The sequence below is a fragment of the Lysinibacillus sp. NPDC056959 genome, from assembly GCF_042674095.1.
Classification (GTDB): Bacteria; Bacillota; Bacilli; order Bacillales_A; family Planococcaceae; genus Lysinibacillus; species Lysinibacillus zambalensis.
Genome location: NZ_JBHURE010000007.1, coordinates 57,672 through 113,764, shown reverse-complemented (window position 1 = coordinate 113,764; position 56,093 = coordinate 57,672). Strand labels below are relative to the sequence as shown.

Here is a 56,093-nt window from a genome sequence, read left to right as displayed (position 1 = left end):
GACGACGACACCCTCTTCGAACTGATCACAATATGTAAAACCCATAATACTTCCTGAATAAGATGAATTATGACCCCATTTGATTTGAAAGTTAGGAAATGATAGTGTCTCGTTTGGCTCTAACGTTGTTTTTCCTATAGGTCTAAGCCAGAATTCCTCCTTGCTCGATGAATCATTAATTCTCTCCCAGCTACTGTTTCCTTTTAAATTTGGTGCGAAATGTTCATAGACATACCTTCCTGAGAAGGAGAATGGGGAATCTTCAGGTAGCTTTATACATAGAGAAGGATTCGTTATAGGCTGATTACCTATATTACGAATATGATAAGAGCCCAGGCATAAGCTTTCCTCATCGGGATTATAAGAAATATTGATTGAGGATGTGAAATAACTAATAACGTTGACACTTTCCGGAACGATCAACTCCTCAATCGCTTTTTTCATTTCATGAACATAAAAATCCGTTTGGTTTTTTAACTCATTTATTTTTTCTTCTACACGATCGATGCGAGTAAGCATAATCAGTGCCCCCTTGCTAATAGTATTGAATTAATCAAAGCAATTTCAAACTTCTTTATGTGGCAGTTACGTCCTTCCATAAAAAAAAAGAGAGGATTACCCTCTCTTTACAATATGATGTTCTTCTATGTGTTAGTACCATTAACCGACTGGTGGGAATACAGCAGGGCATTGCGCTGGGCGAACTACACCTGGACATGCGAACGGTAATTCTGCTCTTGGCTCGCAGAAAGTCGCTAAGAATTCCACAGTAACTGGGAATGTAGATTGAATACTTTGGCAAACTGATATAGTAACTACTAATGCAGAAAACGTAATTGTGTTTGTTCCAGCTGTTAGAGTTCCTGTTGAACACACGAAACAATCTAAATCTGTGAATAAAATTTCTACATCTGTCCCTTTCGGCGCACATAATGTAACTTGTTCACAACGTGAAACTGTAATAGGATTGCTTGTGAACCTAGTACCATTTGGTAAAGTAACAACTAACGTAAGAGTAAAGTTCTTTTGAATAGTCAGACTTTGAAGACATACCGTTGCACCATCGATGGAGAATTGACGATTCTCACGATTCAAAATAACAACAGGATTAGTTGCTCTTGGAACTACATTACATGTAACTACTGCACCTACTAAGCTAGTCGTTGCTGTTACTCCTGGAAAAGTAATTGGTCCAGTAGGGGAAAACTCAAACGACGCTTCCTTTACAATCCAGTCGAATACCTTATCGACGTTTATACAAATTGGTTCCTGCAATTGGGATGGCATATTATCTTGCATCCTTTTGACACCTCCATAAATTTTTTACCTTTCGTTTGTATCTTATGTTTTCTGACTAAAAGTGCATGGGCTAAAAAGTAATTCGTTCTGATTTTTATTAAAATACTTGCGTATCAGTATGAATCGTTTTTGCTTACATCTCCTCTTCTTAAAGAGAAACTAAAATGTTTAAAAGGACCGGTATAGTTGTAACAGAAAGTAAATATTTTTAATAAAATATTAATGGACTGAAAGGGGTGAAATGCAATGGAAGATTTAAAATTATACTCCACTCGAGACATTGAAAAATTGAAACAAAAGATAGAAGCCTACAAGGATACGTTAACTTCATTAAAAACAGGAACTTCTATTGAAGATTATTTATTTATGAAAATGGATTTTGATGAGATTAAAACGCAAATGGCACTTTTAGAAGGGCTAACTGAAACAATAGATGATAAGCAAAATTCACACATCGGAGGCTATGAGGAGCAGATAAAACTTCTATCGGCACAAATTGAGTCTCTGAATCAAACGATTGAGGAAATGAATCAAGAAATACTAAGGGTTTTAAACAAATTACTCATTATTGAAAACACTGAAGCTCCAACCACTACACCTAAAACTGAAAACACATCTAAATTTATTGCTAACAGTGCTCAAAGGGATCTGATCATTACACAGACAACAAGCCAACCTGCGAATACATCAAAACAGCCATCTTATAAAATGCTACAAAGTCTGGCCGGTAAAGCAATTAATGCACAATTAGATGTAAACAATGGTATACCTTCTGCTCACAATGAAAATCAAAGAAATGTACCTGAAGAACGCCATTTTAATCAACAATATTTTCAATCAATAAATACTCATCCAAGCCAAATGTATAATGGTTTATATAGAAATACCATTACCGAATCCACCTTCCATTTTAAAAACGCAACGAATGTACAGGAAATTCCTATTAGTGTTTATGAATCTAATACTTTACCGCATACCGAAATCCATAATTCCACTGACAATGACCTTAATGCAAATGATTTAGTTAATTATGGAGAACTCGAAAAAATTAACAACACTGTTACTATAGATGAAATTAGCTCTGTAATAACAAGTGAGCCTGCTATTTCTGAAGCTTCGGAAGTAGTTAAGGAACCTGCCATTCCTGTAGATTCTGAAGTAGCTGAGGAACCTGTCATTCCTTTAGCTTCTGAAGCAGCTGAGGAACCTGTCATTCCTTTAGCTTCTAAAGCAGCTGAGGAACCTGTCATTCCTTTAGCTTCTAAAGTTGTTATTAAGCAAGACGACACAAATACATCCCCTACTTTAAAAAGTACCGAAATTGAAGTCTTTGAAGCTAAGATAGAAGAAGATGAAACCTTTATACAAATTGAAGAGGTAAACAAACAACCTGAGTTAAAAGAAGAAGTAACTGAAGAAGGGCAAAAAAAAGAAAAGAACTCTTTGTTTTTCAATTTCTTTCGAAAATGGAGTTAGTTTAAAAAGTGGTTTACAGAGTTTAATAAAACTGGATAAGAATACAGAACACGTCCAATAAGTATGAAAATACATATTGGACTTTTTTTATGTCAATTGAAAAAATAAGTCCCATTAGTTAGTACCCGTAAAATGCCAAAGCTTCTCTAAAGAAGCTTCAAAATATCCACATATAAAAACGACAAATTAGATAATTGCCCTCCCCCCCCAATCTTAGCTGAATAGAATAATGAAGAAAGGGGGTGTAAAAATGTGTATGAATAATTCTATGTGCGGCTGCTCATCTAATAATAATGAATGTGAAAATTTCGGACCTTTCGTAGCGGTCGACGCTGCATGTATTACTACACCAGCACCAACAACAGGCTCAATTATCGCATACTCATCAGGAGTAACACCTGTTATTTTAGTATCCGCTATTTCTGGTTTAATTACTACTGTAAGTCTTGTAGGATTCGGTACAGCTGTCCCAGGGATAACACTTGCTGGCATTAATATAGATCTAACAGCCGTTGGTGCCACAGAAGCTTTTACGGTTCCACGTCCTGGTACTATTACATCTATTTCTGCAACAATCGCATCAACTGTCGTTTTAGCCGTAGCAGGAACAGCAACAGTCAGAGCACAAATTTACCGCGCAGTTCCAGGAAGCAATGTTTTCAGCCCTACTGCAGCATTCGTTGACCTATTACCAAGTTTACCATTATTATCAATAATAGCAGGTACGATTGCAAGTGGTAATGCAGACGTTTCAGTGCCAGTAAATACTGGTGATCGTTTACTAATGGTGTTCTCCATGACTACTACAGGAGCAACAGCTATTACTACTTTTGCTGGTAACGCAAGTGCAGGAATCAATATTGTATAAGAGATACTATTGACTTAGATAAAAGTTAGCCTACAGTATCATCACCCGTTCAAAAATTGAAAACACTCAAAATTAATTTAAACGTATTATAGGCGATTTCTTCAAATCAAGAAATCGCCTATTTTTAAATACAAAAATTTTAGCCTTTATTTCGCCAAAGCCATCTGAATATGAGCAAGATGATGCTTCCCGTGCCAAGCATATAAGGCTACAGCTTTTTCAAGTGTCATCAAGCCTGAATCAGGATGATAAAATGCTCGTTGTATTTGCTCTGCTGTTAAACTTTCCAGCAAATAAACCCAGCGTGCATGTAAGCCTTCAATCAATTTATAAGATACCGAAACAGGCATTTCCGAATCCGGAAGCTGTGCCCATTCCACTTCGTTATAAGGTTTAATTGTTGGAGTATCCTCTGTTAAAGCTAGCTTAAAACGGATATAGCTATTCATATGACTATCTGCAATATGATGGACAAGCTGCGTAACCGTCCAGCCATTTTCTCGGTAAGATTTTATTAAGGCTTGTTCACTTGCTCCGTTAAGTGCCTCTGCTAGTTGCGTCGGTAATAGACGAATATCCTCTATCCATTCCTTTACTTGCTGCGCTGTCATTACTTCCGGAAATTGAAATTGTCCAATTGGATATCGAAAATCGGTCATGTAGCTATCCTCCATTTCTATGTTCTTAATTTTCATATTACCAATTTTATATTTTTCACGCTATTCACATTTATCATTCTAAGTAAAACCCTCATTTTGTAAGCATTTTATCTTACAAAACGAGGGTCACATTATATGGTATATTAATTTTTTATTCAGTAATATCATAAATTAACGTATCAAAATAGCTCCCATTCGTATAAAGTAAAATTGCCCAGTCCCCAGGTTTCGGGATCTTCACATTTGAAGGTGCATGTGCATCTGCACCATTAACAGATCCACTAAGTCCTATATTCCAACCATTTACTAAAATCGGATGTATGGTGTTAGAATCTTTGTGATACCCGACAATTGTTAATTGATTATCACGTCCTTCTTCAATACCCCAAACATGCCACATCCATTTTTGAGTGTTTAAACTTGGCATATCGACTCCAATAACACCTGATTTATTTGAGTTACCAATAATACCTCTGTCTCCAAATTCAACAGCCTTTTTGTCCCAATCAATTGATTTAAAATCACTTTCTTGCACAAAGTCAGGCAAATCATCTGGCAGAGCAACTGCTTTCTCATTCATTGTACAGCCTACTAAAAACAACAACACTGAAAATAAAACTATACATCGCCTCACTTCATCTCCCCTTTATAATCATGGCTCTTTCCTATGAAACGATTTTTCTACACACATTGTTACAGAGTATTCAGAAAAATACAGTTCTTCTAGTTAACAATCAATTTTTATCCAAAAATAAACCGCATCATCACAAGATAATGCGGTTGTTTGTACTATTAGTTTTTATTCACAAAACGAATGGCTTTACTCATTACCGTTGGGACGACGGATGCATGATTTTCCTCCAACGCTTCATAAAACGCAATGTCCATAATTTTTCCTAAATCGCTCGCAATTTGTTGAGCATCATCCACCATAAAGGTTTCAAGTTCCCCCACACCAATGAATAATTTTTCATAAGCAAATGGACGCTCTTTAATAAATTTTGAAGCATAACTGAATAGTTCATGCTCATTCCACCAAATAGAAGGGCTAATCGCTATATAACGTTGGAAAGTTGCTTGATGATGGAATAATTGCCAAAGCACAAAGTAGCCCGCTAATGAATGCCCGAACAGTGATTGCTGCAGCATATTTACAGGGAATTGAGCCTGAATACTTGGCTTCAATTCCTCCTCTAAAAATGTACTGAAGTTCTCTGCTCCCCCATGTTTCTCATGGCCCTTACCTTTAAATCTTGCAGGATACGTATACGTTTCGGCTTGTCCTGTAAAATCATAAAACCGGCGTTCATGCATGTCCACACCATGCCCAATTCCAACAACAATAGTTGGCAAAATACCCGTTTTAGGTGCATTGCGACTTTGTAGGCGGACCGCTTCCTTAACAAGATGGAAATAAGACGATCCATCTAATACGTATAAGACTGGAAAGCCTCCTTCCGGTACTTCTCCATTCGGTACATAGATATTTACCGTATACGTATAATCCGTAAACTTCGATACAATTTCTTGCGTCACATAATCAAGTGCTTTCTCCTCAATCATTTGTCGGTCTCCTTCATAACATCATAGCCGTAACATACGGGTGTTTTCGTAACTGGATCTTGAATAATACGTGCATTAATATTGAATACGTTACGCATAACATCTGCACATAAAATTTCCTCAGGTGTTCCCGTTTTCATTACAGCCCCCTGTCGCATTGCGATTAAATGATCAGAATATCGCGCCGCGTGATTAATGTCGTGCAATACCATAACAATCGTACAACGATGCCGCTCATTTAAGTTTTTCACAATTTCTAGCACCTCTAACTGATGTGCCATATCTAAATAAGTTGTCGGTTCGTCCAACAACAAAATACTCGTTTCTTGCGCCAAGGCCATTGCAAGCCATACACGTTGGCGTTGACCTCCAGAAAGCTGAGAAAGCTCTCGATTTCGGTACTCCATCGTATTTGTCACCTTTAAAGCCCATTCAATCATTTCCTCATCCTTTTTTGTTAAGCGATTCACATTATTTCGATGTGGATAACGACCATAAGCAATGAGCTCCTCAACCTTTAACTGACCTGGTGCAATAGGAGTCTGTGATAAAATAGCTAGCTTTTTCGCAATGTCCTTCGTCGATAAATTTTGCATGTTTTGGTCCTGTAAATAAACCGTCCCCTGCTGCTTCTTTAATATACGACCAATTGTTTTTAAAAGTGTAGATTTCCCACATCCATTAGGGCCAATAATAGTCGTAATCTTTCCTTCTTCTATTGTTAAATTTAAGCCTTCAAACACACGAACCTGTTCATAGCCAGAAGCCAAATTTTCCATTCTAAATGCCGTTTGCATACGATTTCCCCCTATGCCTTCGATTTCACTAGTAAATATAAGAAATATGGAATCCCGATAATCGAGACAACAATACCAACTGCCAGCTCAGACGGCGCAAATACTGTTTTTCCTATAAAATCAGCTGCAATAAGCAATCCCGCACCTATTAATGCACTTACTGGCATGACGTAACGATGTTGTATACCTACAAGCTGTTTAGCAATATGCGGTGCCATTAATCCAATAAAACCGATACTACCTGATACTGATACACAGGCACTGACTAAGCCAACGCTCGCCAATAACAACTTCATTTTCTCTTTTTCTACCGCTATCCCTAAGCTAGTAATACTATCCTCTTCTAATTGAAAATAATCGAGCAAATATGATTTCCGATAAACGTAAAAGCCTAATAAAATAAGCCACGGCAGCATAGTCACAACAAAAATCCAGTTTGCATTATAAATGGAGCCTGCCATCCAAACTGCAGCAGCTTCAAAATCCTGAGCATTCATTTTCAATGATAAAAATAATGACAATGCTCCGAAGCCACTATTAATCGCAATCCCTGTTAAAATTAGCCGTTGCATATCTAAATGGCCATTTTTTAGGGCAAATGAGAAAATTAACACAGCGGCCATCGCACCACCGACAAACCCAAAAATCGGCATCATCAAAATAGATAACCAGCTACTCATATCTGCTGATGTAAGATGTAATTGAAAGAAAAACATAAATATGACCACTGCTGCACCGGCACCAGCGTTAATCCCTAGAATCCCAGGGTCTGCTAGGCCATTACGCGTAATACCTTGTAGCACAACCCCCGCCATTCCTAAGCCAACACCGACTAATGCTGCAATGACAATACGTGGTAACCGGAATTCAAAAATGACAAGATCAAATTTAGGGTTCGACTCAATTCGTAGCAATGTTTTTAAGATATCCATCACCGACATATCAAAGACACCATTTGTAAGATGGAGATAGCTTGCACCAAAAATTAATAACACCAATATTGAAACAGTCATTACGAATACACTTGAGGTTTTTTTACGCACGTTTTTCACCTCCGTGTTTACGAACTAAATATAAGAAGAATGGGACACCGACCAATGCCGTTAAGACGCCGATTGGAGTTTCGAATGGATAATTAACAAAGCGACTGAGCACATCACAAAGCGCTAAGAAAAACGCACCTACTACAGCTCCACACGGAATGATAAAGCGGTAATCTACGCCAACAAGGAAACGTGTAATATGAGGGATAACTAACCCTACAAAGGCAATCTTTCCTACAAGTGCAACAGCCGTTCCTGTTAAACATACAACGGCAAGCATACTAATTATTTTCACGGCTTTTGTTTTTTGCCCAAGTCCAATAGCGATATCTTCTCCTAATGAAGTGATCGTAATAGCCTTAGCTGATAATAATGCAAGCACTAAACCAACTAACCCAAATGGAATAGATAGCATGAGCATATCCATATCCACCATATGGACCTTTGTGTTATACCAAACACTTACCGTTTGTGATACTTGGAAATACATCGCAATAGCTGTAGCAATACTGCTTAAAAACGTACCAATGACCGTCCCAATAATGGCAAGCCTTACTGGTGATAAACCATTGCGAATTAAAGAGCCAAAACCAAATACAATCCCTGCGCCTAATGCTGAACCGAGCATAGAAAGTAAAATCATTTGGTAATTAGGAAGCCCTGGGAAAAATACGATTGCTAACGTAATCACAAATGCAGAACCATCATTCACGCCCATTAATGATGGGGACGCTAAATAATTTCGTGTAATACCTTGCATCACTGCGCCAGCTACTGCTAAAAATGCTCCAACCAATAAAACAGCTGCAATTCTAGGAATACGTCCTGTTCGTATAATTTGGTGGTCCACATTCGAAGGGTCAAACGCAGTAATCGCCTGCCATACCGTTATTGCGCTAATGTCTTTCGTGCCGTACATAACGGATACTAATGCCACAATCGCAATTAGGAATGGAGAAGCTGCTAATATTGAAAATGCTACAATGTTTGTTTTTTTCAACTTCCACACCTTTTTCTATATCAAATATGCCTCGACGTAATTGTAGCCGTCGCTACAGAAAACATTTGCCGCTGTCGCGCGGATAAACAATGCGTCCGGAGGCGTTGGGCCAACAAATGTTTTCTGTGCGAAAGCGAAGCGACAGCAACACAACATGATGTTGGCCACTCAGTCATTGCCACAGGACGTGGCGTTCTTAGACTGAGTTCCTCTAACTTATAAAAGGCTGGTAATAGCCTGGTGATACCACCAAATCTACTACCAGCCTCTTTATACTATTTAAGTAATTTTTCAGCTGCGATATCTAAGAATTTCACCTTAGACCATGCAGTACCACCTTGTGCTAAAGGTTCAATGGCATTCACGAAAATTTGATTATTTTGTGATGCTTTTAAGCTTGTAAAGATCGGATTTTTTTGTAGCTCTTCTAACGCTTTTGGTGCGTCAGCATTTTCTGATTCCTCGAATTGAAGGAAAATAGCATCAGGATTAACATCGGCTAATGTTTCAAGAGATAGTTCAGCCTGTGCCTTTGCAGTTTTTAACACCTCTGGTATTGGAGCCCCTAAATCTTCATATAGAACAGGGTTTAAGTAAACGCCTGCAGGATAGATATACATGATGCCGCCACGTACTCGAATAACTAGAACTTGCTTGTCCGCTAATTGCTCTTTAGATTTCACTTGGGAATCAGCAACCTTCGCTTCATAATCTGCAATGATTTTTTTTGCCTCATCTTCTTTCCCTGAAAGCTGTGCAAGTAACGTTAAGTTCTCTTTCCAATTTGTAGAGACATGTGAATACGGAATCATCGTTTGAATTTTATTAAGCTTTTCAGCCATTTCCTCAGGGTATTTTGAGGAACCTAAAATAACATCTGGGTCAAGTTGAAGAATGGCTTCAGTATTCGGTGTCATTTTATTTCCAACAAGCTCGGCACCTTCTAATTCAGAAGCAAGATATGCTGGAATTTTCCCACCGATATCAAGCACACCAACAGGCTTGATACCAAGCACTGCCGCATCTTCCATAGACTCTAAGCTTGCAGCTACAATATTTTTAACATCTGCGGCAATTTCATATTTTTCGCCTAAGTATGTAATCGTTTGTGTTTTCGCTTGATTTGTTTGCGTTTCTGTTGCACTAGTTTCTTCTGCATTATTTGTAGATGTTGATGACTCTTCTGCTTTATCCGTTCCACACGCAGCCAAAGATAGAGCTAATAGAGCAGGAGCACACATTTTAAAATATTTATTCATCGATATTCTCCCCTAACGAACTTGATTATATTGATAATGATAATCATTTTCATTTATAAGTCAATAGCATTTTTTTAATTGATATCTATTATCATTTACGGATACTATCCTAACAAAGAGGAAATCAGTTGTGAATGGACGATTTCACGAATCACATGGACTTTTGCCGATTTCCGAGCACAAAAAAAGCTGCTTCTTTTTAAAGAAACAACTTTTTTATAAGTATTTAGCTTCTTCAAGCATTGTTTTTCGATATGTTGTCGGCGACATTCCAGTACATTTTTTAAATACTCGACTGAAATAAAAGCAGTCTATATAACCTACACATTCTGCTATTTCCGCTACTGGCGAATCGTCATATTTCAGTAACTCCTTCGACCGTCGGATACGATATTCCGTTAAGTAGACGCTAGGATTCATCCCTGTATGCTGTTCAAACAAATAGGCAAACCTACGACGCTCCACGCCAAATTCTTCAGCAATTTTCGAAACAGAAAGTTCTGTAGCATAATTCTCATGTATATACTGTAAAGCTTGCTCCATCTGGTCACTTGCCGTATCGAGCACCTTCACTTTTGCCGACATAAGAATGGCTTCCAAAAGATTCATAAATAGAGTCTTTGCTTTGAATATTGATATATTACCCGGCATTGCTTGACTTTCTATTAACTGCTGTACATAGTCAATAATTTTAGTATGATAGCCTGTATTGATTAAAAAGTGCTGAGTTGATAATGGATATAAAATTGACTCTTCGGGAGAAAGTTGATAATGAACAACTGCGTATTCCCATCCTTTATCATCAGAAGCTTTAATTTCGATTGGCATTTGTGGCCCTGCATGTACGACCATACCTGGCTCCATTGCATAAGGGGTACCGTTAAAACTAAATATAGCGTTACCAGCAAGAGGCACAACCAATCCACACTTCCCCGGGGCTGTTGTTCGACCTTTGTCTACTTGGCCTGGCTCCATCCTATTTGTAAAAACATCCGTAAATTTTACAGACGCATGTGCATAGTAATCGATTAAATGCTTGATATCCATTTTATAGCCTCTATATTCTTTAAAACTTTTTGTACTTGAGAAAAATGATGCAAATCATGATCTTCTAAACTAGCAAAATAACTGTAAAGTGTTAATTCTGAAGCACCTATAGTAAAAGGCTGCTGCCATTGTTCATCCACTATTTCATAAAGCGCGTCAATTAACTGATGTCTCTGATGGATAAAATTAGCTATCGTTTCTTCTCTACTTTGTGCACGGCTATTCCTTGCTGCACAAGCATTTATCTCTCCTACATCTGGACCTTTTGGTAAGCTCCCCTCTATAAAAAGAAACGGTAAACGTTGCTTTAACACAAATTCATCCCACGGTGTAAGATGTCCAATGACCTCTGCAACCGTCCATTTCCCAGGCTCTATAGGGGTACGCCATTGTTCTTCAGTTATACCTGCTAAACTTTCCACAAATATGATAGATCTTTTATAATGCGAGATTATTTGATGTTTATCGTGACACAAATCCCTTAGCTCCTTCGCTTCATTTTAGTAGAAAATCTGCAGTTTCGGCCAAATTGATTTCCCATTGTTTATTATGGACCCTACTCTTTAGTAATAAAAATAATTTAACTGCTTAAATGTTCATGGATTAACTTCCATTCATTGTTTAAGACCGTAAAAATATTCGTTGCTCTCCCGCTACCTGATACAAATTCTCCGTTATGATAGCCTTCATAATGGTATGTATAAATACAGGTAGCTGATTGTTCATCAACTGTGAGCCACTGTATATCGGTAACCGAGTATACTTCTTCTTTTATCAATTCCCACGCATTGTTGAAATAAGCTCCTATTTTTTCTACTGTTGTGCATGTTTTATCGGTAAACCAATACACTGCTTGCGGATGCAAAAATTCCTTTACGTTATTAAAATCATGGGAATTTGTAGCCTCAATATAGCGCTCTAAAGCTTGGTGATATGGCATGGTAATTCCCCCTTTTTTAACTTGTCTTAAAGTCCAATAATCGGAAATGCAAATAGCATGTTAGTAAATTACTTCCTAATATGCTATTTTTATATACATAATTACTCTATATATCCGTTTAATGCTTGCGTATACTTTTCTCTTAGAATATAGTATTCGTATTTATATATGTTTATATCTGATTCAATTCGCTGAATATCTCGATCTATTTTCTCTACTTCTATACTAGTAATCACTCCAGCATTATATTGTATTTCTACATCTTTTTTATCTGCAATTAAAGACTCTTTGGCTTTTTGCAAGTCATTCAAATGCAAAAATATTTCTTCTTGTTCAAAATAAATTTTTTTGATTTTAGCCTTTGTTTCCTTTATCAGATTTTCCTTTTCATATTTAGCTACTTGCCATGTTTGATAGTAATAATCTTTTAAATTTGTCTTGTTAGATTCTGTACTACTATAGTTTTTCTCTGCTAACAAGATATCTTCTTCTAATTTTCGAACATTGAACATTTTATCGACTTCGCCTTCTAACTCCATTATCGGTAATTTATTGATTTTTTTGTCGATTGATTGAAGACGAAGCATCTGATTATATGGTAACCCAATCTCTAGTTTTAGCTCCTCTAAGTAAAAATGATAGACTCTTCCTTTTTTATTAAGCTGCTGGTCTAATTTTTCAATTTCACGTTCCTTTTTCTCAACATCTTTATTACTCATTATTCCATGCTCTTGCATTATCAAAAAATTCCCGATATCAGCTTGAATATATGATATTTCTTTTTTTATTTGCTTAATTTCTGCATCATGTAATAAAAGGTTAATATATTTTTGAGAAATATAATGCTTAATAGCTTCCCTTGTTTGTTCTACTTCGATAGTATTTTTATTTTTATCAGCATCTATTGCTTTAGCAGCCTTATTTAATTCTTCTCGTTGCAATTTTATCTTTTCTTGTAATTCGTGATTTCTTGCAATCGCCTGTCCTTCTAATAATTGATTCAATGTTGTATTAATCAAAATCTGTGTAGTAATTAATTGCCCAATCGCCTCTTTTTCTTCATCGGCTAATTGGTCAAATTCCGGATACTGATTAAGAAAATACTTAGGATCAGTAGGGAGATGACTTGTTGTAGGACTATGAATGTTATCTAACTCTTTTAATTCATCTTGGATATATTTGTGTTGCGAATTTAATGCCTTAATTTTAGCTTCTAAAAGTTTTATATTTCCATGATTATTTAGTGCTAATTCTACGGCCTCTTCTTTAGTAATCGTTTCTATAGTATCCTTTCCTTTTGCTTGAGCTGTCGTTGATAAGCAAAACATACATAATAGAATGCTAAAAAAATAAGGTACAACACACTTTAATTGCATAACTTATACCTCTAGTCTATAAGATTTATTTTCTCTAACAGATAATATAGAATTTTTTTAGAATCTGTAATGACAGACGCTTCCGCTGTCATACCTACCTTAACTTCTCCATTTTCTCCTTTTTTATTACTAAGTGATTTACTTGTAAGAGATGCTTCCACTGTGTAATAACTCAAGCCATCTTCACCAATCACTGAATCTGGGCTAATCGAAGAAATTACCCCTGATAAATAACCAAAATTTTGTTTTGGAAAAGCTGTAAAATGAAAATTAACCTTATCTCCTATTTTTATTTTACCTATTTCTTGATTAGGTACCGCTAAAGTGACTTTATATTGAGATTCTTGATCAGGAATAATAGATAAAATAGGTTCTCCCGCTTGAAGAAATTCTCCAACATTAATCTCTTTAATAACATTGATTGTTCCACTAGTAGATGCTTTAACTACACCTTTATTTGAGGAAATTTCAAGCTGCTCAATATTTTCTTGTATAGCTTTTTTCTTATTCTCTTCCTCTTCAATAAGACTATTTATTTCTACAGTTTTATCTAGCTCAAACTTTTTCAGTGATACTTGTATACCTTCATTTAATAAGCCTTCTTGGCTTTCTATATCTTGTATACTCTCAGCTAAATGTTGCTTTTCTAGTTTTAGCTCGTCATTATTTATAACTAAATCAGTTACTTTGTCTAAGCTCTCCAAATCAGTTTTTGCCTGTTTAAGTTGATTTTCCAAAGTTTTGATATTTGTATCAATGTCTAAAACGGTATTTTTTACAAACTTCTCTAATTCTAAAGAAGCATTTTCATATTGTGTTTTTTCATTTTCCATCTGAGCCCTAGGAACAAAACGCTCACCTAATTCAACTGATCTGTTATATATTTTTTCTTTATCATTCATTATTAAAGTTAATTGATCGAACTTTTTTTGATAATTAGCCAATTGGGAATTACGTACTGAATCATCTGGCTTTAAATGATTTTGTTTAGTAATAATTGATTTCTTTAGTTTTCTCTCACTTTCTAAATCAAGAGTTATTTGACTAATTTTATTCTCTAGTAATCCTTTTTCTACCCCATACTTATTTTTTTCATTTTTGAAAGTTCTCTCATTTTCACGTATTTTAATATCAGCCTTTTGACTAGATTGTTCTAAAGCATTTCTTTTCTGTTCTACATCAATAGAATTACTTTGAAAGTCTATTTCTAGCTGCTTATAGTTCGCAATATATTGATCTACCAATTTTAAATATTTTAATTCATTCTCCTCTGACTTGGAGAATTGATTCTTTCTTTGTTGAATACTCACCTTATATTTGCTCAGTAGGATTAATTCCGCCTCGATTTGTCCTAATTCCACTTTTCTATTCTCTAGTTCTTTTAAAACTTCCTTTTGTTCTAAGGAAAATAGCGGTTCTCCTTCTTTTACTTTTTGACCTTCTTTGATATATAGTTCCTGAACTTTTCCAATTATAGGCGCTTGTACTGTGTGCACTTTTTCATTAGGACGTACTATGCCATTCGCTTTGGCAACAGTATCTATCTCACCAAAGTAACTCCAAGCTAAAGCACAAATTAATATAATTACCAAAATAGAAATAAAGATTGATACGAACGGATGTGGTTTGGATTCTAAAATCTCACGACTATCAGTTAATTCATTTAAATTACTTATTTTTATTCTCATCTGTTATCACCTTTTAACTAGTAACTAACTCTATTTGTTCATTTTCACCAGCCATTTGATTTCTCCAAAGCTCAAAATATCTACCTTTACTATTCATTAATTCTTCATGTGTCCCTAACTCAATAATATTCCCTTGTTCAATCACACAAATTTTATCGCACTTCTTAATAGTGCTTAATCTATGCGCTATAATAATAGTAGTAATTCCAGAACAATAGTCATCGATGGTCTCCGAAATGGCTTTCTCCGTGATGGAATCCAGGTTACTTGTTGCCTCATCAAGTATAAGAATATCCGGTCTTTTTAAAATTGCTCTTGTAATGGATAGACGTTGACGTTGCCCGCCTGATAAATTGGACGCATTTTCCTCAAGAACCGTACTATAACGTAAAGGTAGAGTATTAATAAAATCATGGGCTTTCGCAATTTTTGCAGCATCCACAATATCCTCAAGTGTCACATCATTATCTGTCCCCAGTGATAAATTTTCTTCAATTGTGCCACTAAAAAAGAAACTTTCTTGAGAAACATAGGCAATTTTCTCACGCAATTTATGAAAATCTAGATCCTGAAGGTTATTACCATTAATTAAAATTTCACCTTTTTCAGGTTGATAGAAGTTTAAAAGAAGCTTTGCTAAAGTAGTCTTACCGGAGCCGCTTTCACCAACAAATGCTACTTTTTCCCCCTGGCCGATAGAAAGGTTCACATCTTTTAAGATTAGACTTCTTGTGCCATACCTAAAATCAACATTTCGAATATCTATATCTCCTTTTAGATGTTGAGGAGCTATCCTTTTTCCTTTATGCTTTTCTTCCTCTGTTTCTAGATCAAGTATTTCTCCTAATCTTTGAGAAGCAACAATAGCGGATTGAAGCATTGGCTGTAAGTTAACTAAGTTTTGCAATGGCGTTAAGAAGTAGGCTAGTAATGCATTAAAAGCTATTAGTTGTCCCGCTGTCATATTCCCTTTTAGAACTTGATATGAACCTACCCATAATATGACCGTTCCACCTGCTAAACCTAAATAATTCTTCAAAGAGTTTTGATAATTATCAATTAGCCCATGCTTAAAAATACTTTTTAAAAATTTAATAAAGCGTTTTTCAAGTTCATCTTTTGTTGCTTTTTCGGCATTATAAGCTTTAATAGTTTCAACTCCATTAAGCGATTCTACAAGATAGGCATTTAATTGGGCATTTTCTTCCATTTCCTTACGATTAATATTTTCATAGGCTTTTTTAAATACCCATACGATCAGAATATAAATCGGGACCATAATCAGCGTTATTCCAAATAAAAAGGCGCTTTGGGTATACAGTATAAAAGCCCCAACAATAACCATCATGGTATCTAATACTATTGATAAAGTAGCTCCTGACAATGCCTGCCGCACTTTAGAAGCATCTATTAGTCGAGAAATAATTTCCCCTACTTTTCTTGTACCAAAAAAATTCATTGGTAAGTTTAAAACGTGACTGTAAAAGCTTAAAATAAGTGAAATATCAAGCTTCTGGCTAATATGTAATAAAAGATAGTTACGAAATGCATCAAGTATAATTTGAAATGTATATAGTAAAAGTATCCCTAAAGAAATAATATGTAATGACTTTTCTAAATTAAAAATAAGAATATCGTCTATTAATAACTGAAAATAAAATGCACTTGCAATACCAAGCATAGTATATAAAATCGAACTAATAAATATTTGGAAAAATAACCATTTTTGTGGTTTTAATAAATGAAAGAAACGTGCTAAAAGTCCTTGTGTTTCATCACCTTTTTCAAATTTGACTGATGGTGTGAGTAGTACAAGCACGCCTGTCCATATTTTAAAGAACTCTCCAGGTGAATATTTCACAATTCCTTTTGCAGGATCAGCAACAATAACTTCCTTTTGGGATATTTTATGTATAACTATATAATGTAATAATTGGTTGTCTATAATACAATGTGCGATTGCTGGTAACGGAAATTCCTGAAAAAAACTCGTATCATCGCCTTTTACGGCCTTCGCAGTAAATCCTATTTTTTCAGCTGCTTTTATTAAACCTAGTATATTAGTCCCTTGCTTATCTGTCCCAGCTACTTCTCGTAGCTGTGAAATAGGCATTTTCAACCCATGCTGCTTTGAGATGGTCGCTAAACAAGCAACACCGCAATCCTTTTGATCATATTGTTTAATACAAACATATTTTTTAAACATCTACCTCTATACCTCTATTTCAATTATTTAATAATGAAGGTGATAACGCTATTTGCCTCATCTACTTATACTCCAACAGAATTCTACTTATTTATTTTAGTCAAAGTACACATAAGTACAATTGCGTGATTTCACATAGATACAATTGCGGAAACACGCAATTGTAGAATTTGAAAATAAAATATATCGTTTGTTTAGAGGCAGATATATAACTTAAATTTAAGTTTTTTTGCCTCTAAACAATAAATTGAGAGTGAGGTACTAGTTTTGGAAAAAACATTTAAAAGTTTATCATCTGAAGAATTGTTATGTATTGATGGAGGTGGAGCATACTCTGATTTTATGAAAGAATTATGGGTAGGCGGAGGTTCCACAGTAGGAACTCTTATTGGTGGCGCTATTGGGGTTGGATCATCTGGTTCAATAAAAAACGCTCCTGTAAGAGGTACAGCAGGTGCTGCTGCTGGTGCGGTAACGGGGGGTATTATTGCCGCGAAAGTTTGGGATGCACTTCATTAATTAGATTAATAATAAACACACGACTGCCGATTAGAGAGGTTCGGCCACAAAATGTAAGTTACCACATAAACCTTTTACGAAACGATGAATCTCTCTTATTTAAGCTTAAAAAGTTTCTCACATTATTTCCAAACTCTTTCGGAAGCCAAGCTTAATTAATATTAACAGCAGTTTTTTAACGCAAACATAAAAATTTATTATTTCAAAAGGAGTTATGAGCATGGATGTTTTAAATGAACAAGAATTAATGGATATAAATGGTGGTGGACTTGTTTCAGGGATAGCCGGAGGATTGCTAGGTGGAGGAGCAGGGTTTCTAGGAGGTAGTGCTGCAGTTATTGCAGGATACACTACAGGAAACATGAATGGTGAGAAAGCTAGAGCCATAATAAAAGATACTACTATGGGATTTGCTGGTGCTGGTGCACTAGCTGGAGGATTGTCCCCTCTACCATAAAAAGGGCGTTTGATAGTTAGAAAATAAACTTATTGGAGAGCCTCTTTATAAAACAAATTCTCCTTTATAAAACTTCTAATAAAATCCTTCGTTTAAAATCCATTATCTATGGTTAGATACTGTGACTAAATTCTTTTAAAGAGTTTAGTCCTTTATTAGTATTTTTATTTTCTAAAAATATTTCATATTCTTAATTAAGGATGCACATTTTTTTGAATAGAAAAGTCTATTATAATTTACTTCTTTTAATTGGATTATTAGCAATTGGATTACTTTTAAGAACACAAAATGTGCCTTATTTTGGACTAAATACATTCTTCAATATAACATTGAACACTTTTTCAATCATTGTATTTATATTAACTTTTATTTTTTCTTAAATTAGTAAATCGGTTCATTTATATAATTTCACTGCAAAATCATAATGAAAACGTGATTCCGCATAATTTAATTGCGGAATCACGCATTTCAAAAGTTGAATAGAATTATGAGATAATTAAGGTGAAGTTATACAGAAAAATATAAAAGGAAGATGCGAATGCAGGCATTCTGGAGGACAGCCATTTCTGTGGCCATAGTAGTTGTCATCATTGGAATTAATAAAGTTATTTTTGAGCCAGGTACTCTTCAAACAGTACTCAATAGTTTATGTGTGTTTATTGTGTTGCTTTACAATCAATTTAGGCCGCCTGAAAAAAAATGAGAAGAAATTAATTTTTATTGCGAATGATTTACGGCATTGGTTTTTACAATATGATCCATATTTAGGTTGTGGTTGTCGCAGCAGCCTCAACAGTCCTATCACCTGCACTTCCATTATCAGTAGCTGCAGCTACTTCAGGCCTAGGACTTCAAGTAGCTGGTTATAGTCAAATTGCTGCAGGCTTTGCTTCTAAGTAAATTCAAGAGGATATTAGCTCCTTTCCTTACGAGGTGAGCACCATGGCATATAAGCAAAAGTTTGTTGTTTTTCTTTTAATAGGTATAGGGTTTACTATACAAGGAGTTGCAAGGCTTTCTCAGTTAATTATTTACTCGAACATGAATTGGTTTGAATTAGTTTATTCCACTTTTACATTAATAGTAGGATTTTCAGTTTTATTCCTATCAAGAGGTAATTTTAAAAATATGAGAAAAGATAAAGAATAGGCGTGAAAACTTGTACAAATCTCATTAACTAGTTTTGTATTTCATCATTTTTAAAAAGTTTATTTTCTTTACTTTGACAATGCCTTCAGCTCATTCATATCTTTGTAAGTTTCAAATAGCGCCCACTTGTTCTTCAATGGGCGCTATCAATATAATAGCCGTATATATATTTTAAAAAGCGATATTAAAATATATTTTTTATAAACTTTTAAATTCTGAGATAAAAAGAAATACAATTTTCATCAAAAACATCATAATTACACTAAAAATAAAATCCTTTTTAATGGAAGTGAAATTAACAAATGCAAAAATTTGCAATTGTTATTACTTTTATAATAAGTTATACTTTCGGAATATGGGCAATTAACCAATTTATAGAAGGAGGATTTCTTCGTTATCCTCCAATCGTATTATTTTCTATATTATATTCTTTAGTGAATACCCTCCATCGCAAATATACACAAGATAAACAATAAAATAATCAACTTAAAATGAAAAGAGTAGTACAATCCACATTCTTAACTCTTTAAATTAAGTCCAGTTCCTTCGCTTTTATTACCGCTTCAGCACGTGTCCCCACATTTAACAGTGCATAGATTTGAGATAAATTATTTTCTATTGTCCGTTGCTTCACGTTCAGTTCAAGTGCAATTGCTTGATTTGTATATCCCTCCATCACAAGCTCAAGTATTCTTTTTTCTCTATTATTGAAACGTAATATTTTTTTAATAGAATTTCCGGAGCAGCTATCATTGACATAATCAATAAAGTCTTCAGGAAGTAACATATCTTTGTTCATGGCTGCGTAAATGGTTTTTAATATCCGGTCTTTTGTTGCTGTTTTGGAAATCACATTATTAATTTTCTTTTCAATAATTAAAGAATAGTAATCTTTAATATTGTCACCCGTATATAAGATTACAATTGAGGACGGATACTTTTCCTTTACTAACTTAGCAAATGTTAGACCACTGCAAGCACCTAGATTAACATCAATTAAAAAAATATCATACACTTTTTCCTCAATAACATTGGCAAATGTCTCTATATCATTTAATGTATCCACCGAAATGTCTGATACTTCACTAAAAAGCTTTTTACTGCCATCCAAAATCAAAGGATGATCGTCTACAATAAGTAAATTAATCATAAGAATTTCCTTCCTCTATTTTTATATGAACACGCATCCCTTCATCAGGAGCTGACTCCATTTGGATAAAACCGTTATAAGCATAAATACGCTCTTTTATTCCTTGGAGTCCCATAGAATTTTTCTGTTCGTTTTCGGACAAATCACATCCTACACCATTATCAAAATACACCAACTCAAAGCCATTTAGTGTCGAGATAAGTTGTATCTTCACATAGGTTGCTTGTGAATGCTTTATCGCATTATTTAACAGTTCTTGAACTGTTCGATAAATTAGTAAAGGAATTTCCGCATTCTCTACCGCAATATCTTCAATCTCAAAAATCGTAGAAAAATCCGCACGCTGATCTATCTCTGCGAACAACCTATCTAATGCAGCCAGTAAACCTTGCTTTTCCAGTAGTGGTGGCTTCAATTTTTCACAATAATAGCGTAATTGGTGATTAAGCTCGACTAAATATTCGCGATGTTGCTGAATAGGTTGTTGTAGTTCTTTTGGTACTTGCTTGTCTTGAATCATATCTATTTCTCTAATTAGATGAATTTGTTCTTGTAGGATCGTATCATGGAGCTCTTGAGCTAATTGATATTTTTCGTTTTCAAGCTTTATCCAAACAAATTTCCTTAACCATGAAGGGTACTGTTTGCCTAATTTTTGTACATTATCTAATTGATTAAATAAGTCTTCCACTAAATGTGTATTTTCAATAAAATTACTTATATAAATAATCAACAATTCTAGACATAACAACTCTTCTCTTTTTAAATAAATTTTGCCTTTATCTTCAATCGTAAGAATGTACTTTTGATCTAAAGTTTCATGCAAACAACCTATATAAAGGTCCCCTATTTTCTTTATCTCCCCTAAACGTAATTTTTCAATCGTATCAGTGTTAAAGACAGGAGCCGACGGTAAATCATTTTTTAAAACTGTTCCATCTACTATAGAGTGGATATAAATATTGATATCACTTACAGCTAATTGTTGTGATAGTTCTTCTGTAAAACGATCTAATAGTTCTTCAACAGTTGTCACTTTTATAATGCGCTCAATAGTTTTATGTACGACATGGATATAATCCCCTTTAGGAGAATACAGTAGCTTGCGATTTGCATAATCCATCTTTTCTTTAAAATAGAGTGCAACAACTAATAATATAAACACGAATAAAAAGATATATAGTAAATCTATTAAGTCTATATGCATCGTGAAAAATATTCCCGTGCATATTAAACCAGCTAAAGTTAATGAAAACAAACTATAATAACGGATCTTTGTAATTTGATAATCTAAATCAAACAACCGTTCAGGTAAATGTACCAACAGTAACGAGATAGGGATAAATAACAAAAACAATGCGCAAACCGAAGATGATACTATAAATTGATTAAATAAAAGCATCGGTAAAATATAGAGAAGCACGAATGGAAGGAATGGTACTATCAAACATAAAAATAATAGCAAAAGCTGTTGTTTTCGATATCTTACGTAAGATATGCCCAACATAAAAATAGCATAAAGTATTAACACACAGAATGTAACTAAAATAAGGAGTGTATTGAAAGGTATTACGACAGGATTGATCATCTCAAAAAGTGTCAATAAACAAATAGTACAAAGTATTCCATATAAAAATCTTTTGTTTACTTTAAAAGCTAGATTAATATTTAATGATTTAAGATAATTACTCAAAAAATGAATCAATAAAATTAAACTTAATATGATGCCGTTACTCATAATAAACATACCTAATCTATCCATTTGAGTAGAAGCGCCTACACTGCTATAAGTCAGTGAAACTGTCAGTATATAAAAAATAAAGATCTTTAAAGATTGAAAGGATGTTCTTTTATATGTATATAAATAAATACTTATCGCCAAATTTATTAAAAAATAAATTAATGGTATGATAAAAACATATAGAAATTGATTTGGTAACTCTGAATAATTTATGTGTATTGTATGTAGATTACCGAGTGTATCTTTTAATAACATACTATTTGCACTTCTTATACTATATTGCATTGAGTCTTTACTTGCTTCTATTGCTTTATTATCTACTTCTAAAACAATATTCCCTTGTTCTACATTATTGAGTTCTGCCCATTCAGGATAAGTAAAGCTCTTTATTATCCAATCATTATGAACTCTTTCCGCTTCAATACCAATTAATGGAAATCGGAAACTAAAAGATAACATATACATGATTACTAATGTATAGCTAGTAATCGTAAATAAAAATGTTTTATAATTTATCTTCATTCTTTCCCTGCTCCGCGCCACCCAACGCCTATTTTATAGATAGGCTCATTAAATGCTTCCATTATAGCTTGTTGCTCGCGTGCTGTAACACCTACAAGTGATATCTTTTTTTCTTTTAACAACCTAATTAAATTAGGGTTTGCTACTAAATACTGAATTAATTTTCTCATATAAAATCTCATTCCATTAATTTTTTTAAGTATTGCTTACTTTCTTCGCTAAAGGACATCGTTTCTATTAAATCTAATGCGCTAAATTTAAATGTATTTTTTAGAGCAACCGCATAGTGTATAGCTCCCGTATTCATTAAAGCCTCTTCAATAATTTGATTGTCTAAGTACGTTGTGGTCCCAGAATAGTAATCAGTTAAAATTTTTGAATGCTCCTCACTTTGTTCAAACAAAAAAATGATAGGTAAAGAAAACTTTTTATTCAGTAAATCATTTTTTTTATTCCATATGTTTAAATCTTCAATATCATTTTTTATTTGCTGAATGACTCCTATGTAATTTGAATACTCTGCTACACAGGGTTCATTTTCTCCTATTGCTAGTGCTGTCCCTAAAAGACTACTTAAAGTTGTTAATGACCCAGATTTTAAAGAAATCATTCTTATATAGCTTTCTTCAAACTTACAACTATTTAATAAATCTAAGTGTTGCCCATTAATACTTTTTAAAGCAAAATCATTTAAAATACTTAATGCTTCTTGTTTATGCCTAAAAGTACTTTCATTTATCAGCTTTATCGCTAAAAAAATCATTGCCAAAGTTGCATTCATAGCAAAAGCAGGTTCCTTACACCATAAATAATCTGTATCATTATCTTGTAAGTCATCTATTATATCGAAGCTTAAAATTATAAGTTCAATTGCTGCTGCTATTGTTATAATTTCAGGATTATTATCTTGTGCAAATTCTTGATAATGAATAATGCAAAGGTGACCGAAAATCATTTGTGAATCATTTTTTTCATCAACATAATTTAAAATAACAGTTTTGAAAGACTCATTAAAATTTCCACACTTGACTAAATCCTTCATTTTTTTAACAATACTTTTTTGATACAACAAATTCTATCCATCACCTACCTTTAAAATATGTACCTATCATTATTAAACATCAAACAACAAAATGGAATAGTAATTTTTTGTTAATGTTTTTAAATTTTTGCTTCATTGTTAAAAAGGATAATGTTTTTTGGTAAAAATTACATAATAAAATTTAGTGAATTTAATTTTAAATACACTTCTAAAGGAGTATCACACTTTAGTGTTCACTTGCGTGAATACGCAAGTTATTTGTTTCGGAATCACGCAATTGTAAAAAAGGCTCAGTCAATGTATTTTCTAATTAAAGGAATATTATTTACGCTGGAGATTATTAAAAAAAAGTAAATAAGTATATTAGGAATGACTCGGAGTAAAGTTAATGTAATAGGTGGTGAACAATGGTGATTAATAGTAAAGCTGTACTTATCCCTATGTTAGTCTTATGTATTACTCTTTTACGCCAAGTAATAATTCATTGGGGAGAAAATACTACCGCATTTTGGTTCTATTTATTCGGTGTTATCTTTTTGGCAATAGTTTTATTATATTCATTATTTGTAACTAAAAGAAAGAAGGAACTTTAGTATCGAGAACCATGTTAACTGGATAATTAACAATCCAATAACCGAAAAACCTCTACTAATCTACACCCCCATTTTTAAACACAAGGTGCTCTTTCCTCAAAGGGCTATTGTAAAATTCGTAAATAATTTGATCAAATTTTTTTCGACAAGAAGTAGGCTTTGGGACTCTTAAATAGTGAAATTTTATTTCAAAGAATAAATAAAGAGAGGAATATATAATGAAAAAATTAGCGATACAAAGAATACTGCCCTTATTTATATTTTTCTGTGTTGCCTTAGTTGTATCAATCGTAGAAAATGCGTCATTTTTTATTAAACTTCATGGATTGGGCATTATTGCATGTATATGTTCAGGGACTCTTATGTATTTTAGAAAAAATAAATAGCGAAATTCTGTAGCGCGCACCAGCTATGTTTTGAATGAATGATGGCATATAAGCCGCTCTCTTTTATTCAACATAGACTTACAATACACACTGCCAACACAGGTAAATATGAATAGAATTCAATAAAATAGAAGGGGAATATATACATATGCAAAAATATATAATTAGTATCACTTTTACAATAAGCTTTATGTTTGGCATATTTGTAATTCAACAATTTGTAGCTAAAGAGTTTCTTCGCTACCTTTTAATCGGAGTACTATATTCTATAGTATATAATTTAATGAATTTCTTCTATCGAAAATATCCACAAAATAATAGCTGACTAAATATGAAAAAAGCTATATAAACGCTCCTTTGCCTTTTATCGCTATCCTTAATTTTTAAATCTAATTAAGTTCCTTCACTTATATAACAGCTTTTAGCAAAAAAATGTTTTGTAAGCCTCATCCCATTAATATTTATAAGTAGCACTTACTTTTCTTAGCATTCTCTAATAAATCCAATACGCTAAATGAGCTGTATTTTTACACGGGTCAATTTCACCTAAGAAAATAGCTCAATCTCTAAAATTCAAATTACAAATACAGAATATAAACATTAAAATAAAGAAAAGATACTATGACAAGGACAGTTCAGGTAGTTTATGATGAGCTAAAGTAAGGAGGATTCCCATGCTCGCTACTATTCAAAAACAACATAATCGCTATATCGTGAAATTTAACCGTCCGCTGTCACATTCAGTTGATGCTGTTTGGGCCGTTTTAACAGAGAATGAAAAGCTTCAAAAATGGATGAATAACTTAGAAATTATTGATCTTCGAAAGAACGGCAAAATCTACTTTAATATGAATGATGGAACAAATGTTTTTCAGGAAATAACAATTACAGACTATGTTGAGAAGGAAGTGCTCGAATTTGATTGGGGCAAAGATTCAGTTAGATTTGAACTCTCCCCCAATGGCAGCGGCTCCATATTAGTATTACTTGAATCGATTGGTGAGCTAACGGAGCATACCCCTAAAGATTTAGCCGGGTGGCATATATGCTTAGGCCTACTTTCGGATTTATTAAATGGAACGGTACATGAAGAATTCCCAATGGAAGAATGGCAAAAGTGGTTTGCAGAGTATAAGCAACTAGTTGATGACGTAGAGAAGATTTAAGCATATCAAGAATAAACTCCTAGGGTGTGAAGTTAATGCCCTAGGTGTTTTTAAATGTTGAAAAACAAAATAGGTAAGGAAGTCTTAGTGCATGTTGCGGTGCTTTAAATGAGGTTGATTTCGTTCCATGCTACTTGCTTTCGCACAGATAATGATACTGTTGCTGCCGCTTCGTTTGCACTTCTCTTTCGCATTTTTCTCTATAACTTAGAGTGACATACGAGAAGATACATGCAATGTGAAGTGGTTGATTGGAGTGGAGACTGGGTGACTCCTTGGGGATCAGCGTCACAGATGAGACCCTGGAGCGAGCAACGCGAGTGAAGCAGCTCATCGGACGCCCCCAGGAAGCTCGGCTCTGCGCGAAAGCGAAGCGTCAGCGGCAAAGCGCCCAGTCGGAACGGAAATCAATCCCTCGTTTTGCTGAATAGCTATACTTTATTTAAAATGACAACTTTATTTCATAGACATGCTCTTAATTACCATCTCGAACATTCATACGAGCGAATATTTCTTCTTGCAATAGTTTGGAAGCGCCAGCCACTTCTGCTACTCCATCGGAACCCTGAAACAAACTCTCTTCCTACAGCAGTTAGGAAGAACCAAAAGCTTGATCCATTAAACATCCATATATACGTATTTCTAAATAGGCATGACCGAATACCACTTGTACCTATTCCGAATGGTGGAGTTGATGGTGCAAAGCTAGGTGGTGGACCTAGAGGCATTTGACCTGCTGGTGGTGGGCCAAAGCTAGGTGGTTCAAACGATGGCGGTGGGCCGTAACCTGGTGGTCTAGATGATGGTGGTGGACCAAAACCAGGTGGGCCGAACGATGGTGGTGGGCCGTAACCTGGCGGGCCAAACGATGGTGGCGGACCAAAACCTGGCGGTCTAAATGATGGTGATTGGCCAATATCAGGTCTTCCGAATGAAGGTTCGAAATCGGATTCTGGAAATGGCATAATCTGTTCATATGGATTGCTCATGATAAACCCCTCCTTTTACATAATTCAATATATGTAGGAAGGCTAATAACCGTTGAGCAATTGCCTATTAGCCTTGTATTTAGTCGACCTAAACTGCATTCGTATTTTCACGGTAACCACTCTATAATAAAAGGTATATTTTCCGAGAAACGGGGTACTTACAAATTTTTCTGCAGGATCAACAAGTATTCAAGATAGGCTAGCTGCCGTTAAAAATTACAAATATTATTTAGATAAAGGGAACGATAAAATTGGCAAGGAAATGGCTAAAGAAGATTTGGTCATTGTGGAGCCTATCGAAATGCAGCAGAAGTATATTAAACAAGCTCAAAAAAATGGAACATTAATTTATGGCTATATTAACGCAATGGAAGCAGACAAATGGAATTTAGAGTTTTATAGCCAATTAAAAGAAGAGGATTTTTATAAAGACGAACACGGAGAAAAGATGTATTTCTCTGAATGGGATTCGTATTTGATGGATATGACATCTGAACACTATCAAGCGCTTTTACTAGAAGAAATTCAAAAACAAATTGTTCAAAAAGGATTGGATGGTATGTTTTTAGATACTGTTGGCAATATCGAGTCCTACTTACCTGAAAAAGAACAGAGCGTACAAAATGAAGCAATGCTTGCCTTTATAAAAAACATAAAGCAGCAATATAACGACTTGTCTGTTGCTCAAAATTGGGGCTTTCAAACATTAGCTGATTATACTGCACCATATATCGATTTTGTTATGTGGGAAAACTTTTCTTATGATGTAGTCGGCGAAGATGAATGGGCGCTGAATAAGATGCAGCAATTAATTCAGATCCGAGAAAAATTCGGTACTCAGGTGATGTCAATCGGATTTAACGACGAAGAGAAAAGTTTTGCCTTAGTTGAAAAATACCATTTTAAATTCTTTTATAGCCCAGCAGGATCTTACTACAACACATGGCAGTAATGTCACCCTCATCTATTAAATACTGCTTACAATCCTCTCTGTCATGCAAAACTAAACGGAGAGGATTTTTTGTCATCTAGACAAATAAGAGTGCATCACTCGCCAATCCTCAAGCTTTTCTTCAAAAGATTTAATATTCTTCCCTGGAATCGGGCTTGTCGAAGGCATTTTTTGATATGCTCGACCATCTAAAACCGCAAGGCCGATATGCCTTTTAAACACCTCGAATGCCTTTGTACCATTAAAAAGCACTAACTCAATATTAGGATAGTGTGCAAAAAGCGTTTTAAAATCATTCGGCTTTTCATTACGAATTGCCACATCTAAGCTTCCTTTACGCTCGCACGACTCGATAGTATCCCAAAGACCAATATGATGGTTCTTTAGCAAATTTAATCTTTCTCCATAATCCTGAGGTATAACCACTTCTATTATTTCTCCAATAATCGGCCAAAAGTGATTGCGCGGGTTCCCATAATATTGCTGCTTCTCTAATGATTGCTTTCCTGGCATCGAGCCAACAATTAGTACCTTCGTAGACAAATCAATAACCGGTGGTAATACATTTTTAAGTTCATTTGACATGACAATCACTCCTACCTTCTATTGTAGCGGAAGATTTGTGTCAATGTTATGGAAGGGCATCAAAATTAAGGTTCCTCACCATAACGTGGGGTTGATTTCCGTTCTAGATGGGCGCTTTGTAGCTGCCGCTTCGCTTTCGCTACAGAAAACATATGTTGTAGCTGCCGCTTCGCTTTCGCTACAGAAAACATATGTTGTAGCTGCCGCTTCGCTTTCGCACAGAGCAAAGCTTCCTGGGGGTGTCCGACGATCCCCAAGGAGTAGCCCAGCCGTAACGAAGATCAACTCATTCTCATTACATAAGTTTCAACAAAGTGTTATCCCTATCTTTCACTGATGAAGCTTTACATAGTGATTATAAAGAAAAATCAGAGCCAGCAAGTATTTCCTCTGAACTTTTTTCATGAAGTTTATTTGATGAATGATTTTTTATATAGGTCCTTACTATTTCGTAACCAATGCAATATCCTATCCATTGAGGAAGCTTTCCACCATATAAGAATTCAATATGATTGTTTAATCCTTGAATATTGATTTGAGGCAAAAAATGCCCCTTCCAAATTTCTAGCATCTTATTCAATGAGTAGTACCTCAACCATGGTGCTAACCATTTATCCCCGTAAATTTCCTCCACTGCACATTCTGCTAATCCTTCTAAAATCAAAGAATCTAATAAAGTCACTTCGTCTAGCGATTTATTTACATATTGCAGACGACAAACATGATTATACTCATGGGCAAATAACGCTTTAAGCTCTTGCTTTTCAAGCTCTCCTATATATAAAAACATAGCATTTGGATAGGCAACACCGTTTTTCTTAGTAATCGTTTGCTCCTGCGTGATTGGGAAGATATAAATTGGTATATTTGGGCCGCTCCATTTCTCCTTTAAATAGTTAAATTCCTTCTGTACTACTTCCCAAACGTTTTGTCTTTTTAACTTGTTAATATCTATTTTTTCATGTGACTGAAAAAGTCCCTGTTGCAGTAGTTCAAATTGTATTTCATCTAGCGATCCACCAATAAAAATCTCTACTAAACGACTGCAAAGTATAGAGCGTTGCAAGTCCTCAAGATTTTTGTGATTAAGCTTTTGACTCGCTATTAATTCATTGAGCCACTCATCTGTTGGTATTACTGTCATACATTCCCCCCTTACTTTAGCTTATGTCTGAAGTAGTCAATCGGCTAGTGATAATGTTCGCAACCGCATATATTAGCTTGTAAGGAAGTCGAAAGGAGGGATAGTTTGTGAATCCAGCTGATACTTATAATCTTTGTTGTCAATATCATGGTAAACGTGTAAGAATTGAAGAAAGATGTGGCAGAGTACATTATGGAGAAATAACTAGGGTGGATAGAAGACAAGTATGGATTCTACCTGATAGACGATTTGGTGGTTATGGTTTAGGATGGGGTTGGGGTTTCGGAGGAGCAGGAGCAGGTTTTGGAATTGGAATCGCATTTGGGGTAGTTGCCGGAATTGCCCTAGCACCACTACTATTTTGGTAATATTGAAATGACTAATTTACTATCCGCTGCGCGAAGACATGGAGAAAAAATAAGCCATTTCAATCTACTGAGATGGCTTATTGTCCTCATTGCACTTGCTCTTGTTGCTGTTTGATTTTAATCAACTCGGATATTGTGACAAATGTATAGCCTTGTTTCTTCAGTTTTGGCAATATTTCTTCCAATGCTTTGATGGTCTGCGTACGATTGCCGCCTCCATCGTGGAACAAAATAACATCACCTGGCTCCGTCCCCTTCATCACTTTTTGTACAATTTTGTTGACTCCCGGCTGTTTCCAATCTTGAGTGTCCTGATGCCAAGACCACATCACTACTTTGTATCCATCCTTTACAGCGGCATTGATCATTTGATCATTATAATTACCACCTACTGGACGGAACAATACTGGTGCAAATCCAGTAATACTATAAATTATTTCCTTTGTCTTACGTAATTGTGACTGTAATTCAGCTATGGAAGCTTTAAACGGATGTGAATACGTATGATTGGCAAGCTCATGCCCTTCTGAAAAAGATCGTAAAACAAGGTCTGGATATTTTTCTGCATTTTTTCCAATAATAAAAAACGTCGCCTTTGCATCATACTTAGCCAATAAATCTAAAATAGCTGCCGTATACTCGGGATGAGGGCCGTCGTCGAAAGTCAGAGCAATTATTTTGTCTTTTGCGTTAATGTCCCATACAACTTCCCCTGTCTCCTCATAATAAGGTCGACCTTTATCCGCATAGGTTGTCAGTACTGTAGAAATTACCGATATGATTAAAAAAAACAAGGATAGAATCAATACATATTTGCGTGTCATAAGCATCACCTCCCAAGTTCAAATTCACATAACTCCGTCAACTTACTATTTACGAATTACAATGAATTATACTTATGAAGGTTTGGCTGTTTTCTCCTCTTAAAACACTGGTCGTCTTTGGTAACTAATAATTTTTTTAATAAAAATGCCGAACACCTTTTTAACTATCGCCATATGTATATAGAGAAAAGGAGTGATTTCGGATGGTAACAATTGAGCCTATTATGATTAAAGGCCATTTTTTCACTGCAATAGTTGTTCAATTACCAAAAACAACACTGCTAACAATTTCTAACGACACGGGGTACATTATGTGTGGAGCTTTAGATGTTGGTCTATTAAATGACCGATTAGCAGACCGGAAAATTATTGCCGGTCGAGCAGTTGGCGTGAAAACAATTGATGAGTTATTGACAGCTCCATTAGAATCTGTGACATATGAAGCGCATCAACTTGGTATTTCTGAAGGAATGTCTGGTGTAGAGGCATTATTAAGAATGGTATAACAAAATTATTACAAAGCGTCAGTGCAATACGACTAGGCGCTTTTTTCTTCAGTCCTATGTAAAAGTGTATAAGCTATTTACTCTATTCCTATACTTTAGACAAAAGGAGTGTTCGTTTTGTCTAAAGATAATCATCGGAAAATACATGTGATTTTGTTGTTAATAGTACTTATTATTTTCGTGTGGTCTGTCATAAAACCAGTATCCTATTTAGATTGGCTCGCAGAAGTTAGTCCTGCTGTCGTTGCAATTATTATTGTAGTCGCTATCTATAACAAGTTTCGCCTTACAACACTTTCTTATTTTATCATTGCCCTTTTGTCTATTTTAACATTCATTGGTGGACACTATACTTATTCGGAGGTTCCACTTTTTAACTGGATTAAAGAGGAGTTTCACTTAAAACGAAATGACTACGATCGATTTGGGCATTTCCTAAAAGGCTTGATGGCCATTGTCATAAGAGAAATATTAATACGAAAAACACCACTAGTGAAAGGCGCCTGGTTAACAGGCATAACCATAAGCATTATGCTCGCTATTGCTTCTCTCTATGAAATTATTGAATGGCTCAGTACAAAAATTTCAAAAGGCGGCAAAGGTGCAAAAGATTTTTTAGGGATGCAAGGAGATCGTTGGGATGCACAATGGGACATGTTTTTAGCCCTCATCGGAACTCTTTTAGCTTTACTGTTATTTACAAAACTCCATGATAAATTATTGAGAAGGCAGACAAAGTAAATCAATTTTCTTCTGTAGCATGCATAGGATAACAAATATGAACCATTCGAAAGGTGGTACTCTATGTACTATGCAAGTGTTAGTCAACAATCACCCCATGTATCTCGCGTGATTGCTGTCACTGGAAATGGAGAAGTAATGGCTACTCCAAGTTATGTTCAACTTCAAATAGACGTCCATTCAAGAGGAAAAAATGTACAAGATGCGCAACAAGAAAATACAATAGTGATGAATCGTGTTATCCAATCTCTTTTAGCTCTCCATATACCTAGAGAAAATATTCAAACAGCTGTCTATACTATTTCACCAATTTATGATTATGAAGATGGCAAACAGATTTTTAATGGCTACGAAGTAACAAATGCTATTACCGTTAAAGTCACGGATACGAGTCGGATTGGTAAAATTATTGACACAGCAGTAGACAATGGTGCAAATCGTATTTCCTCTATCCAATTCGACATTGACAACGCAGATGCCTATTATCAACAAGCTCTTAGTTTAGCCCTTCACAATGCCCAGATGAAAGCTAAAACGATTGCAGAGACGATGCATTTGCCCGTCCAGCTTCAACCAATCGAAATCGTTGAGGAACATAAAAATAGACCTGTCCTATATAGATCGATGGCGATGACTGACTCCGCCATTTCTACGCCTATTGAACAAGGGCAAATAGCCGTTCATGCGACTGTTCGAGTGAAATTTCAATATTAATTTGTATCCTTACATGAGCCTTCTGCTTGAATAGCATGAGGGCTTTTAAAGTTATTTAAGCTTGTAGTTACAACTTGAGATTATCTGTAGTTAAATTCAAACGTATTTTTTTCTAGACATACTAGTTCATCAGAAGTTTTAACAATAATATCAAAATACTGACTATACGAATGCATAAACAATTCATATTGAATTCGACGTTCTTCATGCGACTGCTTTAAATAATGGATATCCGCTCCCCTTTCAACTACATCCCGGCATGACCTTCTCTGCATTTCCGTATCACTATCTGTATAAAAATAAATTTTCAAATCAAATAGTTTGGGATTAATAAATGCTACACTCATTCCTTCTACAATTGTTACTTTATTTTTGGAAGAAATTAACGCACTTTTCATATAGTGCGTATCTATTGTCAATAAATCCAGTCCTTTTCTAACCATTTGAATGTCTCTTTCCAAAGAAGGTAAATGATGCGCCGCTGGATGGCAAGCTGTCATTTTAAAATGATGCTGCTCGTTTCGATAAGGATAATTGATAATTGTATGCTTTCGAATATCCGAACTAACAATATATGGGTCCGTATTAATATAATTTACGTCATCTTCGTTAAAACAGTTAATAAGATTATTGGCGAACGTTGTTTTTCCTGCTGCTCCATGACCAGAAATACCAATAACAATTGGCTTTTCTTCCTTGCTGGCCCAAGTAACGATATTTTGCAATAACCTATCCATCTTTCTTCCCCCGCTACTTCTATATGATTAGTTTTTTACTTCACAGTTATTATACCTTCTTTGCTAATTAGTTCCAATTCGTTCAATGCACCGCCAATTTTACCTTTCTTTAATTGATCCGTATGTTCTTCTTTCTGATAACCTTCTAAATTAACGCTTATATCGGATGATTCACTGTTCGCTATAAGTGCTAATGATTTCGGTGCCCCTTTGTATGATATTGTTATATCCCCTGAAGCAGTTTCTACAAATAGTGATTTTCCTTCGCTGATTTCTTTCATAAGAACTTCACCGCCAGTCGAAGTAATTTTCGTTTTCGGACTGTCGACTCTAGTAATATAGCTATCACCATTTGTAGCGGCTATTGTTAATTCATTTAAGAAACTATCTAGGATATTCAATTCACCATCTTTTGATGTGATTACACTTTTATTTGCCGATAGTCCTTTAATGCTTTTAGTACCAGAATCCGTTGAAATCGTTAGTTCTTCTGTTTCAATGTTGTTAATTTTGATATCACCATAGCTGTTTATTAATGCAATCTTATTCACAGCATTTTTAGGAACAGAAATGTGAATAGTACCTTTTTTTCCAAAGCTAAAGTTCTTCATAACTCCTTCTTCAGTGTCTCGTTGAATTACTTTTACTTTATTTCCGTCTTTCTTAATTTCAACAGGATTGTTCTGCTGCTTTTTTTGTTGTTTACCTTCAAATTCAATTGTTAGTTTTTCAGATTCTGTATTTTCTAATGCTATATTCCAAGACTCTATGTTTATTTCTAGTTCTTCAATTTCCTTAACATCAAAGGACTGTTCTTCATTAATCCTTTTTTCTCCGTTTATTTTAAGGGTGAATAAAATTCCTCCTATCGCAATAACGAATATCAAAGCTATGATTGCTTTTTTCACTTTTATATCCTCATTTCTCATATCGATTATGCCGGCCAGACAGGCGTATTCACAAGATGTGGAGACGCCTGAGTTCCTCTATTTCATCGGGTGTTTGGACACTCTATGAACGAAGTTAAATTAAATCAACTTTGTCGACTTTATAAAAAGACAGATAGCCGATAATAAGCCCTAATAGACACATCGTTATTGGAACCATAATAAATTGAAATAAACTGGCGGATGTGTCCCCATTTGAAACCGTTGCATTAATAACAAATCCGATTAAAACAGCCGACGTAATCGTTGAAGCTGTTGATTTTTTTCGCATGCCAAAATACAAAGGAATTAAGCTTACCCCAGCCATCATAAAAGCATTGATAAGGGCAGTCGGTATTGTAGCTACCATCTCCTGTATCTCAACAGGTGTTTCAAACAACCCCATCATTGGATTTAAAAAATAAACGGCGATATTCATCACAAACGTAGCAATCATAATGCTAAAGGAACAAAATCCGAAAACTAGAGACAGCTTAGCAACAATAATTTTTTTCCTTTTTAATGGATACGTAAATAATAATCGAACTGTTTTATTTTTATATTCGTCTATAACTAAACGAGATAGAATTACACTCGAGAAGATGATAAAGACAATGCGAATTAATATATTTGTCAAAGACATAAAATCAGTATAATCCTGAAACATCTGTTCATCCCCGGAACCAACCGCCATCAGTGCAACTGCCGCAAAAATCCCAATAATACAAATGATCACGCCTTTAAAATAACTAGATATACGATTCTTTTTCCATTCAAGTCTTAATAGTTTAAGCAATTTGATTCCCTCCATTAATAAGATTTAAGAAATACTCTTCTAAATGCTGTTGCTGTTTTTCAATGCCATTGACAGCAATATTATTTAAAATAAGTTCTTTATTAATTTGAGATTGAGAAATGTCATGTTCAAAAATTCGAATACAATGTTGATTCGCAATTTCATATTTCCGAATACCTAACTTGTTCTCTAGCACAGGAATTACTTTTTTCACATCGTCTATTTTAATCTCCAAATACTCCATATTCTCTTTTCGAATATCCTCCATCTTCACCTCTTTCAATAATTTCCCATTGTGAAGAATGCCAATTGTATCTGCTATCGATTCAATTTCTGATACGATATGACTTGATATTAATATAGTGATTCCATGCTCTTCTTTTAACAGCAATAAAAGCTCGCGTATATCTTTAATGCCTATAGGATCGAGACCATTAATCGGCTCATCAAGAATTAGGATTTCTGGTTTCGCGACAATTGCCCTTGCGATGCCTAGCCTTTGCTTCATCCCAAGCGAAAATTCGTGTATTTTTTTATGTTCAACACCATTGAGACCTACTATCTCTAGCGCTTCCTCCACTGCTCCCTTTGCATAAACTCCAATATACTCACAGTGAAGCTCTAAATTTTCTTTAGCTGTTAGTCTTTCATAAAATTGCGGATACTCGATAATACTGCCTATTTTGCTCAAGTATTGATATGAAGTAGTAGAAATGGGTTGATTCATTATTTTAATTTCACCTGAAGTTGGTTTTACTAAGTTTAAAATCATCTTCATGATCGTCGTCTTTCCAGCCCCATTCGGACCTAAAAACCCATAAATTTCTCCCTTCTTAACGTTCATGTTGACATTCGATACGGTCTCGACTCCTTTAAAGCTTTTACTTAATTGATGTATATGAATAACGGTTTCCATGTTATTTACTCCCTACTATTTTGAATTCGTTACATTAAGCTTAATAAGTGAAAGTAAAATCAAAGTAAACTCGATGGAAAATGACAGTAATTTTTTCAAGAGAATACGGATATAAAGACTAGAAGCTGTTATGATGAATTTGAAATGAGGGATAAAAATGGAAACAACTGAAAAAATCCTAATCGTTGATGATGAGATTGGTATATTAAAATTATTAGAAATTACATTACGAAAAGAAAACTTTATAAATATTGATACTGCCTCAACGGGAAAAAGTACACTACAGCTTGTAAAGGACAATCAGTACGATGTTATTTTGCTCGACATTATGCTACCAGATATAAGTGGCTTTGAACTTTGCACAGAAATACGTAAGCATTCAAACACACCCATTATTTTTGTCAGTGCTCGCTCTACTGATTTTGATAAATTAACGGGATTGGGTATCGGTGGAGATGATTATATTACAAAACCTTTTAATCCTTTAGAGGTAGTCGCTCGAATAAAGGTCATCCTTCGACGTCAAAAAATGTATGAGCGTTCTCAGCAACAGCAGCATACAAAATTTGATTTCGGTTACTTTGCTCTAAATCCTGAATCGGCTACATTAACCGTTAACAATCAGCTCGTCGAATGTACAGCTAAAGAGCTAGAGCTACTGCATTTCTTTTGTAAAAATCCAAATCGTATTTTCACAACTTCACAGCTTTATGAATTCGTGTGGGGAAATGATGTATATGGCGAGGAGAAAACCGTAACGATTCATATTTCAAAGCTAAGGAAAAAGCTTGGGGATGATACACGTAAGCCTAAAATAATTGTAAATTTAAGGGGCATTGGCTATAAATTCATTCCCCCGAAAGAGGATACACTATGCGAATAAACACTCGATTTACGTTGCATCTTGCATTGGGGATTATTCTGTGGATGATTTTGAGTGGTATTTGTATAATTATCGGTCTCGAAGGTATTCTTCCACTCTTTAAAAAATCTGTGAGTGAGGATTATGAGAATTTACTAGTTCTATGGATTTTTGGGTTTAGCACCCTTGCTTGTATTGCTGTATTTGGTTGGTATTTTGGGGGTCCTCTTGGTTTTATAATGTCTTGGATCCATCAGCTATCACAGGAAAACTACAAACAGCCTGTTGGACTATCTAAAATTTATACACGCAAAGGAAAGCTCCATATGCGTTATATGCTATATCAAGAAGTACTTCAACACCTACAATCCTTATCAGGAAAATTAAAAGCTGCTGAAACAGAACGTGAAGAGGTTGAACAAGCAAAACAGGAATGGATTGCTGGTATATCACATGATTTAAAAACACCATTAACGTATATTACAGGCTACTCTACTCTATTATTAAACGAACAATACGATTGGTCTAAGGATGAAGCTCGTTCTTTTATTCAAGAGATTGCAGATAAAGGCATGCATATGGAGGAGCTTATTCAAGATTTAAGTCTCGTTATTCAGCTTAATAATACAGATGGTCAGTTACCCTTGCATAAAACTAAGCAGGATATTGTGGATTTCACAAGAAGAATTGTTGCGAACATAAGCAACAATCCACAAGCAAATGACTATATATTGCACTTTAAAACTGATACAACTGTTATAAACACTGCCTTTGATACGAAATTCATGCAACGCATATTACAAAACGTTCTTATGAATGCCATTATCCACAATCCACCTAATACAGATATTTATACACAGATTTTTGATAGAGTTGAGCATGTAGAAATCCACATTGTGGATAACGGCGTAGGGATGTCTCAACACATGATGGAGAATATATTCCAACAATACTATCGTGGAACTACAACAGAATCTTCTTCTGAAGGTACTGGACTGGGCATGGCGATCGTTTATAAACTCGTTCAAGCTCATAATGGCACTATTTCTGTACAGAGCGAACCTTCTATTGGAACAACGTTTATTATTACGTTGCCTAAAAATAATATGGGACTTGAACACTTTTAGATTTCGCCTAAGCTGTGGATTGGTCGATCCGAGCAATGTGAAGACCTATTGGAATCATTCATGAAATTATATTGTTGGACATATATTTAAGCATCATAAATTGGTTCAACAAGGAGGATTTCATGCAATCTGAAAAATTGCGATTACGAAAGATTCAACATCTTGCTCATGAAATTACTGATGAAATGAATAACGGTGGAGTACTTACTCACTTAGAAACGTTTATTCCTGTTATTGATAATTTATCTCGTGCGATTGGTGATTTAACAGATTCCTATGGAAAGTATTCATTAGATTATGTAGAGGAAAAAGTGAAAAATGCTCATACGCTTTTGTTTAACAAAGAAAAAGTGGATGTCTATTTATAAAGATATGGGAAAAGGGTAACCATTTATATGGTTACCCTTTAAACATTTAATGTGTTTCAGGATTAAATGTTTTACAATCTGTTTCTTCACTGTTAGATGCCTGTTGTCCTTTTTGACTTACAACATAAATTTTTTCTGCACCACATCTGTTTCCAGAGTTCCAAAATGTACAGTTATTGACTTCACAAAGAATTTCTTGTGCCATCGTTTCCACACCTCCTCTTTTTTATCATTAACAAAATTGAGGTATTCAATACTTAGTTATAGAAGGTGCAATGAAACGGAATTATACATCATTTATTCTTCGATTTCATAATGTTGAAAAACAAAATGGTCAAAGAAATCTTTGTGAATGTTGCGGCTCTCTCTAAGTGAGAGTGATTTCCGTTCCAGGCTACTCGCTTTGTCGCTGACGCTTCGCTTTCGCGCAGAGCAGAGCTTCCTGTGGGCGAGCGTCGAGCCGCTTCCTCCGCTACGTTGCTGTCGCTGCGTTAGCACTACGCTTTCGCACGAAAAACATTCGCTCTGTGCAGGGTCTCGCCTGTCTCGCTTTCCCACAGACAATCCATTGTTGCTGACATATTGTTTTATTACTATAAATTAAAGTGACATCTAAAAAAACACACCCAAAGTAGTGGTTGATTGGAGTGGAGACTGGACGACTCCTTGGGGATCAGCAATAGAGGAACTGAGGCTAAGAGCATCACATCCTGTGATAACGCCTCCGTGACCAACATCGTGTTGGCCCGAGACCCTGGAGCGAGCATCGCGAGTGAAGCGGCTCATCGGACACCCCCAGGAAAGCGCCCAGTCGGAATGGAAATCAACCCCTCATTTTGCCATAAAAGTCATACTTTAATTTCATTGTCACAATATTTTTTCTTCGCATTAATCAATAACCTTTGTTGGTGTTGCCTTTTGCACAATTATAATGCCATCATATGCCTCAGCAGGTGTCATATTAATTGTATAAAGCATCTTCATAAACTTATACCAAACGCTAAAGTCATCTCCGATATTACCCATTCTTTGTTTTTTTGCTAAGATGTTAGCTAAATCCGGAGATTCATTAGCCTTTTTAAAGTCTACATAGAATATATTTTCCTTCACTTCGCTGAAAGCATCTATTAATGCATTTCGGTGCTTAATTGTATACTCTTTTCTTACGCCAGACTCATTTTGTGCCTGAAACGTATTTTTAACAAAGTCAGTCCCAATAGCAAAGTACGCATCTTTATATACTTCGTCTAAGTATTGGCCCATAGATTTGTACCCTGCCAGATTCGCCGAAGTTTTCTCTATATGTCCATTATGAGCAGACATCAGTACTTTATCATGACCTCGAGCACCTTCAATATCAACGATCCATTGTAAGTTGTTTGCTAAATATTCATCACGAAGATTCGCATAATTACTATCACTTAAAAACAATTGTGTTCTCTGCTTCATAATTTGCGCATATTGAGCAGCAAGTAAATAAGCTTCTTTCGACGATTTCTTCTCATAAGAATCTTTATTTGTTTGCAAATCCTTTATGATTGCATCCATATTTTTGTCAAGTTCCTCTAGCTGACTACTAGATAAATCTCTCATTGTTTTATTCGTCGCATCTTTTAGCTGTGCCTTATATTGCTTAGCACCTTCACTATTGACCACTTCGTAATAGTCTAGTAACCCTTTTTTACTATAGTCATAGCGTTGCATATCGTTACCGTAAAAATAAATTTTATCTTTCTCATTGGCAGTCATGTTGTAATCATGCATCCACTGAACAAACTCAATCATTTGCTCTGTTTTATAAATACCATAATCCAAAGCTTTTACCGCTTCCTCAGCTGTGCCAGTACCATTTAAAATAAACTGATTAATTTGCTGAGCGCCACCAAAATCACCTTCTAACACAAAAACACGAACATTTTCATTTTTTATTAAAGCTTGAAATACATCCTTCTTTAAAGTTTGGAATTCAACGTTACCATGTGTCGCTTCTCCAAAACCAATTACTTTCACGTCATTTGGAATATCGATATTTTCAACCGCGGATGTATATTTTGAAGCATCCTTAACAGCCTCTACCTTTCCCCATCCCGCTAAAACAAACACAAGAAATATTGTTGAAATTAACAAAAAACTCCTTTTAACAAGTACCATTTAAAAAAGCCTCCCTTTATTTATAAAAAAGTTATTCCGCGTTAGCAGCACTTTATACAGCTTTTCGTTGGAAATATAAATATCCTCCAAGGAAAAACAGTAAGAAACCTCCTCCTACAACTGTTAATAATTGATCCCAAGGCACGAAGAATACATCGTCCGTATTGCCTCCAACATACATCATTGAAAATGGTTGAGCCCATGGATAGTAAGGTCCGATAGTTTTTGAATTGATTGCTAATATAGAAGGTAAAGTAAAAATTACATTAACTGCAAATGGAGCAGCGAAGCTTTTAAACATGATAGACATCCACAACTGCAAAGCTACTAATGGCAATGTCGCTACCCATCCTCCAATAATGCTCTTCCAGACAATTTCCATCGGGAGAGGGTCTGTATAGCCCTTTATCATACCTACAGCAAATATTGAACATAAATATAGTAATTGCATCGCCATCATAAGAATCATAATTAACACGTATTTTGCAGCAAACACTTTCCCTCTTGTTACCGGCAATGCTAAAAGCTGTTTCCAACCGCCAGATTGATGCTCATATCTACAAATAAGACTTGCAAGTACCCCTGCAATTAAAGGTAGAAACAATAATGCGTATGTTAAATTCATTGAAAACAAAGAAATGTACCAAGGATTCACATCAAGATCTTGCGTATTAGATTCTAAGTTTGATGTTAATCCGATAAAAAGTCCGATTATCGGCCCTGCTAAAATGATTGGCACCATTTTAGATTTTCGCAGTTTAAACCATTCAGCGCTCAGTATTGACCACATTTACTTTACATCCCTTCTAGCGAAATCTATCATTCCGATAATATACAGCAAAATACCAATGCTGATTCCAAGCATGACATTTATAACGGGCTCATCCCATTGATTCATTAAAGATGGCCATTTCCAAATCATCCAATCCGGCAATACAAAGGAGGAATACGCAAAAATCACGCCGAAAATACCTACTGTAATTGGGATCCCCTGATTATGACAAACGCTTGCAATCCAAAGTTGAAGTGCCAATATTGGCAGCGCTGCAAAATATGGATAATAAGCAAATTTAGCAATCTCCATATATGGTGTACTATCGCCTAAGTCTAAAAAGACTCCGTAAGCCAGTGTCATTAGCATTAAAATCGTGGAAGACAAGAACAGTAGAATTGCTAGAACAGTGAACTTTGATAAATACACCGTTAATTTAGACACCGGTAGTGCAATTAATTGCTTCCACGCGTTCGTTTCATTTTCAATGCTCGCTATAAATGAAGTTAAAATAGCAATCCCTAAAACGATAGCAAGTGGTGTAAATGAATGAACATTTAATAAATAGTAGCCCCAATCGTCCTCACTTTGCTCTAACAAATAGTCCCTTCTTACACCGTAATTCACCATTTGTAGAGCAACAACACCTATTGGTCCTAAAGCTGTTAAAAACCATAATCCTTTGCGTTTAATTTTCAAAAAGTCAGAAGTTAACAGTTTCCCTATCATAGTGCTTGCTCTCCTGTTGTCATTTGAAGGAAAATATCCTCTAAAGATCGTTTCTCTTCCTCTACTCGGTAAACCGATATGCCTTCTTGTACAAGGATTTGTACAATATGTGCAACCTTTTCATCTGAACATTCATCAAATAAAATGAGGTCATCCTTATGTTCTGCCTTAATGCCATTAGCTACTAATGAACGCCAGCCCTTTTCACCGTCGCTCACTTTAATGACTACCTTTGGCTGGGCAAATCTACGCATTGCTTCAATTGAATCTTGGAAAATCATTTTTCCCTTTGTCACAATACCTACTTGCGTAGCCATTTGATCAATTTCAGATAATAGATGGCTTGAAATAATAATTGTCATTCCATACTCTGAAGGCAGTCGTTTAATCAAATTACGAATTTCGATAATACCAGATGGATCAAGACCATTCGTTGGCTCGTCTAAAATAAGTAATTCTGGATTATGTAACAACGATGCAGCTATACCTAAACGCTGTTTCATTCCAAGAGAAAAGCCCTTTACTTTTTTATTTGCGGCATCCTTCAAACGAACAATTTCTAACACTTCATCGATACGTGACTTCGGTACACCTAAAATTTTTCTTAACGCTTCTAAATTTTCATAGGCCGTTAAATGTGGATAATAAGAAGGGTTCTCTACTAATGAGCCAGCCTTTGATAAAATATTAATTCTTTCCTTCGTTAAATCTTTTTGGAACATTTTAATAGTCCCAGAAGATGGCTTCATTAGGCCAAGAAGCATACGAATTGTCGTCGTTTTCCCCGCTCCATTCGGTCCTAAAAATCCATATATTTCACCTTTGCGTATTTTTAAATTTATATTTGATACAGCTTGCTCTTTACCAAAGCTCTTTGATAAGTTTTCTGTTTGTACGATATATTCCATTGTCCTCACCTCTGTAATTATCATAAGAAATGAAGGTTAAAAATAGGTAAGGTTCAAGGTTAAATTTTGTTTAAAAAAGACATTTTATCATTACGTGGGTTGATTTCCGTTCCGGCTGGGCGCTTTGTTGCTGTCGCTTCGCTTTCGCACAGTTAAAACATTTGTTGCTGACGCTTCGCTTTCGCACAGTTAAAACATTTGTTGCTGCCGCTTCGCTTTCGCACAGAGCAGAGCTTCCTGAGGGCGTCGGGGCAACAGGATGTTGGTCACGAAGGCGTTATCACAGGACGTGATGCTTTTAGCCTTCGTTCCTCTACCCGCTTCGCTCGCGATGCTCGCTCCAGGGTCTCGGGCCAACACGATGTTGGTCACGGAGGCGTTATCACAGGATGTGATGCTCTTAGCCTCAGTTCCTCTATTGCTGATCCCCAAGGAGTCGCCCAGTCGTAACGAAGATCACCTTATTTACATAGCGTACATTTGAACAATTAAAAAGAAGATATCTTATGAAAGCAATTCCAATCACCTTACTATAAAGTACTACTCCGCCCTTTTCCCACGAATTCTGCATGGATTATGAATCCAAAAAACAGATGCCATAAGCTTTGCAAACATACTATTTAGACAATCAATCTAAGTATGAAATGAAGCATGCCTTAACATACTTCACGGATTATTCTACTTGTAGTGTTTAATTTTAATCTTGGTGCCAGATTCACTTGACTCAATATCCCAATCTAAATTCATGCCCTTCACCATAATATCGACTATAGATAAGCCGATACCAGCGCCTTTAGCATTTGATTCATTTTTCATTCCGTACCCGTGATCTTTTATGATAAATGCATCATAATGCTCCGTCGATTCGGTTTCCACGCCAATATATTTCCCGCTACTTGCATGGCGTAATATATTTTGAAATAAATTATCAAATATTCGTCCAAGCCAAATCGGATCCACTTGCCATTCATTTTTCTCAAATGAATGTAGTTCAATATCGATTTCAAAGCCTTCCTTTTCGAACACTGAATACCATGTAGTCATTTGCTCACGCACAAAACGAATAACGTTAATTTCTTTTGCCTCAAATTTATATTTGCTAGCCATCAGTAATGTATAGGACATTAAATTTTCTATTAAAGCGTCAACACTAACAATCGATGCTTCCATTGCCTTAATCGCTTGTTTCCCATCCTCTGATAATGTTTCTTTACTAATTGAATAGGATTGTGCACGTATTTTCGTTAATGGCGTTCGTAAATCATGTGATAAATTAGCAATCAATTCGCGTCTTAACTGTTCTTCCTTCTGCTCACGATTCTTACTTTCCCTAAGCTCACATACCATGCGATTAAAGCTTTGTTCGAGCTGACCGATTTCGTCCTTCTTCTTGACCTTCGTTTCAATAGGTAAGCCATCTACATCACGAATTTCCATTGCTTCCTGTAGGTGCAATAGTCGTTTTCGAATCCCTCTGAAAAATAAAAAGGAGATGATAATGAAAAATAAAATAATCGCAACAACACCAAAAAGTACAAAGCTCCCATATTGCTCATACACATTAATAAGTGGCGGCTTAAACATTTCTTTTGGAATTTCAAAAACAATAAATCCATTGGATTCGTCATCACCTAAAAAAGCGATGACTGTAAATGGATCACCACCATAACGCTCTTTAATAAATTTTGTAGTATACGCTGGGGTCCATTTAGATGGAAGCTGTTCCTCCACATTTAATGTTGTGAGTAAAGCTCCATCTTCACTTACCCAAAACATAGATGATTTTGGATATTGCTTCTGCCAATCCTTGAAATGTTGAGTAATTACTTCATCTGTAAAGTTTTTTATACTTTTGGCTTCCGTATGCCATTTTTGCTCCATTTCGCTTTCTACGAGAACTTCATTTGAAATACCAGTTTGTCCAAGGCCAAACACGAAAAGGGCTATAGCAAGGTATGATATTTGGACAATAAAAATAGCGAACAAAATAATTAACATATACTTAACTAATAATGAACGAAAAAATTTCATTGTTTCACCCTATATCCAATGCCACGAATGGTTTCAATAATTGTTGGCTTAGCTGGATTTATTTCTATTTTTTCTCTTAAGTATCGAATATGTACCATTAATGTCTTATCGCCATCTATGTAGCTTTCTCCCCAGACACCTTCATAGAGCTGTTCCTTCGTTAAAATTTGATTTAAATGGCGAATAAAATACTGTAATAAATAGAATTGCTTACCCGTTAATTGAATTTCTTCATTAGTTTCCTTGTTGATAATCCGCATATCTTTCGTATAAATTTTTAAATGCTGAAGATCTAATACATCATCATTTTTTTGATATCTTCTTAGTAAAACCTCTACACGGGCTATAAGTTCATCTGGGTGAAATGGCTTCGTTAAATAATCGTCTGCGAAGTTAAGGCCCTCTATTTTATCCTCAACAGCAGTTCGTGCTGACAGCATTAAAATCGGGATTTCTTTATTTTCCCGCTTAATTCTTTTGCCAATTGAAAAGCCATCTAAGCCTGGTAGCATCACATCCAATATAGCGATATCTTTACAAGCTATGTGCTGATCGACCTCTTCTCCAGATTCAAGCCATGTAACCTCATAGCCTCTTTCCGTTAAATCCTTTGTCACCCATTGACCAATCTCTTTTTCGTCTTCTACGTACAATATATTATACAAAATGGTAAACCTCCCAATCTACTCTATATATTTGAAATAAATGTTATTAAAAGCATATTTGTATTATACGATTTCATAGATTTGTACTCAATCATTGTCTGTAAAGTGAGAGATTCGTTTAATAAATCACATCTAAGGCTAGGGATATGTCGATAAAATTAAAAAGTTGGGTGATAAAACAGGCTAACTATAAAAAGACGTATTTGGATTCCCTCCAAATACGTCTTTCTTCTTTTATTCAGTAATAATCAACATATCACGATCATCAAACTGCCACATGTCTCCGTAAGCAACTTCCCAATAGTAGCCGTTTGGGTCTTGGAAATAGCCACTATAGCCACCCCAAAATACAGTTTCTGGCTCCTTGACGATTTCCGCCCCTGCCTTTTTAGCTAAATCAAATACTTGATCAACTTCTTCTTTTGACTTTCCATTATAAGCAAGCGTAATCCCATTAAAGCCATTGCCAATCGCCGGTGGATTTGCTTCGTTAATATCTTTTACTAAACGCTCAATCGGAAACAGCGAGATTTTTGTCCCTCCATTATTAAAGAAAATAACATCCGGATTTGTTTCTTCACCATAAACAATCACTTCAAACCCTAGACCCTCTCTATAAAATCTAAGAGACTCGACCATATTTTTTACACCCAATGTGATTAAATTTAAACGATTCATCCCACTCTCTCCTTTATAAAAGATTCAATTACTTATTCTATCTTAAGCATTGAATCCCCTTCTAGCTTCTTGACAATCCTCATGTTGCTTCTGTCCATATACTCTTTGTATAAGCCATTTTCAATCCACAACGTTCCATATTGTTTTGGCTAATGGATGCAAATTTGGCATGCCCTATTATTACACTACAATTTTGTTCGAGGGATTCGTTGATACGAAACTGTATTAACGCTTGGTGAATTCCTTGATTACGAGCAATTGGTTTCACAGCAGAGGCCGCTAAAACGGCCGTCCCATTATGTACATATAAAGAAGCAACACCAACATCCTCGTTTTGAAGAGAAGCGATATAAAATGACCAACCGGGTTTGTCATGCAACACTTGATTATTTGTCGCAACACTTTCAGCTAAAAATGCTGGCATACCAAAACCTTCAACATAGATATTTCCGTAACGATCAAATTCGTCTTCATTGATTTGTCTTATTTTAATGCACGAATTCTTTATTTTCCTTACCGTCTCTTCATTTAGCTCACAGTATAATGTTGCATGAAAATCACTCTGAAAAAGACCAGCATTATGTAATTTTTGTAGCGAAGTAGCATTTACATATTGAGGGGCTAAATCAAAACGAGCTTGTATTTCTCTTGTTCTATAAAAACTAAGGATTTTATCTATCGTATTCTCCGAGCCCAAGCCATCACCCTTTACAACATTGTAAGAGGGACCAGGGATATTTTTTATGGAGAAAGCATAGGCACCATCAAATTGACCAATCTCAACTCCCATAGCATTGTTCTGAATTTCCTTAATTGCATTCAGCCTCGACTCAAACATCTTGATTTCCGTCATTTCAAAGTGATCTGCTAAGTTTTTCGTCATTACCACTCCTCATTCACCACCCTATAAGATTTACTTTTCTACCACTAATTGTAATCTACGTAGAAGACCGAACTACAAAAATAATAAAAATTTCTCTCTGTGAACCATTGATATCTCACAAAAGTAACCTCTACGTTTCTATGAAACTAAAAAGTGCGTACTTTTTTTTGCAATGGTATGGAAGCATAATGAGAAAGCAACGAAGCACAAACGAAAATTGGAGGACAGAAAAATGATTAATCATTTACAAGATAAAATTACATTAAATAACGGCTTACAAATGCCTGGTATGGGTCTAGGCGTATTCCTAGTACCGAATGATGTTACAGCGGAAATGGTAAAAAATGCAATCGAGGTTGGATACCGTAGTATCGATACTGCTGCTATATATGGTAATGAAGCAGGTGTTGGTGAAGGTATTCGTCAAGCACTAGCAACTACTGGTTTAAAACGCGAAGATTTATTTATTACATCTAAAGTATGGAACGATGGCTTAAGCTACGAAGAGACAATCGCAGCATACGAAGACAGCTTAAAAAAATTAGGGCTAGATTATTTAGACCATTATCTTATTCATTGGCCAGGTAAAAATAAATTTGCAGAATCTTGGAGAGCACTTGAAGATTTATACGAGCAAGGGAAAATTAAAGCTATTGGGGTATGTAACTTCCAAGTATCACACTTACAAGATCTTCTTAAAATCGCTCGTATCAAACCAGTTATTAACCAAGTGGAACTTCATCCACGATTACAACAAACTGAGGTACGTTCATTCTGTGAAGAGCACAATATCCAAATGGAAGCTTGGGCACCATTAATGCAAGGTGGACTTCTTGAAAATGAAACTATTTCTAAAATAGCTGAAAAATACGGGAAATCAAATCCTCAAGTTATCTTACGCTGGGATATTCAAAATGGTATCGTCACAATTCCAAAATCTGTGCGTAAAGAACGCATGATTCAAAACGCTGATATTTTTGATTTCACACTAACTGATGAAGAGATGGCAATCATTAACGCCATGAATCTAGATCAACGTGTTGGACCAAATCCAGATGAATTTGATTTTGTCATGTAAACGATAGCTATGTAAATGTGAAAGAGACTGTCTTATTTTCTTCTCTTAGACAGTCTCTTTCCAATCTATTTAAGATGTATGTTGTATTGCGATATCTTCATCACGTTGCATTATTAGTACATCTTCACCTTGATCTTGCATCATTTCGATATGTTTTTCACCCCAAGTGCAAAGCATGTTCAGCACAGGGTCCATCTCTTGGCCATAAGGTGTTAGCGAATATTCAACTTTTGGCGGTACTTGATTGAAAACCTCGCGATTAATTAAGCCAGACTGCTCTAATTCACGCAATTGGGTTGTTAGCATTTTTTGCGAAATGCCTGGAATCAATCGGCGAAATTCATTCGTACGAATCTTACCATGGTGGTTAAGATGACAAAGAATAACAGGTTTCCATTTACCCCCAATTACTTCAAGAGTGGCTTCAACACCAATATTAAAAACTTTTTTCATTGTGAACCCCCTGTAATATTCAAAAGTAACTAAAAGTACCCTATATAACTTTACGATATGTATGAATATTACTATATACTATAAAAAAAATCAAAGGAGATATTAATAGAATGAAAGATACAAAAGTGCCGAATGCCAAACTAACATTACTCGCACTTGCGATTAGTGCATTTGGTATCGGCTCTACAGAATTTATAAGCGTTGGACTACTTCCGTTAATTACAGAAGATTTTGATATATCATTAAGTACTGCGGGTTTAACCGTATCTATATATGCACTAGGAGTAACTATTGGTGCACCGCTTTTAACAGCATTAACATCGCGCATAAGTCGCAAAAATGTATTACTGCTTGTTATGGTGTTGTTTATTATCGGTAATTTACTTGCAGCAATAGCACCCTCATTCTCATTACTACTAACTGGGCGTGTTATTTCAGCATTAGCACATGGTGTGTTTATGTCTATTGCCTCTGTTATCGCTGCAGATGTTGTTGCGCCTAATAAACGAGCAAGCGCAATAGCTTTTATGTTCACAGGGCTAACATTAGCAACTGTGACTGGTGTCCCACTAGGAACTTTTATTGGACAAGTAACTGATTGGCGAATGTCGTTCATTTTCATTGTGATCATAGGTATTATCGGATTAATTAGTAATGCCATACTTGTTCCTAGTCAGTTATCGAAAAGCAATCCAATATCAATTCGCGATATCGGAAAAGTATTAGGGAATATACGAATGTTATTAATTCTCTTTATTACTGCCATCGGATATGGTGGCGCATTCGTAGTATATACGTATATTTCACCAATTTTAGAGCAGTATATGGGCTACTCACCTAAAGCAATAGTCGTGATTTTAGTTGTATACGGTATTTGCGTTGCCATCGGTAATACATTAGGTGGTCATTTTGCGAATAATAACCCTTTACGTTCTATCTTTATTATCCTTATCGGCTTAGCATTATCTCTACTCGGCATCAACTTCTTTTTAGAATCATCCATCGGTGGATTAATAATGGTCTTAATTATGGGACTATTTATGTTTATGAATGTACCGGGATTACAGCTTTATGCCGTTCAGATTTCTGAAAAATATATACCATCAGCTATCTCAATGGCTTCAGCATTAAATATTTCGGCCTTTAACATTGGTATTTTCCTAGGATCATACATTGGAGGAATTATCGTTCGCCAACAATCATTAGCGCATACTCCTATATACGGATTCGGCATGGTGATGATTGCTGCAGCTACTACGTTCCTATGGTTAATCTTCGATAGAAACAAACAATAGGTACGTTTCTTATAAATAAAAAATGTGAGGAAGGTGCTTTCTAAAATGCCCCTTCCTTTTTGCTATTTATTAGATTCAAGGAAAGTATCATCAAAATATGCCTTAAAATTTGGATACAGATAGTCTAATGACAATAGAATATCGGCATCATCTTCAAATAAAATTTCATGTTCAATTTCATATATGGCACAACTTTCTTCATCAGCATTATTATTTAAATCAATACAAATTATTTTTCCATACTCTGTATCCCACGAAAATGGAAGATATCCTAAACTGCATAATGATGGATTAAACATATCTCTTACATTATTTAAAGGATCCTCAATACTTTGGTCAGGTATTACACCAAAATAATGATGATACGTTGAAATAAAAGCTTTATACCATTCGGGAAAATTAAGTCCGAACTCTTTTTCTAACGTTTGAATATCTCCCTCCGTTACGGTGGAAGGAATCATTCTCCACACAGACCACTCTGCATCGATATCAACTACCTTCATTTCTTCAGGTACATCCGGGCACATCCATCTACAAAATCCATCTTCAGACACCTGATTATAACGTTCATAGTAAATTTCAAAACCATTTTTTATGTATGCACGAATATCCATTTTAATAACTCCTTTTGAAGAAGAATAAATTGATCGGGATTTAAGCCGTTGAACTGAGGTCCTTTTCGCTCAAGCTTTTCAAAGCACGGCCATTAACACCTAAAGTCTCTGTTGTACATAAGATAATGTATCAACTATAGGATAGGAGGAATTTAGTGTATTACAATCCTTATCCGTATTTTGTCTATCCTAATTATTATCCGGCATGGGTAATGGCAAATCAACCAACTACTCAACTACCTTCTAAACATCTAGCAATGCCTGACCCAACGAATAGAGGTCCATTTCCATCCATCAATACAGTAAAATTAAAGACTTCTGCGAAACGAATCAAAGTTATTATGCAGCAAGCACAATTACTTACGGATAAAATTGATGAATCAGAGCAATTTGCACATGATCTTATGAACGCAGCACAACAATCAAATAAAACAGAAGTTGAAAAGTTAATTGCGTCAACAGGCATTACGGTAAAATTCGATACTACCTATACACCAGATGGATTTCGTATACTATTTACTGATAGCGGCTGTTGTAAGCTAACACTAATTTTGGGTTGGTGAAAAGTTGGTCCTTTGAAGAGGGCCTCTTTTTTTTGCCTTTAGCATCTTCTTTATGAATTATAACCACGTATCCCTACTGAACTTGTAAACTATATATAAATATGCTAAAGTATTCATAAATTTTATTTCCGAAAATTCTTATATTTTATTTTCTTATCAAGAGAGACGGAGGGATTGGCCCTATGAAGTCTCAGCAACCAGCCTATAGGTATGGTGCTAATTCCAAATGGCAAAATTTAGCCTTGAAGATGAGAAGACTTACTGCATTTGCTTCTGCACAAGAGTCCTCTTCTACAAGGAGGGCTCTTTTTTATTGTTGCATTCAAAATAATTAACAGAAAGCAGGGAACTATAATGACAAACGAACTTTTACAAGCAATACAACTATTAAAATCAAAAGAATGGGTTGATTTAACACATACATTCGGTCCAAACTCTCCTCATTTCTTTATGTTTGATGATGCAAAATTTGAAACATTATTTTCGCATGATGATGGCTTCTTTGCACAACAATTCACTTTCCCTGGGCAATACGGAACACATATCGACCCACCAATCCATTTCGTGAGAGAAACACGCTATTTAGAGGAATTGGAGCTAAAAGAACTAGTACTCCCACTCATCGTTATTGATAAATCGAAGGAAGCTGAAATTAACAACGACTACACGTTAAGCGTTCAAGATATTATTAACTTTGAAGCTGAATATGGAGAAATTGAAGAAGGTACCTTCGTTGCGCTACGCACCGATTGGAGTAAACGTTGGCCAGATAAAGAGGCTTTCAGCAACAAAGATGCTGATGGCAATAATCATATTCCTGGCTGGGGATTAGAAGCGTTGCAATTTTTATTCAACAAACGAAAAGTAAGTGCGATTGGCCACGAAACTTTTGATACGGATTCAGCAACAGATTTTCGTAAAAACGGTAAGTTAGATGGCGAATATTTTGTGCTTGAGCAAGATACTTATCAAATTGAGCTTATGACAAATTTGGATAAGCTACCTCCAAAAGGCGCCGTTATATTCAATATTGTGGCAAAGCCTGAAAAAGCATCTGGATTCCCTGTCCGCTCATTTGCTATATTGCCTTAATATAGCAACAGGTCTGATTCAATACATATTGAACCAGACCTTTCTTAATCATTTATTTAGATTTTTTTCCTTTTTAGAAACACGATCAACATGAGAGCTATGAACTTAATACGATTTTTTCCATTAAATGATTTTTAGCTCACGAAGAGCATAATCAATACCATCTTCTGTTGATTTCTTTGTTACAAAATTAGCGACATTTTTTAATGCTTCACTACCATTACCCATTGCAATACCAAAGCCGACCTTCTCTAGCATGTCGATATCATTATCTCCATCCCCAAAAGCAAGTGCTTCTTCTGTACTCAAGTCGAAATATTCTAGTACAGCTTGAACAGCAATAGACTTAGAAATATCCTGTTGCAAAATATTTGTAATGTAAGGATGCCACCTTTTAAATAATAAATGAGGAAATGTAGAGGTATACTTTTTCTCAATATCCTCATCAACATATAAACACATTAAATACACTTCTTGCGTTACAATATCTTCATTGATAACGGGAAACTCCCGCAAAGATAATGTTTCTTTCATAGCTTTTAATGTCTTTTTTTCTTGGACGTTATTCATTGATAATGTTTCTGTGAAAAACGATAGACTTTGTTTATTTTCATCAGCAAAAGCCTTCACTACTTGGACCACTTCTTTGGCGACCGGTATTTTATGTATGACTTGATCTTGGTGCTTAACATATGCACCATTAGCTGTAATAAACGTCTCTATTCCTACATTTCTTAAATCCTGGCACATTGATAAAGGTCTTCCTGTAGCAGCTACAATATGAATTCCTTTATCCTTTAATTGTTGAATAGCGTTCCTTGTACTTTCTTGCATACGACCATCTTCATAATTAACAAGCGTTCCATCTACGTCAAAAAATACAATTTTATAATCCATTGTTCTCTCCTTTTCATTTTGTATATTTTCACCAGGTGCATTGATGATAAATCTATAATTAAATGGCTAATTTTCACTACAGGCAAGCGTTGTATGACTCCTCTTATTGGCCAACATCCAACTCTATATTTTTCCAACTAATACAATTTTAATTTTACATTAAGAAACATCTTTATACCGAAATTAATTATAGGTAATATTACATACGCAATAACTTTTTTAATTAAATATATGTACGTATTTTGACAAACTTAAAAGAATGTATAACTTGCTTTAACTACACCGATAAACACTATTACGGGTACATACCTAAATTTCAAAAAACTAAGAAAGTAATGAACATTTTTATTTTAATAATTCTAAAGGAGTATACCAAAGAACATAGAATTGTTAATATAAGAGAAACTAAATTAAATATATTGAACGACATTGTCCTTCATATAAATAGAACAAAAGAAATATATCCACATTCATCTCACTACCGTCAGAGGTGAGGGTAGTGAGATGAAATTATTATTTGAGTGGAAAGGAGTTGATTCTGATGGCATTTAACATTTACTACTATGAAAGTAGTGTGGATTGTAAGTTTTGTAAAAAGCATTTTACTACATATAAAGTACGCCCTAATCGATATAAAATTATCGAAGAACAAACAGACTTCATGCCAGTTTATGAGGGTTTAAACCCGTTATTATATGAGGTTGCCGTTTGTCCGCATTGTGGCTACGCTTACCACAAATCAATGACAAGAACGTATGGACCTTTCATGCTTCTTATAGATGAGCTTTACATTAAAGAGCTACAAAAACCAATGGATATTTGCAAAGACCGTACGATTGATGATGCCATTGTAAGCCTTAAATTAGCCTATCTTGTATCAAGAGCATCAATGGAAGAGTCACTTCTTATGGCCAATTTCGCACTAAAAATAGCATGGCTATATCGCTTAAAAAATGATCATGAATCGGAAATGCGCTACCTCTTTGCTGCAAGAGACTTTTACAGTAAATCTTTTGCATCCAATCAAGAGGGCGGAGAGAGAATTCAATATTTACATGCAGAATTAAGCCTTCGACTTGGAGATATTGCTGAGGCGAAAAAAGGATTCTCTCGATTAATTGCAGATCGACATGTTTCCAATAAATATCGAAAACTAGCACGAAATCGTTGGGAAAACTATAAATATGACGATCAACCTAACAACGTAAATGACAATATAGGAGAAGTCATCAATTAATATAAACAGGGAGAGTAATAAATATGCTGCTATTCACCAAAAGGATTGATGTGAGAGAAGAAGATATTTTTTCAGAATTACATCATTTTTTACTAAGAAAAAATAATCGCTATTTAACGAACGATGAGGTAGTTGCATTAACTGGGGTTTCATCAGACCTACTCCATAAATGGGTAAAAGCCGGAAAGTTAAAAAAATCGATTTTCCCTAATTTAGGTGCACCTTGTGAACGCTGTGGACAAATTACTCAGGCAAAAATCTGTGTTAGCTGCTCATCAACCATTGTTAGTACATTAAAACAAGAGGAAAAGGATCGTGCATGGTTCAATCAAATACAACGGAATCATCCTAGAGCTAGCACGTATCACTATAAATAAAATTACATCTCTACAGTGTACTTACACTTTGGAGATGTTTTTTTACCTTCCTCCGCTTAAATAATCCAAAACAATGACATTTGACCAAATTTAAATAAACTCCCCTTTTACTTTAAACTTCACTATCTATAATTGGTCTTAACATATAACGAAGGACTGATAGAGAGTGACAAAAGGTAAGAAACGTAAGGTCTTATTATCATTAAGTATCGCACTAACAAGCTTTGTAGCGTTCAACGGAGGTTCAAATGCATCCGCAGCAGTTCCGGCGATAGAAGAACGCGTAGCTTTAGATTCTTCTGATTGATAAAGTAAGTAAGCCGAATTATATAAAGTAAAACTTTAATCAGTGGGGGTCTCTTCATCCCCACTGATTATTAGTCTTTACCATTCGAGTTTTTACGGGCAGTCCTTTCTTACTTTTGAGGTGAGGTTTGCACCTGACGCTTCACTTTCGGTAAAGTAAATTACTGCACATTAATACAGGATTAAATAATATTATTAAAATAGCAAACTAGTTTCTACTTCTAGTTTGCTATTTTTCTTTTAAATTTAAGTATCCATCGAAATAGAATCCCATTCTTCATTACGATGCCCTATCATCCAGAACAAGCCCCTACGTCTTTCCATAACGATACTTTCATTCATCCCCACAGGAGCTGGTCGTTCTTGTATACGACTATCTACGCAAGCCCAATGATATCTGTAGATTTTGTCGGCTTCATCCAAAATCTCTTCCTGACTACGCATGACAGCTTGAAGATAAAATTGTTCAAATGTTTCACAGTTAGAAACAACTTGAATGGCATACTCGCAATCGCATACTTCATCAGGAAAATCAAGCTCTTCAACAAAGCCAAGTGCCCAAATAAGCGTCCAATAAGCCTCGTATTGCCACGAAATATTAATGGCTTCTTGCACATCTGGCTCTGAAGCTTGTAAAAAGTCTCTTTCATTTTCAGTTAGATAGTTTTCCACTTTATATGTGCGTAACATATTAACGAAAAAGTCCCGCGATTCTTCCACATTTCCGCATTGTGCCACATCACAAGTAAATTGAATAACAATTAACAGAGCTACAGCTCTTCTAGCAATGTCTTCTTGGGTTTTAAACTGACAATTCTCAATTGGTGGGAGCTGAGGGAGTGAAGCTGTATATGGAATAGCTC

Annotated in this window: 63 protein-coding genes, 1 pseudogene and 1 riboswitch (2 of these 65 cut by a window edge); of the genes and pseudogenes, 23 read left to right on the top strand and 41 right to left on the bottom strand. The window is 35.3% G+C overall.

Annotated elements, in window-relative coordinates; translation table 11 throughout:
* Both ACFTQ7_RS11005 and ACFTQ7_RS11000 read right to left on the bottom strand, forming a co-directional pair.
* On the bottom strand, nt 1-519 hold the 5' portion of the coding sequence (locus ACFTQ7_RS11005; protein ID WP_386828714.1) for a hypothetical protein. 57 nt of this gene lie to the left of the window's left edge; only the first 519 of its 576 coding nucleotides appear in the window; its start codon is at nt 517-519; its stop codon lies beyond the left edge, outside the window.
* Between the two features lie 141 nt (nt 520-660).
* A complete protein-coding gene (locus ACFTQ7_RS11000; protein ID WP_386828713.1) occupies nt 661-1,299 on the bottom strand; it encodes a BMQ_0737 family morphogenetic spore coat protein in 639 nt (212 codons plus the stop codon).
* Between the two features lie 246 nt (nt 1,300-1,545).
* Here ACFTQ7_RS11000 and ACFTQ7_RS10995 point away from each other — a divergent pair, with 246 nt between their 5' ends.
* Nucleotides 1,546-2,775 (top strand): hypothetical protein, encoded by a 1,230-nt coding sequence (locus ACFTQ7_RS10995; protein WP_386828711.1) that lies wholly within the window; start codon nt 1,546-1,548, stop codon nt 2,773-2,775.
* Between the two features lie 250 nt (nt 2,776-3,025).
* Nucleotides 3,026-3,643, top strand: coding sequence for an exosporium glycoprotein BclB-related protein (locus ACFTQ7_RS10990; RefSeq protein WP_386828710.1), 618 nt, complete (start codon nt 3,026-3,028; stop codon nt 3,641-3,643).
* Nucleotides 3,644-3,789: 146 nt separating this feature from the next.
* Here the strand turns inward: ACFTQ7_RS10990 and ACFTQ7_RS10985 are convergent, their stop codons facing one another.
* The 13 genes from ACFTQ7_RS10985 to ACFTQ7_RS10925 all read right to left on the bottom strand — a co-directional run bounded on the left by ACFTQ7_RS10985 (nt 3,790) and on the right by ACFTQ7_RS10925 (nt 17,221).
* Nucleotides 3,790-4,302: a YfiT family bacillithiol transferase gene (locus ACFTQ7_RS10985; RefSeq protein ID WP_386828708.1), complete on the bottom strand. Its 513-nt coding sequence runs from the start codon at nt 4,300-4,302 to the stop codon at nt 3,790-3,792.
* A 151-nt stretch (nt 4,303-4,453) separates the two neighbouring features.
* On the bottom strand, nt 4,454-4,882 hold the full coding sequence (locus ACFTQ7_RS10980; RefSeq protein ID WP_386828707.1) for a hypothetical protein: 429 nt from the start codon (nt 4,880-4,882) through the stop codon (nt 4,454-4,456).
* Between the two features lie 212 nt (nt 4,883-5,094).
* Complete coding sequence (locus ACFTQ7_RS10975) at nt 5,095-5,865, bottom strand: alpha/beta hydrolase (protein ID WP_386828706.1); 771 nt, start codon at nt 5,863-5,865, stop codon at nt 5,095-5,097.
* Complete coding sequence (locus ACFTQ7_RS10970; protein ID WP_386828704.1) at nt 5,862-6,662, bottom strand: ABC transporter ATP-binding protein; 801 nt, start codon at nt 6,660-6,662, stop codon at nt 5,862-5,864. Before ACFTQ7_RS10970 ends, ACFTQ7_RS10975 begins: the two co-directional genes overlap by 4 nt.
* An 11-nt stretch (nt 6,663-6,673) precedes the next feature.
* Entirely contained in the window at nt 6,674-7,675 is a 1,002-nt protein-coding gene (locus tag ACFTQ7_RS10965; protein WP_483869438.1) for a FecCD family ABC transporter permease, read from the bottom strand.
* Between the two features lie 22 nt (nt 7,676-7,697).
* Nucleotides 7,698-8,705 (bottom strand): FecCD family ABC transporter permease, encoded by a 1,008-nt coding sequence (locus tag ACFTQ7_RS10960; protein ID WP_386828702.1) that lies wholly within the window; start codon nt 8,703-8,705, stop codon nt 7,698-7,700.
* Between the two features lie 275 nt (nt 8,706-8,980).
* Nucleotides 8,981-9,964 (bottom strand): ABC transporter substrate-binding protein, encoded by a 984-nt coding sequence (locus ACFTQ7_RS10955; protein ID WP_386828701.1) that lies wholly within the window; start codon nt 9,962-9,964, stop codon nt 8,981-8,983.
* A 216-nt stretch (nt 9,965-10,180) separates the two neighbouring features.
* Complete coding sequence (locus tag ACFTQ7_RS10950; protein ID WP_386828699.1) at nt 10,181-11,011, bottom strand: helix-turn-helix domain-containing protein; 831 nt, start codon at nt 11,009-11,011, stop codon at nt 10,181-10,183.
* A complete protein-coding gene (locus ACFTQ7_RS10945) occupies nt 10,993-11,487 on the bottom strand; it encodes a DinB family protein (RefSeq protein WP_386828697.1) in 495 nt (164 codons plus the stop codon). Before ACFTQ7_RS10945 ends, ACFTQ7_RS10950 begins: the two co-directional genes overlap by 19 nt.
* A 104-nt stretch (nt 11,488-11,591) precedes the next feature.
* Nucleotides 11,592-11,951 carry a YybH family protein gene (locus ACFTQ7_RS10940; protein WP_386828695.1) on the bottom strand — a complete coding sequence of 120 codons (360 nt, stop codon included), beginning with the start codon at nt 11,949-11,951 and terminating at the stop codon, nt 11,592-11,594.
* 101 nt (nt 11,952-12,052) lie between these two features.
* Nucleotides 12,053-13,327 (bottom strand): TolC family protein, encoded by a 1,275-nt coding sequence (locus ACFTQ7_RS10935; protein WP_386828693.1) that lies wholly within the window; start codon nt 13,325-13,327, stop codon nt 12,053-12,055.
* A gap of 11 nt (nt 13,328-13,338) precedes the next feature.
* Entirely contained in the window at nt 13,339-15,015 is a 1,677-nt protein-coding gene (locus ACFTQ7_RS10930; RefSeq protein WP_386828691.1) for a beta-barrel domain-containing protein, read from the bottom strand.
* A 13-nt stretch (nt 15,016-15,028) separates the two neighbouring features.
* On the bottom strand, nt 15,029-17,221 hold the full coding sequence (locus ACFTQ7_RS10925; RefSeq protein WP_386828690.1) for a peptidase domain-containing ABC transporter: 2,193 nt from the start codon (nt 17,219-17,221) through the stop codon (nt 15,029-15,031).
* 267 nt (nt 17,222-17,488) lie between these two features.
* Here ACFTQ7_RS10925 and ACFTQ7_RS10920 point away from each other — a divergent pair, with 267 nt between their 5' ends.
* The 4 genes from ACFTQ7_RS10920 (at nt 17,489) to ACFTQ7_RS10905 (ending at nt 19,346) form a co-directional block, all read left to right on the top strand.
* Entirely contained in the window at nt 17,489-17,740 is a 252-nt protein-coding gene (locus ACFTQ7_RS10920) for a hypothetical protein (protein ID WP_386828689.1), read from the top strand.
* Between the two features lie 220 nt (nt 17,741-17,960).
* Nucleotides 17,961-18,197 (top strand): hypothetical protein, encoded by a 237-nt coding sequence (locus tag ACFTQ7_RS10915; protein ID WP_386828688.1) that lies wholly within the window; start codon nt 17,961-17,963, stop codon nt 18,195-18,197.
* Between the two features lie 771 nt (nt 18,198-18,968).
* Nucleotides 18,969-19,097: a hypothetical protein gene (locus ACFTQ7_RS10910; RefSeq protein ID WP_386828687.1), complete on the top strand. Its 129-nt coding sequence runs from the start codon at nt 18,969-18,971 to the stop codon at nt 19,095-19,097.
* Nucleotides 19,098-19,139: 42 nt separating this feature from the next.
* Nucleotides 19,140-19,346 (top strand): hypothetical protein, encoded by a 207-nt coding sequence (locus tag ACFTQ7_RS10905; protein WP_386828686.1) that lies wholly within the window; start codon nt 19,140-19,142, stop codon nt 19,344-19,346.
* 526 nt (nt 19,347-19,872) lie between these two features.
* Here the strand turns inward: ACFTQ7_RS10905 and ACFTQ7_RS10900 are convergent.
* From ACFTQ7_RS10900 to ACFTQ7_RS10885, 4 genes are read right to left on the bottom strand one after another with little or no spacing between them, the layout of a single operon-like run.
* Complete coding sequence (locus ACFTQ7_RS10900; RefSeq protein WP_386828684.1) at nt 19,873-20,496, bottom strand: response regulator; 624 nt, start codon at nt 20,494-20,496, stop codon at nt 19,873-19,875.
* Complete coding sequence (locus ACFTQ7_RS10895) at nt 20,489-22,759, bottom strand: sensor histidine kinase (RefSeq protein ID WP_386828683.1); 2,271 nt, start codon at nt 22,757-22,759, stop codon at nt 20,489-20,491. The genes ACFTQ7_RS10900 and ACFTQ7_RS10895 overlap by 8 nt, the downstream gene beginning before the upstream one ends.
* Nucleotides 22,756-22,929 carry a competence pheromone ComX gene (comX, locus tag ACFTQ7_RS10890; protein ID WP_386828681.1) on the bottom strand — a complete coding sequence of 58 codons (174 nt, stop codon included), beginning with the start codon at nt 22,927-22,929 and terminating at the stop codon, nt 22,756-22,758. The genes ACFTQ7_RS10895 and comX overlap by 4 nt, the downstream gene beginning before the upstream one ends.
* An 8-nt stretch (nt 22,930-22,937) precedes the next feature.
* On the bottom strand, nt 22,938-23,831 hold the full coding sequence (locus tag ACFTQ7_RS10885; protein WP_386828679.1) for a polyprenyl synthetase family protein: 894 nt from the start codon (nt 23,829-23,831) through the stop codon (nt 22,938-22,940).
* 377 nt (nt 23,832-24,208) lie between these two features.
* On the opposite strand from ACFTQ7_RS10885, the gene ACFTQ7_RS10880 reads away from it, so the two are divergent.
* Together ACFTQ7_RS10880 and ACFTQ7_RS10875 are read left to right on the top strand one after the other, a co-directional pair.
* The gene (locus tag ACFTQ7_RS10880; protein ID WP_386828677.1) at nt 24,209-24,394 is read left to right on the top strand and encodes a hypothetical protein; all 186 of its coding nucleotides are present in this window, start codon (nt 24,209-24,211) and stop codon (nt 24,392-24,394) included.
* Between the two features lie 1,060 nt (nt 24,395-25,454).
* On the top strand, nt 25,455-25,946 hold the full coding sequence (locus ACFTQ7_RS10875; RefSeq protein ID WP_386828675.1) for an SRPBCC family protein: 492 nt from the start codon (nt 25,455-25,457) through the stop codon (nt 25,944-25,946).
* Nucleotides 25,947-26,425: 479 nt separating this feature from the next.
* Here the strand turns inward: ACFTQ7_RS10875 and ACFTQ7_RS10870 are convergent, their stop codons facing one another.
* On the bottom strand, nt 26,426-26,935 hold the full coding sequence (locus ACFTQ7_RS10870; RefSeq protein WP_386828674.1) for a transporter: 510 nt from the start codon (nt 26,933-26,935) through the stop codon (nt 26,426-26,428).
* Between the two features lie 151 nt (nt 26,936-27,086).
* Between ACFTQ7_RS10870 and ACFTQ7_RS10865 the strand changes: the two are divergent.
* A pseudogene (locus tag ACFTQ7_RS10865) lies at nt 27,087-27,887 on the top strand (endo alpha-1,4 polygalactosaminidase); the annotation flags it as partial.
* A 72-nt stretch (nt 27,888-27,959) separates the two neighbouring features.
* Here ACFTQ7_RS10865 and ACFTQ7_RS10860 read toward each other — a convergent pair.
* The 3 genes from ACFTQ7_RS10860 to ACFTQ7_RS10850 all read right to left on the bottom strand — a co-directional run bounded on the left by ACFTQ7_RS10860 (nt 27,960) and on the right by ACFTQ7_RS10850 (nt 29,616).
* Nucleotides 27,960-28,472 carry a DNA-deoxyinosine glycosylase gene (locus ACFTQ7_RS10860; RefSeq protein ID WP_386828672.1) on the bottom strand — a complete coding sequence of 171 codons (513 nt, stop codon included), beginning with the start codon at nt 28,470-28,472 and terminating at the stop codon, nt 27,960-27,962.
* 65 nt (nt 28,473-28,537) lie between these two features.
* Nucleotides 28,538-28,729 (bottom strand): hypothetical protein, encoded by a 192-nt coding sequence (locus tag ACFTQ7_RS10855; RefSeq protein WP_386828671.1) that lies wholly within the window; start codon nt 28,727-28,729, stop codon nt 28,538-28,540.
* A gap of 98 nt (nt 28,730-28,827) precedes the next feature.
* Nucleotides 28,828-29,616, bottom strand: a complete 789-nt coding sequence (locus ACFTQ7_RS10850) for a DUF2268 domain-containing putative Zn-dependent protease (RefSeq protein WP_386828670.1) — start codon at nt 29,614-29,616, stop codon at nt 28,828-28,830.
* Between the two features lie 107 nt (nt 29,617-29,723).
* Between ACFTQ7_RS10850 and ACFTQ7_RS10845 the strand changes: the two genes are divergently transcribed.
* Nucleotides 29,724-29,984, top strand: coding sequence for a hypothetical protein (locus ACFTQ7_RS10845; RefSeq protein WP_349659408.1), 261 nt, complete (start codon nt 29,724-29,726; stop codon nt 29,982-29,984).
* A gap of 86 nt (nt 29,985-30,070) precedes the next feature.
* Here ACFTQ7_RS10845 and ACFTQ7_RS10840 read toward each other — a convergent pair whose 3' ends face one another.
* A complete protein-coding gene (locus ACFTQ7_RS10840) occupies nt 30,071-30,808 on the bottom strand; it encodes a polysaccharide deacetylase family protein (protein WP_386828668.1) in 738 nt (245 codons plus the stop codon).
* A gap of 203 nt (nt 30,809-31,011) precedes the next feature.
* Between ACFTQ7_RS10840 and ACFTQ7_RS10835 the strand changes: the two genes are divergently transcribed.
* From ACFTQ7_RS10835 to ACFTQ7_RS10825, 3 genes are all read left to right on the top strand, one after another.
* A complete protein-coding gene (locus ACFTQ7_RS10835; protein ID WP_079562172.1) occupies nt 31,012-31,314 on the top strand; it encodes a YunC family protein in 303 nt (100 codons plus the stop codon).
* 117 nt (nt 31,315-31,431) lie between these two features.
* On the top strand, nt 31,432-32,055 hold the full coding sequence (locus tag ACFTQ7_RS10830) for a DUF2238 domain-containing protein (protein WP_386828667.1): 624 nt from the start codon (nt 31,432-31,434) through the stop codon (nt 32,053-32,055).
* 63 nt (nt 32,056-32,118) lie between these two features.
* Nucleotides 32,119-32,769 carry an SIMPL domain-containing protein gene (locus tag ACFTQ7_RS10825; protein ID WP_386828665.1) on the top strand — a complete coding sequence of 217 codons (651 nt, stop codon included), beginning with the start codon at nt 32,119-32,121 and terminating at the stop codon, nt 32,767-32,769.
* Between the two features lie 80 nt (nt 32,770-32,849).
* Here the strand turns inward: ACFTQ7_RS10825 and ACFTQ7_RS10820 are convergent, their stop codons facing one another.
* The 4 genes from ACFTQ7_RS10820 to ACFTQ7_RS10805 form a co-directional block, all read right to left on the bottom strand.
* Nucleotides 32,850-33,506, bottom strand: a complete 657-nt coding sequence (locus ACFTQ7_RS10820) for a uridine kinase family protein (protein WP_386828664.1) — start codon at nt 33,504-33,506, stop codon at nt 32,850-32,852.
* 35 nt (nt 33,507-33,541) lie between these two features.
* Complete coding sequence (locus tag ACFTQ7_RS10815) at nt 33,542-34,414, bottom strand: DUF4097 family beta strand repeat-containing protein (protein WP_386828662.1); 873 nt, start codon at nt 34,412-34,414, stop codon at nt 33,542-33,544.
* A 115-nt stretch (nt 34,415-34,529) separates the two neighbouring features.
* Nucleotides 34,530-35,228, bottom strand: coding sequence for an ABC transporter permease (locus tag ACFTQ7_RS10810; protein ID WP_386828660.1), 699 nt, complete (start codon nt 35,226-35,228; stop codon nt 34,530-34,532).
* Nucleotides 35,221-36,144 carry an ABC transporter ATP-binding protein gene (locus ACFTQ7_RS10805; protein ID WP_386828659.1) on the bottom strand — a complete coding sequence of 308 codons (924 nt, stop codon included), beginning with the start codon at nt 36,142-36,144 and terminating at the stop codon, nt 35,221-35,223. Before ACFTQ7_RS10805 ends, ACFTQ7_RS10810 begins: the two co-directional genes overlap by 8 nt.
* A gap of 157 nt (nt 36,145-36,301) precedes the next feature.
* On the opposite strand from ACFTQ7_RS10805, the gene ACFTQ7_RS10800 reads away from it, so the two are divergent.
* The 3 genes from ACFTQ7_RS10800 to ACFTQ7_RS10790 all read left to right on the top strand — a co-directional run bounded on the left by ACFTQ7_RS10800 (nt 36,302) and on the right by ACFTQ7_RS10790 (nt 38,501).
* Nucleotides 36,302-37,027: a response regulator transcription factor gene (locus tag ACFTQ7_RS10800; RefSeq protein ID WP_386828658.1), complete on the top strand. Its 726-nt coding sequence runs from the start codon at nt 36,302-36,304 to the stop codon at nt 37,025-37,027.
* Nucleotides 37,018-38,133 (top strand): sensor histidine kinase, encoded by a 1,116-nt coding sequence (locus ACFTQ7_RS10795; RefSeq protein ID WP_386828656.1) that lies wholly within the window; start codon nt 37,018-37,020, stop codon nt 38,131-38,133. The genes ACFTQ7_RS10800 and ACFTQ7_RS10795 overlap by 10 nt, the downstream gene beginning before the upstream one ends.
* A gap of 122 nt (nt 38,134-38,255) precedes the next feature.
* Nucleotides 38,256-38,501 carry a group-specific protein gene (locus ACFTQ7_RS10790; protein WP_386828655.1) on the top strand — a complete coding sequence of 82 codons (246 nt, stop codon included), beginning with the start codon at nt 38,256-38,258 and terminating at the stop codon, nt 38,499-38,501.
* A 46-nt stretch (nt 38,502-38,547) separates the two neighbouring features.
* Here ACFTQ7_RS10790 and ACFTQ7_RS10785 read toward each other — a convergent pair whose 3' ends face one another.
* The 9 genes from ACFTQ7_RS10785 to ACFTQ7_RS10745 form a co-directional block, all read right to left on the bottom strand.
* Nucleotides 38,548-38,706 (bottom strand): DUF1540 domain-containing protein, encoded by a 159-nt coding sequence (locus ACFTQ7_RS10785; RefSeq protein ID WP_082172635.1) that lies wholly within the window; start codon nt 38,704-38,706, stop codon nt 38,548-38,550.
* 683 nt (nt 38,707-39,389) lie between these two features.
* Nucleotides 39,390-40,652, bottom strand: a complete 1,263-nt coding sequence (locus ACFTQ7_RS10780; protein WP_386828654.1) for an erythromycin esterase family protein — start codon at nt 40,650-40,652, stop codon at nt 39,390-39,392.
* Nucleotides 40,653-40,704: 52 nt separating this feature from the next.
* Complete coding sequence (locus ACFTQ7_RS10775) at nt 40,705-41,442, bottom strand: ABC transporter permease (protein ID WP_349659421.1); 738 nt, start codon at nt 41,440-41,442, stop codon at nt 40,705-40,707.
* Nucleotides 41,443-42,153 carry an ABC transporter permease gene (locus ACFTQ7_RS10770; protein ID WP_386828651.1) on the bottom strand — a complete coding sequence of 237 codons (711 nt, stop codon included), beginning with the start codon at nt 42,151-42,153 and terminating at the stop codon, nt 41,443-41,445.
* Nucleotides 42,150-43,061 carry an ABC transporter ATP-binding protein gene (locus ACFTQ7_RS10765; protein WP_386828649.1) on the bottom strand — a complete coding sequence of 304 codons (912 nt, stop codon included), beginning with the start codon at nt 43,059-43,061 and terminating at the stop codon, nt 42,150-42,152. The genes ACFTQ7_RS10770 and ACFTQ7_RS10765 overlap by 4 nt, the downstream gene beginning before the upstream one ends.
* A gap of 678 nt (nt 43,062-43,739) precedes the next feature.
* The gene (locus ACFTQ7_RS10760) at nt 43,740-45,092 is read right to left on the bottom strand and encodes a HAMP domain-containing sensor histidine kinase (protein ID WP_386828647.1); all 1,353 of its coding nucleotides are present in this window, start codon (nt 45,090-45,092) and stop codon (nt 43,740-43,742) included.
* Entirely contained in the window at nt 45,089-45,757 is a 669-nt protein-coding gene (locus ACFTQ7_RS10755) for a response regulator transcription factor (RefSeq protein ID WP_386828645.1), read from the bottom strand. The genes ACFTQ7_RS10760 and ACFTQ7_RS10755 overlap by 4 nt, the downstream gene beginning before the upstream one ends.
* A gap of 234 nt (nt 45,758-45,991) precedes the next feature.
* On the bottom strand, nt 45,992-46,435 hold the full coding sequence (locus tag ACFTQ7_RS10750) for a VOC family protein (protein ID WP_386828643.1): 444 nt from the start codon (nt 46,433-46,435) through the stop codon (nt 45,992-45,994).
* A 79-nt stretch (nt 46,436-46,514) separates the two neighbouring features.
* Complete coding sequence (locus tag ACFTQ7_RS10745) at nt 46,515-47,318, bottom strand: GNAT family N-acetyltransferase (RefSeq protein WP_386828641.1); 804 nt, start codon at nt 47,316-47,318, stop codon at nt 46,515-46,517.
* Nucleotides 47,319-47,550: 232 nt separating this feature from the next.
* On the opposite strand from ACFTQ7_RS10745, the gene ACFTQ7_RS10740 reads away from it, so the two are divergent.
* Nucleotides 47,551-48,396, top strand: coding sequence for an aldo/keto reductase (locus tag ACFTQ7_RS10740; protein ID WP_386828639.1), 846 nt, complete (start codon nt 47,551-47,553; stop codon nt 48,394-48,396).
* Nucleotides 48,397-48,465: 69 nt separating this feature from the next.
* Here ACFTQ7_RS10740 and ACFTQ7_RS10735 read toward each other — a convergent pair whose 3' ends face one another.
* On the bottom strand, nt 48,466-48,849 hold the full coding sequence (locus ACFTQ7_RS10735) for a winged helix-turn-helix transcriptional regulator (RefSeq protein ID WP_386828637.1): 384 nt from the start codon (nt 48,847-48,849) through the stop codon (nt 48,466-48,468).
* A gap of 110 nt (nt 48,850-48,959) precedes the next feature.
* On the opposite strand from ACFTQ7_RS10735, the gene ACFTQ7_RS10730 reads away from it, so the two are divergent.
* Nucleotides 48,960-50,144 carry an MFS transporter gene (locus ACFTQ7_RS10730; protein WP_386828635.1) on the top strand — a complete coding sequence of 395 codons (1,185 nt, stop codon included), beginning with the start codon at nt 48,960-48,962 and terminating at the stop codon, nt 50,142-50,144.
* 62 nt (nt 50,145-50,206) lie between these two features.
* Here ACFTQ7_RS10730 and ACFTQ7_RS10725 read toward each other — a convergent pair whose 3' ends face one another.
* Nucleotides 50,207-50,758 carry an SMI1/KNR4 family protein gene (locus ACFTQ7_RS10725; protein ID WP_386828633.1) on the bottom strand — a complete coding sequence of 184 codons (552 nt, stop codon included), beginning with the start codon at nt 50,756-50,758 and terminating at the stop codon, nt 50,207-50,209.
* 155 nt (nt 50,759-50,913) lie between these two features.
* On the opposite strand from ACFTQ7_RS10725, the gene ACFTQ7_RS10720 reads away from it, so the two are divergent.
* Both ACFTQ7_RS10720 and ACFTQ7_RS10715 read left to right on the top strand, forming a co-directional pair.
* Nucleotides 50,914-51,321, top strand: coding sequence for a YuzC family spore coat inner layer protein (locus ACFTQ7_RS10720; protein WP_386828631.1), 408 nt, complete (start codon nt 50,914-50,916; stop codon nt 51,319-51,321).
* Between the two features lie 150 nt (nt 51,322-51,471).
* Nucleotides 51,472-51,576: riboswitch (SAM riboswitch) on the top strand.
* A 99-nt stretch (nt 51,577-51,675) separates the two neighbouring features.
* Nucleotides 51,676-52,413 carry a cyclase family protein gene (locus ACFTQ7_RS10715; RefSeq protein ID WP_386828629.1) on the top strand — a complete coding sequence of 246 codons (738 nt, stop codon included), beginning with the start codon at nt 51,676-51,678 and terminating at the stop codon, nt 52,411-52,413.
* A 123-nt stretch (nt 52,414-52,536) separates the two neighbouring features.
* On the opposite strand, the gene ACFTQ7_RS10710 is transcribed toward ACFTQ7_RS10715, so the two are convergent.
* On the bottom strand, nt 52,537-53,310 hold the full coding sequence (locus ACFTQ7_RS10710; protein ID WP_386828627.1) for a Cof-type HAD-IIB family hydrolase: 774 nt from the start codon (nt 53,308-53,310) through the stop codon (nt 52,537-52,539).
* A 541-nt stretch (nt 53,311-53,851) separates the two neighbouring features.
* Between ACFTQ7_RS10710 and ACFTQ7_RS10705 the strand changes: the two genes are divergently transcribed.
* The 3 genes from ACFTQ7_RS10705 (at nt 53,852) to ACFTQ7_RS10695 (ending at nt 55,231) form a co-directional block, all read left to right on the top strand.
* Nucleotides 53,852-54,547 (top strand): DUF2225 domain-containing protein, encoded by a 696-nt coding sequence (locus ACFTQ7_RS10705; RefSeq protein ID WP_386828625.1) that lies wholly within the window; start codon nt 53,852-53,854, stop codon nt 54,545-54,547.
* Nucleotides 54,548-54,570: 23 nt separating this feature from the next.
* Entirely contained in the window at nt 54,571-54,924 is a 354-nt protein-coding gene (locus ACFTQ7_RS10700; protein WP_386828623.1) for a hypothetical protein, read from the top strand.
* 166 nt (nt 54,925-55,090) lie between these two features.
* Nucleotides 55,091-55,231: a hypothetical protein gene (locus ACFTQ7_RS10695; RefSeq protein ID WP_386828622.1), complete on the top strand. Its 141-nt coding sequence runs from the start codon at nt 55,091-55,093 to the stop codon at nt 55,229-55,231.
* A gap of 245 nt (nt 55,232-55,476) precedes the next feature.
* Here the strand turns inward: ACFTQ7_RS10695 and ACFTQ7_RS10690 are convergent, their stop codons facing one another.
* Nucleotides 55,477-56,093 carry the 3' portion of a DUF4272 domain-containing protein gene (locus ACFTQ7_RS10690; protein ID WP_386828620.1) on the bottom strand. It continues 559 nt past the right edge of the window, so 617 of the gene's 1,176 nt are visible here — the last part of the coding sequence; the start codon falls outside the window, past its right edge — the gene reads right to left on this strand; the stop codon is at nt 55,477-55,479.

What these genes read in the sequence shown, in the direction of transcription:
- ACFTQ7_RS11000 (WP_386828713.1), bottom strand. Translation starts at nt 1,299, where the DNA reads ATGCAAGATAATATGCCATCCCAATTGCAGGAACCAATTTGTATAAAC.
- ACFTQ7_RS10995 (WP_386828711.1), top strand. Translation starts at nt 1,546, where the DNA reads ATGGAAGATTTAAAATTATACTCCACTCGAGACATTGAAAAATTGAAA.
- ACFTQ7_RS10990 (WP_386828710.1), top strand. Translation starts at nt 3,026, where the DNA reads ATGTGTATGAATAATTCTATGTGCGGCTGCTCATCTAATAATAATGAA.
- ACFTQ7_RS10985 (WP_386828708.1), bottom strand. Translation starts at nt 4,302, where the DNA reads ATGACCGATTTTCGATATCCAATTGGACAATTTCAATTTCCGGAAGTA.
- ACFTQ7_RS10980 (WP_386828707.1), bottom strand. Translation starts at nt 4,882, where the DNA reads ATGAATGAGAAAGCAGTTGCTCTGCCAGATGATTTGCCTGACTTTGTG.
- ACFTQ7_RS10975 (WP_386828706.1), bottom strand. Translation starts at nt 5,865, where the DNA reads ATGATTGAGGAGAAAGCACTTGATTATGTGACGCAAGAAATTGTATCG.
- ACFTQ7_RS10970 (WP_386828704.1), bottom strand. Translation starts at nt 6,662, where the DNA reads ATGCAAACGGCATTTAGAATGGAAAATTTGGCTTCTGGCTATGAACAG.
- ACFTQ7_RS10965 (WP_483869438.1), bottom strand. Translation starts at nt 7,675, where the DNA reads ATGACTGTTTCAATATTGGTGTTATTAATTTTTGGTGCAAGCTATCTC.
- ACFTQ7_RS10955 (WP_386828701.1), bottom strand. Translation starts at nt 9,964, where the DNA reads ATGAATAAATATTTTAAAATGTGTGCTCCTGCTCTATTAGCTCTATCT.
- ACFTQ7_RS10950 (WP_386828699.1), bottom strand. Translation starts at nt 11,011, where the DNA reads ATGGATATCAAGCATTTAATCGATTACTATGCACATGCGTCTGTAAAA.
- ACFTQ7_RS10940 (WP_386828695.1), bottom strand. Translation starts at nt 11,951, where the DNA reads ATGCCATATCACCAAGCTTTAGAGCGCTATATTGAGGCTACAAATTCC.
- ACFTQ7_RS10935 (WP_386828693.1), bottom strand. Translation starts at nt 13,327, where the DNA reads ATGCAATTAAAGTGTGTTGTACCTTATTTTTTTAGCATTCTATTATGT.
- ACFTQ7_RS10930 (WP_386828691.1), bottom strand. Translation starts at nt 15,015, where the DNA reads ATGAGAATAAAAATAAGTAATTTAAATGAATTAACTGATAGTCGTGAG.
- ACFTQ7_RS10925 (WP_386828690.1), bottom strand. Translation starts at nt 17,221, where the DNA reads ATGTTTAAAAAATATGTTTGTATTAAACAATATGATCAAAAGGATTGC.
- ACFTQ7_RS10915 (WP_386828688.1), top strand. Translation starts at nt 17,961, where the DNA reads ATGGATGTTTTAAATGAACAAGAATTAATGGATATAAATGGTGGTGGA.
- ACFTQ7_RS10905 (WP_386828686.1), top strand. Translation starts at nt 19,140, where the DNA reads ATGGCATATAAGCAAAAGTTTGTTGTTTTTCTTTTAATAGGTATAGGG.
- ACFTQ7_RS10900 (WP_386828684.1), bottom strand. Translation starts at nt 20,496, where the DNA reads ATGATTAATTTACTTATTGTAGACGATCATCCTTTGATTTTGGATGGC.
- ACFTQ7_RS10895 (WP_386828683.1), bottom strand. Translation starts at nt 22,759, where the DNA reads ATGAAGATAAATTATAAAACATTTTTATTTACGATTACTAGCTATACA.
- comX (WP_386828681.1), bottom strand. Translation starts at nt 22,929, where the DNA reads ATGAGAAAATTAATTCAGTATTTAGTAGCAAACCCTAATTTAATTAGG.
- ACFTQ7_RS10880 (WP_386828677.1), top strand. Translation starts at nt 24,209, where the DNA reads ATGGTGATTAATAGTAAAGCTGTACTTATCCCTATGTTAGTCTTATGT.
- ACFTQ7_RS10875 (WP_386828675.1), top strand. Translation starts at nt 25,455, where the DNA reads ATGCTCGCTACTATTCAAAAACAACATAATCGCTATATCGTGAAATTT.
- ACFTQ7_RS10870 (WP_386828674.1), bottom strand. Translation starts at nt 26,935, where the DNA reads ATGAGCAATCCATATGAACAGATTATGCCATTTCCAGAATCCGATTTC.
- ACFTQ7_RS10860 (WP_386828672.1), bottom strand. Translation starts at nt 28,472, where the DNA reads ATGTCAAATGAACTTAAAAATGTATTACCACCGGTTATTGATTTGTCT.
- ACFTQ7_RS10850 (WP_386828670.1), bottom strand. Translation starts at nt 29,616, where the DNA reads ATGACAGTAATACCAACAGATGAGTGGCTCAATGAATTAATAGCGAGT.
- ACFTQ7_RS10840 (WP_386828668.1), bottom strand. Translation starts at nt 30,808, where the DNA reads ATGACACGCAAATATGTATTGATTCTATCCTTGTTTTTTTTAATCATA.
- ACFTQ7_RS10835 (WP_079562172.1), top strand. Translation starts at nt 31,012, where the DNA reads ATGGTAACAATTGAGCCTATTATGATTAAAGGCCATTTTTTCACTGCA.
- ACFTQ7_RS10825 (WP_386828665.1), top strand. Translation starts at nt 32,119, where the DNA reads ATGTACTATGCAAGTGTTAGTCAACAATCACCCCATGTATCTCGCGTG.
- ACFTQ7_RS10820 (WP_386828664.1), bottom strand. Translation starts at nt 33,506, where the DNA reads ATGGATAGGTTATTGCAAAATATCGTTACTTGGGCCAGCAAGGAAGAA.
- ACFTQ7_RS10805 (WP_386828659.1), bottom strand. Translation starts at nt 36,144, where the DNA reads ATGGAAACCGTTATTCATATACATCAATTAAGTAAAAGCTTTAAAGGA.
- ACFTQ7_RS10800 (WP_386828658.1), top strand. Translation starts at nt 36,302, where the DNA reads ATGGAAACAACTGAAAAAATCCTAATCGTTGATGATGAGATTGGTATA.
- ACFTQ7_RS10795 (WP_386828656.1), top strand. Translation starts at nt 37,018, where the DNA reads ATGCGAATAAACACTCGATTTACGTTGCATCTTGCATTGGGGATTATT.
- ACFTQ7_RS10790 (WP_386828655.1), top strand. Translation starts at nt 38,256, where the DNA reads ATGCAATCTGAAAAATTGCGATTACGAAAGATTCAACATCTTGCTCAT.
- ACFTQ7_RS10785 (WP_082172635.1), bottom strand. Translation starts at nt 38,706, where the DNA reads ATGGCACAAGAAATTCTTTGTGAAGTCAATAACTGTACATTTTGGAAC.
- ACFTQ7_RS10780 (WP_386828654.1), bottom strand. Translation starts at nt 40,652, where the DNA reads ATGGTACTTGTTAAAAGGAGTTTTTTGTTAATTTCAACAATATTTCTT.
- ACFTQ7_RS10775 (WP_349659421.1), bottom strand. Translation starts at nt 41,442, where the DNA reads ATGTGGTCAATACTGAGCGCTGAATGGTTTAAACTGCGAAAATCTAAA.
- ACFTQ7_RS10770 (WP_386828651.1), bottom strand. Translation starts at nt 42,153, where the DNA reads ATGATAGGGAAACTGTTAACTTCTGACTTTTTGAAAATTAAACGCAAA.
- ACFTQ7_RS10765 (WP_386828649.1), bottom strand. Translation starts at nt 43,061, where the DNA reads ATGGAATATATCGTACAAACAGAAAACTTATCAAAGAGCTTTGGTAAA.
- ACFTQ7_RS10760 (WP_386828647.1), bottom strand. Translation starts at nt 45,092, where the DNA reads ATGAAATTTTTTCGTTCATTATTAGTTAAGTATATGTTAATTATTTTG.
- ACFTQ7_RS10750 (WP_386828643.1), bottom strand. Translation starts at nt 46,435, where the DNA reads ATGAATCGTTTAAATTTAATCACATTGGGTGTAAAAAATATGGTCGAG.
- ACFTQ7_RS10745 (WP_386828641.1), bottom strand. Translation starts at nt 47,318, where the DNA reads ATGACGAAAAACTTAGCAGATCACTTTGAAATGACGGAAATCAAGATG.
- ACFTQ7_RS10740 (WP_386828639.1), top strand. Translation starts at nt 47,551, where the DNA reads ATGATTAATCATTTACAAGATAAAATTACATTAAATAACGGCTTACAA.
- ACFTQ7_RS10735 (WP_386828637.1), bottom strand. Translation starts at nt 48,849, where the DNA reads ATGAAAAAAGTTTTTAATATTGGTGTTGAAGCCACTCTTGAAGTAATT.
- ACFTQ7_RS10730 (WP_386828635.1), top strand. Translation starts at nt 48,960, where the DNA reads ATGAAAGATACAAAAGTGCCGAATGCCAAACTAACATTACTCGCACTT.
- ACFTQ7_RS10725 (WP_386828633.1), bottom strand. Translation starts at nt 50,758, where the DNA reads ATGGATATTCGTGCATACATAAAAAATGGTTTTGAAATTTACTATGAA.
- ACFTQ7_RS10715 (WP_386828629.1), top strand. Translation starts at nt 51,676, where the DNA reads ATGACAAACGAACTTTTACAAGCAATACAACTATTAAAATCAAAAGAA.
- ACFTQ7_RS10710 (WP_386828627.1), bottom strand. Translation starts at nt 53,310, where the DNA reads ATGGATTATAAAATTGTATTTTTTGACGTAGATGGAACGCTTGTTAAT.
- ACFTQ7_RS10705 (WP_386828625.1), top strand. Translation starts at nt 53,852, where the DNA reads ATGGCATTTAACATTTACTACTATGAAAGTAGTGTGGATTGTAAGTTT.
- ACFTQ7_RS10700 (WP_386828623.1), top strand. Translation starts at nt 54,571, where the DNA reads ATGCTGCTATTCACCAAAAGGATTGATGTGAGAGAAGAAGATATTTTT.